A 57671-nucleotide genomic window follows, 5' to 3' on the forward strand; every position below is an offset into this window, starting at 1 on the left:
GTCTGACGAACTGATGGTATTGGTGACGGTCTGGTTGCCGCTGGCCGTCCAGATGCTGAGCCTTGTCGACGGCGAGAGGACGATGTCTCCTGCCACGGAACCATTCTGGTAGAGAGTTTCGAACGGGTAATAGCCGCCGAGATCCAGAAGGCCGGTCCTGAGAAAGGTCGTCCCGGTATAGGTCAGATCGGCGAGGACGGTTAACCAGGCTACGCCGTTTGCGCCGCCGGGCCCGTCGATGATGAGATCGGTGGGCGAATTGTCGGCCTTGTTGGTGATACTCACTTCAAGGATCTGCTGCACGCTGGTGATCCGGTGCAGCGTGCCGGCATTTCCGGAACCCGGCGCAAGGCGCAGAGCGCCGTTTCCGACGAACTGAAGGGTGTTGAAATCATCGACACCGGGCGGCGAATTGCTTGAGTCAAAGGTGATCGTATCGAAATCGACTGTACCGTCGACGGTCACGCTGAAGTAATTCTGTTCAAGTCCTGTGAAAATGGCATTGAGACCGGTTCCGTTCGGCCAGTTTTCGCCCGAACCGGTCATGTTTGTGGGATCGGACGTCCAGTTTGCGGCGTTTGTCGCCCATGTTCCGGCGCCGGCGACGAGTGACGATCCATCGCCGAAAGTGCCACCGGCATTCCAGTAGAGGTCCTGAGCCACAGCCTGTTGCGGCATGCCGCTGTAGAGCGCCACGCCGCTTGCCAGAAGCAGGGTCGTGAAAGCCGTTCCAGAAAGAAAGCGGGAAAAAAGGCTGGTTTGGTTCAAAGCCGTCGGCCGGGCGACCTTCTTAATTTCAGTTGATTTGAATACATGGGACATTTTGATTCGATCCTCTTCAATTCAAGGCCTGTTGAACGGGTTTTGGATAATGATTCCCGCCGCCTGTCATTGTGAGAGTTGTATAAATCCATTAAGAAATACTTGTTAAATTTTTGTTTATGTGAATATATATTTTATAATATATTTTATTATAAGATTATAATTTAGTTTTATTTAGTAACTCATTGGGTTTTGTTTTGACGGTTGCGCCTGGCATCCCGGTTTCGGGGGGGGCGGTTAAGCCAAACGCTTTTGTTGTCTTCCATCTACGGGACTTGCTATCACTTTGGGAACCGGTCGGGCTTGCTGGGATAGGCTTGGAAAGATGTGCGGTCGCCAAGTGCCGATCAACGCTCAGGCGGGAGCCGCGTTTGGCGGAGTTGGCAACGTCGCCGGAACCGGATGGTCGAGCGGGGCACGCGCCATACGCCATACCGGCAATTGCGGTTTCGTCCGATTGCGCGAATATGCCCTTGGACGGGGCGCGAGCGTATGCGGCGCAGCGCCATTCCGTGGAACGCCGCTCTTTCACGCAGGAGATTATTTTCTCTGAAGCGTGTTCTGGTCGATCATATAGTCGGTTGAGATGCAATGGGCGGCCGCGCCCAGCGCGCGGGCCACCGAGCCGAAATGTCCGGGGCCGATCTCCGGCCGGTACACGCCCTGAAGATCGAGCTGGTCCATCTGCCGCCGGACTTCGCCCACCAAACGCGCGCGCACCGCGTCGGGGAATGCGCCGTCGATGATCACCGCCTCGAAATCGATGATCGCAAGGGTGGAGACGATTGCGTGGCCGAGGCTGCGCCCGGCGCGCGCTATCCAGTCGCCGACCAGCGGTTCGAACTGATCCCAGTCCGGGTTTTCGACATAAAGCGCGTTCGGATCGCCGCCGGCTTTCGTGATCTGGCGCTCAAGCACGGCAAGAGAGGCGTGGTCGATCAGCCGGTGTCCGCCCGGCTCATCGGGGATGCGCAAGGGGCCAAGGCCGCCGGAATTGCCGCGGCGCCCGGTGAACACGCTGCCATTGAGGACGATGCCGCCGCCGATGAAGGTCCCTGCGAAGAAATAGATGAAGTCCTGTCTGTGGTTCTGCGGGCCGAAGACCAGTTCGCAGCGGCAGGCGGCCGTGCCGTCGTTCTCGCAGGTAACGGGACCCGGCACGAAACCGTTCAGCATGCCCTTGATGTCGAGGTCTTGCCATGCGCCCATCTCCTCACGCGGCGCGTCGAAAACATCGCGCCAGTGCCAGAGTTCCGACGGCATGGCGACGCTGAAACCCGACATGTCGCCGCGTTTCTTTCCGGCTGCGCGCAGAAGAGGCGTCAGGTTGGTCTTGATGAAGTCGAGCATGCCGTCTGGCGTGGGGTAGCTGTGCTGGCGCAGGCGCCGGGCGACGACGGCGCCGGTGAAATCGGCGATCACCATGTCGAAGCTGCGTCGACCGACCTTGAGGCCGACATAATGGCGGGCATCGGGATTGAGGCACATTGGCACCGATGGCTGTCCGACGCGCCCGCGAATTGGGGCCTGGCGCAGAAGCAGGCCGTCGGCCTCCAGGGCCTTGAAGATCACTGATACGGCATTGGGTGAAAGGCCGGTCGCGCGGGTCGCCTCGGCCTTGGTCAGAGCGCCATACTGACGAATGAGATGCAGGACAAGGCGTTCGTTGAAGCCTCGCACGGCCGTCTGGTTCGAGCCCCTGATCGGAGTCGACAGCAATAGGTCTTCTTTATCCTCGGTTTTCATTCTTGTTGTTTTCCAGTGGCTTGCCGATGGCGACGCCGGAATGAGCGCGGGCTTGAAATAGTCACGCAATCATAGGGGCGGCCTTCCGCGCGCACAAGCGGCTTTGCGTTGCGTCCGGTGAATTAATACTTCATTCAAAAGTTTTTATTGACACGCGTCAAACACGGTCCTAGCCTTCCCGTGGCCATCGCGGCAGGGAGGAGACTGTCCGGCGAAACAGAGGAACGATCGACCGAAAGATCGTTTCGATGTCGCCGAAAAATACTTCCTTATGAAATATTAAATGGTGCGGTGGCCTAACACGGGAGAGAGCTATGAAGATTGTTAAGATGGCTGCCTTGAGCCTTTTGGCCGTAACGGCCGCCGCCGGAACTGCGGCGGCAGAGGGCAGCGCCTGCCTGATCACCAAAACGGACACCAACCCCTTTTTCGTCAAGATGAAGGAGGGCGCGAGCCAGCAAGCCAAGGAAATGGGCATTGATCTCAGTACCTATGCCGGCAAGCTCGATGGCGATGTTGAAACCCAGGTCGCTGCGGTGGAAACCTGCATCGCTGCAGGCGCCGACGGCATTCTGATCACCCCCTCCGACAGCCGCGCGCTGACGCCGGTGATCGAACAGGCGAAGGAAGCCGGGCTTCTGGTCATCGCGCTCGACACGCCGTTCGAGCCGGCCGATGTTGCCCATGCCACCTTCGCGACCGACAATTTCAAGGCTGGCGAACTGATCGGCGAATGGGCGCGCGGTCAACTCGGCGACAAGGCCGATGATGCCCGCATCGCGTTTCTGGACCTCAATCCGTCGGAAGTTTCGGTCGACTATCTGCGCGATCAGGGCTTCATGAAGGGCTTCGGCATCGACATCAAGAACCCGACCGATATCGGTGATGAGGACGACCCGCGTATTGCCGGTCATGATGTGACGGACGGCAATGAGGAGGGCGGCCGCAAGGCCATGGAAAACCTGCTTCAGCGCGACCCTTCCATCAATGTCGTCTATACCATCAACGAACCGGCCGCCGCAGGCGCCTATGAGGCGCTGAAGGCCATGGGCCGCGAAAGCGACGTGATCATTGCCTCCGTCGATGGCGGTTGCCCAGGCGTGCGCAATGTGCAGGAGGGCATCATCGGCGCCACCTCGCAGCAATATCCGCTGCTGATGGCCTCGAAGGGCATCGAAGCAATCGCCGCCTTCGCTGCCGACGGCACGGTTCCGGAAACCTCGCCGGGTCTCGATTTCTACAATACCGGCGTCAATCTGGTGACCGACAAGCCGGTCGACGGCGTCCCCTCGATTTCCGTCGAGGAAGGCCTGGCTAAGTGCTGGGGCTGAGCCGAAGCGAAAGCCGGATGCGCGCCACGCGTCCGGCTCCTTCCGGCCTTTGATGCCGTGCCGACAGAAGCAGGTTTTCAGAGAGATTGAGATGAGTGACAAAAACGCCGATACCGCTGGAAACGACTACGAAGCGAGCCTGGCCGAAAGCAACAGGGAACAGGCGCGGTTCGATGAACCCGCTGCCTCGCCGATCGACCGGCTGCGCAATATTCTTCACGGCAACCCCACGCTGGTGCCGATCATCGTGCTTCTGGCAAGCGTCATCGCCTTCGGCTTCGTCGCCGGCGGACGCTTCTTCTCGCCCTTCAACCTGACGCTGATCATGCAGCAGGTGTCGATCATCGGCATGCTGGCGGCAGCGCAGAGCCTCGTGATCATCACCGCGGGCATCGACCTTTCCGTGGCGGCGATCATGGTGCTGATTTCCGTCATCATGGGCAATCTGGCGGTCTATCTCGGCGTGCCGGCCCCGCTCGCCATCATCATCGGTTTTGCCGGCGGAGCATCTGCCGGCGCGCTGAACGGTTTTCTCATCACCAAAATCAAGCTGCCGCCCTTCATCACGACGCTTGGGACCTGGAACGTCTACTACGCTCTTGACCTCTGGCTTTCAGGGGCACAGTCGATCCGCAGCCAGGACATTGATGCGGAAGCGCCGCTCCTCAAATTCTTCGGCGAGGCGGTTCAGATCGGCAGCGCACGCCTGACCTACGGTTCCATCCTGATGGTGGTAACCTTCGCGGCACTGTGGTTTCTGCTCAACAAGACCGCCTGGGGCCGGCATGTCTATGCCACAGGCGATGACAAGGAGGCGGCCGAGCTCGCCGGTATCCGAACCGACCGAACGCTGGTGTCCGTCTACATGCTTGCGGGGCTCGTCTGCGCCCTCGCTGCCTGGTCGTCGATCGGCCGCGTCGGGTCGATCAGCCCGCAGGCCTTCTACGAGGGGAATCTGCAATCGATCACGGCCGTGGTGATCGGCGGGATTTCGCTTTTCGGCGGGCGCGGCTCGGTGCTCGGGGCCCTGTTCGGCGCCCTTATCGTCGGCGTGTTCCAGTCAGGCCTGCGTCTGGCCGGAGTCGATGTGCTCTGGCAGGTCTTCGCCATCGGCTGGCTCATCATCATCGCGGTCGCAATCGACCAGTGGATCAGAAAGGCAGCGGCATGACCGGAGACAGAAAGCCGATCTTGAAGGCACGCAACATCGTCAAGCGCTATGGCCGGGTCGTGGCGTTGGACCACGCGGATTTCGATCTCTATCCAGGCGAAATCCTGGCGGTGATCGGCGACAATGGCGCGGGAAAGTCGTCGCTGATAAAGGCGCTTTCAGGCGCCATTCAGATCGACGACGGCGAGATGCATCTGGAGGACAGGCCGATCCATTTCGGCTCTCCGCTGGAGGCCCGTGACGCCGGCATCGAGACCGTCTACCAGACGCTTGCGCTTTCTCCAGCGCTGTCCATCACCGACAACATGTTCATCGGCCGACAGATCATCAAGCCCGGTCTGCTTGGCCGCTGGCTCAAGGTTCTGGATCATAAGGCGATGGAGAGTTTTGCCCGCGAGAAGCTGTCCGAACTCGGACTGATGACGATCCAGGACATCAATCAGGCGGTCGAGACACTGTCCGGCGGCCAGCGACAGGGCGTGGCGGTGGCGCGGGCGGCCGCGTTCGGCTCCAAGGTCATCATTCTCGACGAGCCGACGGCAGCGCTTGGCGTCAAGGAGAGCCGCAAGGTGCTGGAACTTATTCAGGATGTGCGTTCGCGCGGCATTCCGATCGTTCTCATTTCACACAACATGCCGCATGTCTTCGAGGTGGCGGATCGCATTCATGTGCATCGTCTGGGTAAAAGACTTTGCGTGCTGAACCCCAGGGATTATACGATGGCAGATGCCGTCGCCTTCATGACAGGCGCCAAGGAGCCTCCGCGCGAACACCAGGCTGCATGATGAAATCCGAACTTGACAGGCATACCGACGCGGTGGTCGATCTGATCGGCCGCGTCGCAAGACCCGGCGCGCGCAGTGTGATCGCCATTGCCGGCCCGCCCGGTTCCGGCAAATCGACGCTCGCCGCCGAGACCGTTGCGCGGTTGAACGCCGCAGCGGCGATGTCGCGGGCCGCGCTTCTGCCCATGGACGGGTTCCATCTGGACAACAGTGTTCTCGATGAGCGCGGCCTGCGCGCTGTCAAGGGCGCGCCGGAAACATTCGACGCCGAGGGCTTCGTCAGACTGATCAGGAAAGTCCGCGCCGGCGGGGACGATATCCGTTTTCCGCTGTTCGACCGGGCTGAGGACAGGACGCTTGCCGATGCAGGCCTGTTGCCGGCATCGACGCCCATCGTCATCGTCGAGGGCAATTATCTGCTGTTGAACACAGGGCCCTGGGCGGCGCTGAAACCGCTCTTTGACGCGAGTGTGATGATTTCACCGCCGCTTGACGTACTGGAGGAACGCCTCGTGGCGCGTTGGATGAGCTATGGCCTTTCATCCGAGGCGGCGGCGCGGCGGGCATCGGGCAACGACATCGTCAACGCCCGAACAGTCATTGATAGCAGCGCGGACGCAGACATTCGCCTGTGAACCGTCTCATCTGGACCGCGAAGTCCATTGATCCGCCAAACATTGCCGCAAGGCGGCCCGATCACGAAAAAAAACCGCCCCGGAAAATCCGGAGCGGTCGATCTCGATGTTTTGAGATTCAAAGCGTTACCGTGACATTCCCCTTGCCGTTGACGATCACGCCTTCGGTGGTTTCCTCGATGCTGGCGCCCTCGGCGCCGGAAACCTTGGCGATGCCCTGCAGGCGCAGGCGCCACGGACGGGACGCATCTTCCGCCGTGACCGTCAACGCGCTGCCGTTGCGGGAAGCGGCCAGCTCCTGCGCTTTCACGCCCTTGTCGGCGAAGATGGTGGCTTTCGCCGTCTTGCCGTCTTCGAGCGCATAGAGAGCAAAGAGCGCGCCTTCCGCATAGTCGTAGTCCGGCTTGTCGTCGACCGCGCCCCAGACGATGAGGCTTGAGGGGCGGACGTAAAGCGGCAGGCTCATGAAGTCGTGGTTTTCGATGCGCCAGCTTCCGCCTTCGACTTCTTCACCCGAAAGAAGATGCGTCCAGCGGCCCTTCGGCAGGTAGATTTCGGCATTTCCCGCCTTGTCGAGAACCGGCGCCACGAGAAGCTTCTCGCCGAGCATGTACTGGCGGTCGAGCGCGTCGCAGGTCCGGTCTTCCGGAAATTCCAGCATCATGGCGCGCATCACCGGCAGACCGGTCTTGGGCGCTTCGCAGGCGGCCTCGTAGATCGTCGGCATCAGGCGCATCTTCAGCTTGGTGAAGAAACGCAGGACATCGACGGCTTCCTCGTCATAGAGCCACGGCACGCGATAGGACTTGGAGCCGTGCAGACGCGAATGGCTGGAGAGCAGGCCGAAGGCGCACCAGCGCTTGTAGACATCGGCTTCCGCCGTTGCCTCGAAGCCGCCAATGTCATGGCTCCAGAAACCGAAGCCGGAAAGGCCGAGCGACAGGCCGCCGCGCAGGGATTCGGCCATGGATTCGTAATCCGAATAGCAGTCGCCGCCCCAGTGAACCGGGAACTGCTGGCCACCGGTAGTGGCGGAGCGGGCAAACAGCACCGCCTCGTCCTCGCCCTTCGTCTCCTGCAGGGCCTCGTAGACGACCTTGTTGTAGAGGAAGGTATAGTAGTTGTGCATGGTCTCGGCGTCGGAGCCGTCATGATAGGCAACGTCGACCGGAATGCGCTCGCCGAAATCGGTCTTGAAGCAGTCGACGCCCTGGGCCACCAGATCCTTCAGATAACCGGCATACCAGTCGCAGGCTTCCGGGTTGGTGAAGTCGACCACGGCCTGGCCGGGCTGCCAGCGGTCCCACTGCCAGACGGAACCGTCTTCCCGCTTGATCAGGTAGCCGTTTTCCTTGCCCTCGTCGAAGAGCTTGGATTCCTGGGCGATATAGGGATTGATCCAGACGCAGATGTTGAGGCCGCGCTCCTTGTAGCGCTTCAGCATGGCTTCCGGCTCCGGGAAGGTTTCCGGATCCCATTCGAAATCGCACCAGTGCAGGCCGCGCATCCAGAAGCAGTCGAAATGGAAGACGTGGAGCGGAATGTCGCGCTCGGCCATGCCGTCGAGGAAGCTGGTGACCGTTGCCTCGTCATATTCGGTGGTGAACGAGGTTGTCAGCCACAGGCCGAAGGACCAGCGGGCCGGCAGCGCCGGGCGGCCGGTGAGCTTGGTGTAGCGGTCGATGACGCCCTTGGGGTCCGGCCCGTCGATGACGTAATATTCGAGGCTTTCGCCCGGAACGGAAAACAGCGCCTTGTGAACCTTCTCCGAGCCGACTTCGAACTCGACGCGGCCCGGATTGTTGACGAAAACGCCCCAGCCGCGATTGGTGAGGAAGAAGGGGATGTTCTTGTAGGCCTGGTCGGTATTGGCGCCGCCGTCGCGGTTCCAGATATCGACCATCTGGCCGTTCTTGACGAATTCGGTGAAACGCTCGCCAAGACCATAGACCTTCGTGCCGACACCGAGGCTCAAGCGCTCGAACATATGGGTGCGGTCATTGTCGTCATGGTCGATGGCATGGCCGCCGGCCTTGTAGTCGGAACCGGTGATCGGTTTGCCGTCACGCAGGAATTCGAGGTTCCAGCGGCCGGTCATGGCGATGCGGGCGGTGAGGTTGCCGCTTTTCAGGGTGGCAAACTCGTCCGTGATCTCGATTTCCGGCGCAAAGCCTTCGTCCGGGTAGAGTTCGAAATGCGGACCCTTGTCGAGAACGCCGCGGAAGTGCTCGCTCTTCACCCCGATCATGCCTTCCATCGGCGCGGAGAGGGTGAGGATGATCAGGCGGGCATTGATCTGGTTGGACCGGTCGTTCATCGGCCAGGTCGTGGCGCGGATGACCAGATTGCCATCTTTCACGCGGGCATCGAAGGCCTCGAGCGGCTGATTGAGGTCGAAGTTCTGGCGAACATGCCAGTTGCCGTCCATGATTTTCATGTGTGTATTCCTTTGAATTCTGGGAGCGATGGCGGGGAGAGGCGCCATCGCTCACCGCAAGATCAGCCGGTCAGAGCCGGACGCCGGTCTCGCGGTCGAAGATGTGGATGAGTTCCGGGGCGATCCGCATGTTCAGCGGCTCGCCGGGCGTCACGGCGGCGCGGTCGTTGATGACGACGGCGATCTCCGGGTCACTGGCGGTGAACAGGAAGGTCGTCGCGCCCGTGGCTTCCGCGATGCGGAGCGGGAGGCTGAACTGGGCTTCTTCCGCCGAAACCAGCTCGAGATGTTCGGGGCGTAAGCCCACGGTCACCTTGCGACCGGCTTCCAGCTTGCCCGCATAGGGCAGAACATCGCCGTCACCGAGTTCGAGCTTCAGGCTGTGGCCGTCCTCGCCCACAATTGCCGGCAGGAAATTCATCGCCGGAGAGCCGATGAAGCCGGCGACGAACTGGTTTGCCGGGCTGTCATAGAGTTCCAGCGGCGCGCCCTGCTGCTCGATCCGGCCTTCCTTCATCAGGACGACGCGGTCGGCCATGGTCATGGCCTCGATCTGGTCGTGGGTGACATAGACCGAGGTTGCGCCAAGGCGATCATGCAGCGTGCGGATTTCCTTGCGCATGTGAACGCGCAGCGCCGCATCGAGGTTGGACAGCGGCTCGTCGAAGAGGAAGGCCTTCGGATCGCGGATGATGGCGCGGCTCATGGCCACGCGCTGGCGCTGACCGCCGGAGAGTTCGCGCGGATAGCGTTCCAGCAGGTTTGAAAGCCCCGTGGTCTCGGCCACTTCGCGGGCCTTCACCTGGGCATCTTTCTTCTTCATGCCGTGGGTGCGCAGGCTGTAGGTCAGGTTTTCCTCGACCGTCATATGCGGATAGAGCGCATAGGACTGGAACACCATGGCGATGTCGCGCCGGCGCGGCGGCATGTCGTTCATCAGATCGCCGGCGATCTTTACCTCGCCGCCGGAGATCTTTTCAAGGCCGGCCAGCGTGCGCAACAGCGTGGACTTGCCGCAACCGGACGGGCCGACAAGCGCGACGAACTCGCCCTTTTCGATCGTGAGGTTGACGTTCTTGAGGGCGTGGTAGCGGCCGTAATACTTCTCGACCGCGTTGAATTCGATCTGGGTTGTCATTTCAAAGCTCCCGAGGTCAGGCCGGAGACGATCTTGCGCTGCAGCAGCACGAAGGCAGCGAGGATGGGGGTTACGTAGATCGAGGCGTAGGCCATGATCCGGTTCCAATCGACCGAGTTCGGACCCATGAAGGTGGAGAGACCGACGCTTGCCGGCTGCAGCTCGACGTCCTGGATCAGCGACTTGGAGTAGACGAATTCGCCAAAGGCCTGCATGAAGATCAACAGCGCGCTGACGAGGATGCCGTTGCGGGCAAGCGGCAGCACGATGTGGATGAAGGCGCCGAAGCGGGAATTGCCGTCAACGAGCGCCGCCTCTTCAAGCTCCGCAGGCACGTTCATGAAGGTGGCGCGCACCAGCACCACGAAGAACGGCATGGCCTTGGCGGTGATCGCCACGATGACGGCGATGCGCGGGTAATCCAGCAGGCCGATCTGCGAGAAGCCGACAAAGATCGGGGTGACCATCAGGGATGCCGGCAGGACCTGAAGCATCAGCACCAGGAACAGGCCGACATCGACCCACACACTGCGGTAGCGGGCCAGGACATAGGCGCAGCCCGAGCCGAGCGTGGCGATGAACAGGACGGCGCAGCTGGCGATGATCAGCGAGTTCTTCAGATAGGTCGCCATGTGGCGCTCGACCCAGACGCCGGCAAAGACGTCCCATTGCGGGTTCGGCGGCACGAAGCTCGGCGGAGCGGCAAACATCGCCGTGCTGGTTTTCAGCGCGGTCACATACATCCAGTAGAGCGGGAAGAGATAGATGGCTGCCAATACCAGACCGCAGGCGATCAGCAGGGTGTTTCGGGTTTTCGGGGTCATCCGCGCACCTCATGGCGGGTCGAGCGCACATAGAAGACGGCCGCGATGATGACGAGGGTGATCATCAGCACCGAAACGGTCGCGCCGCGTGCGAAGTCGTATTCACGGAAGGAAAGCTGCCAGGCCCAGTACTGGGCGACGTTCGAGGAGTTGTTCGGACCGCCATCGGTAATCGCGGCAAACAGGTCGAACTGCTGGAGGGTGAAGATCAGGCCAAGCGACAGGAGCGCGCCGATCGTCGGGCGCATCATCGGAAGCGTGATCGTGTAGAAGCGACGGAATGCGTTGGCGCCGTCAAGGCTTGCGGCTTCATAGAGATCCTTCGGAATGGCGGCGAGGCCGACCGAAAGCAGGATCATGTTGAAGGCGGTGCCAAACCAGATATTGGTGATGATCACGCTCCACAGCGCAAAGTCCGGGGACGAGCGCCAGAAGATCGGGTCGTCAATGACCCCGATCGACTGCAGGAAGAAGTTGATCACGCCGAAATCGCCGGCAAGAAGCCAGTTCCAGATCGCGCCGGTCACAAGACCCGGCATGACCCAGGACACAAGAAACAGGCCGCGCAGATAGGTTGAGCCCGGGAACTGCATGTTGAAGAACAGCGCCAGGAAGAACCCGAAGAGGAATTGACCGCCGAGCGAGCAGAGCACGAAGATCAGCGTATTGCCGAAGATCGGCCAGGCCTGCGGATCGGTCAGCACCGCGATATAGTTGTCGAGGCCGACAAAGGGACGAAAGAAGGTGCCGAGACTGAAGATGTCCACTTCCTGAAAGCTCATGATCACGTTGTAGACCAGAGCCGAACCGGAAATCGCGATCAGAAAGATGAGCGGAATGCCCACCAGTATCAGATCGAAACCACGGCCATCCCAGAGCGTTGAGAGCGCCTTGCGCATTGTTGAAGCTCCCTTGGGCGATTAAACGGATGAAGCCGGGATATCAGGCAAGCCGTCCCCGTCCACGCCCTTTTGGGGGCGTGGCGGGATATCCCGGGTTTCAGGAAAAGCAGATTACTTTCCGGTGATCTTGTCGATCTGGGCCTGGGCCTGGTCAAGCGCCTGCTGCGGCGTCTGCGAACCGGCGAGAGCCGACTGAAGCGCCGTCTGGATGGCCTTGGAAATCTTCGGCCATTCCGGATGCGGACCACGCGGCTGGGAGTACTGCATCTGCTCCAGGAAGACCTGCAGCGCTTCGTCCTTGGCCTCGTTGCCGGTCGGCGGGATCTCGATATCGTTTCGTGCCGGGATCTGGCCGAAGCGTTCGAACAGGTCCTTGTCCTGTTCGGCGAAGAATTCAAGCGCCTTGAAGGCTTCTTCCGGGTGCTCGGTGGAGGAGAAGATCACCCAGTTGTAGTCGCCCATGGCAGATGAGCGCTGCGCATCTTCGGCCGGGATCGGCAGAAGTGAAACGCCCCAGTCGAATTCGGCTTCGTCAGAGGTGCGGTTCAGTTCCCAGGGGCCGGAGATCGCCATGGCGGCATTGCCGGCGTTGAAGGTCGCGGTCGATGCCCACTGCGTGCGCGAGACGGTGTCCGGCGAAGCAAGGCCTTCATCAAGAAGCGTCTTGAAGAAGGTCAGTGCCTCAACGCCGCCCTCGCCGTTGATGTTGTCGTAGCTGCCGCCAGCCATCTGCACGAAAGGCAGGAACTGGAACGTGCCTTCTTCGGAAGCCTTGGCCGAAAAGGCGACGCCGTAGACATCATTTTCCGGGTCATTCAGGGCGCGGGCATCCTCGATCAGCTCGTCCCAGGTCTTCGGCGGCTCTTCGATGCCGGCTTCCTCGAACATGTCCTTGTTGTAGTAGAGCGCGATCGTGTTGGTCGCCTTCGGAACGCCATAGATGCGGCCGTCCCAGGTGGCCGACGCCATCGGGCCTTCAAAATACTCGTCGACATTGATGATGTCGGACTGCTCGATCAAGTCCGTCAGATCAAGAAGGGCCCCGTTGGCGGCCAGCATCGCCGTGTCGGGGTTGTCGACAGCGAAGATGTCTGGTGCACGGCCGACCGAATAGGCGCGCATCGCCTCGCTCATCAGGTCGGCGAAGTTGACCTCACGATAGACGACGTCGATGTTCGGTTCGCTTTCGTCAAATTCACGAGCGAGATCCGGCGTCGGCTGGCCGGTCTTGTCGACGGTCCAGATGTTCAGAGTGACCGGTTCCTGCGCGAGCGTCGGAACAGCCGTGGCGAGGGTCATGGCAGCCGCGGATACACACAGCATTAGTTTGGTGCGATTCATAAATAGCCTCCCGTATAGGTTTTCCGGCCGTCCCCGGCCGGCTTCGACGGATGTTGTCTCGTCGCGATACGGGATGACTCCTCGCAGGGTCAATCGCAATGCGATGCCCCTTGACTGTCATTGACTTTTCAGTCCCGAAATCGCTAAAACACGCTCCGTAAACGTTTACGACCATAGACACGGACCGGTTCTGGTGTCAATAGAGGTACGAACCTCAAAATGGAGAGATCATGACGGGCATTCGTCAGCTCGCTAATCACCTGCAACTTTCGATTGGTACGGTCTCGCGCGCGCTGAATGGCAAGGCGGACGTAAACGCCAAGACGCGCGAGCGGGTTTTGGAGGCGGCTGTTGAACTTGGCTACGTTCCCAACCAGTCGGGTCGCAGCCTGCGCAAGGGCACGACGAGTACGGTCGGTCTGATCCTGACACAAGGCAACAGCCTGGGCGAGAATAATGACAATTTCTTTTTTGGCGTTATCCACGGTCTGCAGACCGCGCTCAAGCGTCACAAACTTGATCTTGTCCTCCTTCTCTGTTCGCGCGATGAGGATCCCGACAGCTTTCTTCAGCGCATGGTGGCGCAACGCATCGTGGACGCGGTGATTCTGACGGCGACCCGAACCCACGACGAGCGTTTTGAAATTCTCAGGCGCGCCAATATGCCCTTCGTTACGCTCGGGCGAAGCGATAGCCTGGGGGACGCATCATGGATCGACCTCGATTTCGAGGGGATTGCCCGCGCCTCGGTCAGGCGGCTCTGTGGCCGCGGCCACAAGCGCATCGCCGTTGCCGTGCCGAATGTGGATGCCAATCTTGGTCCGCTGTTCCTGGAAGGCTACCGCCAGGGTCTCGAGGATTGCGGTCTGCCCTTCGATGAGGCGATCGTGTTTCGTGCGGAGACCAGCGAGGAAGGCGGTTACGATGTCGCGGGCAAGGTTCTGGAGACGGCCGATCGGCCCACGGCCATCCTTCTGATCGCAGAACTGATGTCGGTCGGCCTTTATCGTCGTCTCGGCGAGGCCGGTCTGCTTCCCGGGCGCGATCTTGCCGTGATCGCCGAGCGAGAAAGTCCTGTCGGGCGCTTCCTGCTGCCGAGGCTGACCTGTTTCCGCCTCGACCTCGACGCGCTTGGCCGCATGCTCGGCGAGATGCTGCTTTCGAATCTGCCGGCCTTTGCCGAAAGCTACCAGGATGTTCCGAAAGGCAAGGTCTGGCCGCTGGAACTCGTGGAAGGCGAAAGCGATCCGCCGCTTTTTGCCTGAGTTGCGGGCAGTTCCGGGCGGTGCATTAAAAATGGTCCGCGGGATGCCGGATTCATTGCAATTATTCCGTCTTCGGCGGAATATGTCGGCGCATCCTTCCAAAGCGGGAGCGAGCGGTCGCCTGCTATTCCGGAGGCCTCGAACTTCCGCTTCGCAGTTTTCCCGCTCGTGATGCGATCGCGCCGACACTCATTGTTGCCATGACCGCCCTATTGGGCCAGGCGAATGCGTCCGGCTTGGATCGCGGCGATATTTGATGACCAAGGAGTATTTCATGGCTGATTTCGATCTTCTGATCCGCAACGGCACCTGTGTAACCGCCGCCGATACATTCAATGCCGATATCGCGGTGAAGGGCGGCCGGATCGTCGCCACTGGAACCGATCTCGGCACTGCCGATAGGGAGATTGACGCATCGGGCCTGCTGGTCATGCCTGGCGGCATCGACAGTCATGTTCACCTCGCCCAGCCTTCCGCACCGGGGACGCCGCAAATGGCCGACGGTTTTGAAACGGGTACGCGTTCGGCGATTGCCGGCGGCACCACGACCGTCATTCCCTTCGCGCTGCAGGCGCGCGGCGAAAACCTGCGGGCAGCCGTTGCCGCCTATCACGAGAAGGCGCGCGGGCAATCCTATTGCGATTACGGCTTTCACCTGATCATCACCGATCCGACGCCGCAGGCGCTCGGCCAGGATCTGCCCGGTCTTGTCGAAAGCGGCTACACCTCCTTCAAGGTGTTCATGACCTATGACGACATGGTGCTGAATGACCGCGAGCTTCTCGAAGTGTTCGACTGCGCGCGCGACTGCAAGGCCTTGGTTATGGTCCATTGCGAGGGTTATGACGCCATCCGCTTCATGACGGAGAAACTGGAAAAGGCCGGCAAGACCGCGCCTTACTATCACGGCGTTTCCCGTCCGGAAGTGGTGGAGCGCGAGGCTGCCCACCGCGCCATCAGCCATGCCCAGCTTGTCGACGTGCCGATCATGATCGTCCATGTTTCCGGCCGCGAGGCGATGGAACAGATTCGCTGGGCGCAGCAGCGCGGCCTCAACATCTATGGCGAGACCTGCACGCAATATATCGCGCTGACCGCTGACGACATGAAGGGTTTCAACATGGATGCGACCGGCGGCAAATATGTCTGCTCGCCGCCGCCGCGCGACCGCGATAGCTGGGATGCCATCTGGGAAGGCATTCGCGGCGGCGTGTTCTCGACCTTCTCGTCTGATCACTGCCCCTTCTTCTTCGACGGGCCGGACGGCAAGATGTCGGGCAAGGGCAAGACCTCTTTCCGCTGGGTGCCCAACGGCATTCCGGGCGTTGAGAACCGGCTTCAGATCCTCTTTTCCAAGGGCGTCAGCGAGGGACGGATCTCGCTCAACGAATTTGTTGCCTTGACCTCGACCAACCACGCGAAAATGTACGGCCTCTATCCGAAGAAGGGCTCGATCGCGCCCGGTTTCGACGCAGATCTTGTCTTGTGGGATGCAAATCGCGAGGAGACGATCACCCAGGCCGGCATGCATCACGGCGCCGACTACACCCCCTATGAGGGCCAGAAGGTCAAGGGCTGGCCGGTGATGACGATCCTGCGCGGCAAGACCGTGTGCGAGGAAGGCAAGATCACGGGGTCGCTGGCGGACGGACAGTTCCTGCCGCGCGAAATCTCGCCCTATGCGGCAAAATAGCTCCTTCCAGACAGGGTTGAGGCAGGAAGCTGCAGTTTGATGTCGGGCGCGTTGCCATCTGGCCGTGCGCCTGGCTTTCGGAGCAGGTCTTCGCGACGTCTCGAGCATATGCCGGAGGCCGGGCCCCGGCTGTGAGATAAACAGACACGGCTGCGGGTTCGGCGCAGAGGGATGAAGGCCGGCCTGATGTCTCCGAGCTCCCCAAATGTCAGCCGATGCTTTCAAAGGAAAATTGCCCAATCACATTTTTGCGTTCCTTGCGGCGGGAGACCCCGCAAGGACCGTTTATTTCATCACCGGAAGTGGCAGAAAACGTGATTGACAACGGTCAAGTTTGCTTGAACTGATTGCGCTCTGAGGCTGACAAAAGCAAATGTGCCACCTATTGGTGCATTAAAAGTCCATACAAATTTTTAATCATTTGTTTTATAATGCAAAAATAAATGTGATCGTTCTAGGGTCATGCAGTGAAAAGACACGTTTTCAGGCTGTTAGCTTAACTAATATGCTAGCATACCTTTGTTGCGGAAGTCTCCCGGATGCCGTACACAATGCCTTCAGAGAACCTGAGGTACGTATCTCATGCATAGCCTCCGGACTCTTGATCAACAGGGAGGCGCGTCTGGCCTCAGGGAGTGAAATTGAAGATGCTCAGTCCAGCCGACGGCAGTCGGGCTCCGCTAGTCTAGCGTCCTGAATTCGCCGGAAGCATCGCAAAGCGCTTCGATCAATTCCAAGCCAGATCGATCTCCCCTGAAACCAACACGACCAATTGGAATCTGTTCCAGGGAGGTTTTAATGTCCAAATTCAGCAAAATCGGTCTCGGTATCGCCGCAGCCGTTTCGTTCAGCGCGCTCGCAACCTCGGCCTCGGCTCTGACGCTGCGCGTCTCCGATTCGCACAATACCGACCACTCGACCGTCGTCGCTCTTCAGGAAATGGGCGAAGCCGTTTCCGAGCGCACCAATGGCGAAGTCGACTTCAAGGTCTTCTCGGCGGGCGTTCTCGGCACCGAATCCGAGATGATCAACCAGCTGCGCACCGGCATTCTCGACATCGTTCGCACCAATCCGGCCGACCTTGAGAAGTTCAACCCGGTCTACAGCGCATTCCTGCTGCCTTACCTCTTCAACGACGACGCCAGCGCCACGGCAGCGATGAACGCAGTCAAGGGCGACGTGTTCGAGACCCATCTCGATACCGGTTTCCGTGGCCTGACGTGGAACATCGCTCCGGCCCGTAACTTCTACACGACCGAGACCGAGATTCATTCGCCGGAAGATCTCGCCGGTCTGAAGATTCGCGTCCCCAACAGCCGCTCCATGGCCCGCGCCGTCGAGCTTCTGGGCGCAACGCCGACCCCGATCCCCTTCGGTGAAGCCTACACGGCTCTGCAGCAGGGCATCGTTGACGGCGCAGAGGGCAGCCCGGCGGCACTCATCGACTCCAAACAGGTTGAGATCATCAACTACTTCACCTTCGATCGTCACTTCCTCATCCCGGACGTCATGATCATCTCCACCCGGACCTGGGACAAGCTGACGGAAGAGCAGCAGCAGATCCTCACGGAAGAAGCTGAAAAGTATACGGTTCGCGTCGACGAGCTGGAAGCTGTCAAGAACGCAGCATCCCTGGAAGAATCCAAGGAAGCCGGCGTCACCTTCATCGACGTCGATCTCGCTCCCTTCAAGGAACGCGTTCAGCCGCTCTACGAGGAAATCGCCGAAAACAACCCTGAAGCTGCAGCGATCGTGGAAAAGATCGAAGCCGCTCAGCAGTAAGGCGACGAAAGGCTCGCGTGTCGGCGCGATACGCAACAAAAGGCCCGGTTTCCCCTCGCATCCGGCGAGGGGGGACTACCGCAAGACAGAACCGTCCTCTGCACTCACAATGAGGTTTCCTCATGAAAAACATAAGAACAATCCTCGAAAAAACGGTCCTGTTTCTGATCACCGTTTTTCTCGCTCTTCTGGTCGTCATGGCGACCTGGCAGGTCATCAGCCGCTATGTCCTGAATTCGCCCTCCCAGTTCACTGACGAAGCCCTGCGCTTCACCATGATCTGGCTGGTTTACCTTGGCGCATCCTATGCCTTCGGGCTGACGGACCGGCATATGTCGTTGGGTCTGATCAAGGACGCCCTGAAGGGCCGCAAGCGCTTGATCCTTGAAACCTTCAACTACCTCGCGGTCATGGCATTCATCGTCACCGTGCTTCTGAAGGGTGGTTTCAACCTCGTCTCCGTCGGCGTCGGCCAGCATTCAGACAGCCTCGATCTGCCGATGAACTGGGTCTACGTCATCATACCGCTCGCCGGATTCCTGTCCGTCTTCTTCAAGACGCTCAACTACCGGGAAGTGCTGAACGATATCAGGAGCGAAAAAGATGGACACTAATCTCGTCGCGGGGATCCTCCTCCCGCTTTTCGTGATCCTGATGCTGTGCGGCATGCCGATTGCGGTTGCCATCGGTCTCAGCTCGCTGGCCGCCATCACGGTCATCCTGCCCTATGACCTGATCTTCTTTCAGGGCGCGCAGCAGATGTTCGGCGGCATCAACTCATTCGGCATGCTGGCCGTGCCGTTCTTCATGCTTGCCGGCAACATCATGAACCATGGCGGCATAGCGCGGAAGCTGATCAATCTTGCGCTGATGTTCGGCGGCCGCATGCCCGGCGCGCTCGCCCACGCCAACGTCATGGGCAACATGCTGTTCGGTACGCTTTCGGGCTCCGGCATGGCCTGCACGGCCGCCATCGGCGGCACCATGGCGCCGATCCAGAAGGAAAAAGGCTACGACCCGGCATTCTCGGCTGCCATCAACATTGCCTCGGGTCCCGTTGGCATGCTGATCCCGCCGTCGGGCCTGCTGATCCTGTTTTCGATCGTCAGTGGTGGCGTTTCTGTCGCTGGTCTGTTCATGGGCGGCTGGATCCCCGGCCTTCTGTGGGGCTTTGCAGTCATGCTCGTCGCCTACTTCATGGCCAAGCGCTATAACCTGCCGACCGAAGAATCGGATCTGACCTTCGGCCAGAAGATGAAGGTCGTGCTCGACTCGATCCCTGCATTGATGCTGATCGTGATTGTCATGGGCGGTATTGTCGGCGGCGTCTTCACCGCCACGGAAGGTGCTGCCATCGCCGTTGTCTACAGCCTGCTGCTGTCGCTCTACTATGGCACGATCAACCGAAAGATGCTGATTTCGACGCTCACGGATACAGCCGTCACCACCGGCGTCATCCTGTTCCTCGTCGCGGTATCGAGCCTGATGAGCTGGATCATGGCCTATGCCCAGATTCCGGAAATGATCGGCAACTTCCTGCTGACCGTGACCGACAACAAGATCATCCTGCTTTTGATCATCAACGTTGCCCTGCTGGTTCTCGGCACGTTCATGGATGCGACGCCGGCTATCCTGATCTTTACCCCGATCCTGATGCCGATTGCGACCCAGATGTTCGGCATGGATCCGATCCAGTTCGGCGTGATGATGATCTTCAACCTCGGTATCGGTAATATTACCCCGCCGGTTGGCTGCGTGCTCTTCGTCGGCGCTGCGGTGGGCGAGACCAAGATCGAAAAGGTTCTGCCTTATCTGACCCCGGTCTTCCTGGTTCTGCTCCTGGTGCTTGCTCTCGTCACCTATGTCCCGGCGGTCACACTGTTCCTGCCAAACCTGTTCGGCGTCTAAACCGCAGGCATTGGCAAACCAACACCGGTCCCGTTAGCGGGGCCGGATCGGGACGGGGGTCTCCTCCTCCCAGCCCCCGTCCCAGAAGTTTCAATACAAGGATAAAGGAATTTATCTGATGGAAGACGTAAAAATCACCTATATCGGCGGCGGCAGCCAGCAGTGGGCGCTGCACCTGATGGCCGACCTGGCGCTGTCGAAGTCGCTCTCCGGAACGCTGACGCTTTATGACATCGACAACGAAGCCGCCGAGAAGAACAAGGAAATCAGCGCCAACATCTTTGGTCGCCCCGAAGCCAATGCCAAGTTCAAGGTCGAAGTCGAACCCGATCTCGACACGGCCCTGAAAGGCTCCGATTTCGTCGTGATCTCGATCGAGCCCGGCCCGACCGAAAAGCGTTTCATCGACCTGAAGATCCCGGAAAAATACGGCATCTTCCAGAGCGTCGGCGACACGATCGGGCCGGGCGGCATGGCCCGCGCCGTGCGTTCGCTGCCGGTCATGGCCGATTTCGCCCATCACATCATGGCCGTCTGCCCGGATGCCTGGGTGATCAACTACACCAACCCGATGACCTGGTGCACGGCTGCGCTTTTCGAAGCAGAGCCCGAGATCAAGGCCGTCGGCTGCTGCCATGAAGTGTTCCACACGCAGGAGATGCTCGGTCGCTGGGTGCGCGATCACTACAAGGTCGACTTGCCGAAGCGTCACGACATCGTCCTCGATATCTCGGGCGTCAACCACTTCACCTTCGCAACGCGCGCAATGTGGAATGGCCAGGATATCCTCGGCGAGTTCGAAAAGAGCCTGCCGGCGCTTTCGCCCGAACAGCTCACCAAGAATGCGCTGGAGCGTGAGGCTGAGGAAAACTGGTTCGATTGCGATTTCCGCGTTGCCACCGACTTCCTGAAGCGTTTCGGCGTTCTGGGCGCTGCCGGCGACCGGCATCTTGCGGAATTCGTTCCGTGGTACCTGAAGTCCAAGGAAGAGCTGAACAGCTGGGGTGTCGCAATCACACCTTACGAATGGCGTGTCCGCCGCTCCAAGGAGCAGGACAAGGCCCGCAAGGCCTTCCTCGAAGCAGACCTGAAGCCGTCCGGCGAAGAAGGCGTGAAGATGATCGAGGCGCTGGCCGGCGCCGACGGCGCCACCTGCCGCACCCAGTGCAACCTGCCCAATATCGGTCAGAACGACTTTGCGCCGGAAGGTCACATTGTCGAAAGCTACGGCCTGATCTCGAAGAACAAGATCGAGCCGGTTGCCTGCGGCGTCCTGCCGGAAAGCGTGCAATCGCTGGAAAGCCGGATCATGACGGTTCAGGGCTATATCCTCGAAGGCATCATGAACGAGGACAAGGCGACCGTATACGAAGGTTTTGCCCTCGACCCGCTGAACTCGCTGACCTCGCGCAAGAGCGAAGAGCTGTTCGACGAACTCTTCGAGGCCCTCGAAGTTAACTGGGGCTGAGCCCTAAGGCTTTGGCCTGCCTTTCTCTCGGGCAGGCATGATGACGGAAAGAGCGCCGGGCGACCGGCGCTTTTTTGCGTTCCCGGGCCAACGGGTCTTGCGAAACGGCCGCAAATTGCGATGGTGTCGGCAGCATTCTGAAGAGACGAAAGGCAGGCGCAATGGCAGATGTTGCATTTCTCGGTCTGGGCGTGATGGGCTATCCGATGGCCGGTCATCTGGCGAAAAACGGACACACCGTCACGGTCTATAACCGCACGGCCTCAAAGGCTGAGAAGTGGGCTGCGGATTACGAGGGACGCACGGCGGATACCCCGGCCGCCGCCGCCTCCGGCAAGGAGATCGTGTTCTGCTGCGTCGGCAATGACGACGACCTTCGTGAAGTCGTTCTCGGCGAGAATGGCGCGCTTTCGACCATGAAGGAAGGCTCGGTTTTCGTTGATCACACGACTGCCTCGGCCGAAGTCGCGCGCGAGCTTTACGCGGCGGCGAAGGAAAAGGGCATCGCCTTTGTCGACGCTCCGGTCTCCGGCGGCGAATCAGGCGCGGTCAATGGCGTGCTCACCGTCATGTGCGGCGGCGACGAGCCCGATTTCGAGCGCGCGCGTCCGGTGATGGAAAGCTATGGCCGATCGGTGCGCCGCGTCGGTGAGGCCGGAAGCGGGCAGCTTGCCAAGATGGTCAACCAGATCTGCATTGGCGGGCTGGTGCAGGCGCTGTCGGAAGGCATTCACTTTGCCCAGAAGGCCGAGATCGATGTCGGCATCGTGCTGGACATCATCACCAAGGGGGCTGCCGGCTCCTGGCAGATGGAAAATCGTGGTGCGACGATGAATGAGGGCAAGTTCGACTTCGGCTTTGCCGTCGACCTGATGCGCAAGGACCTCGATATCTGCCTGACGGAGGCCCGCCGCAACGGCGCGTCCCTGCCGGTCACGGCGCTTGTCGACCAGTTCTATGCCGATATCCAGAAGGATGGCGGCGGCCGCTGGGATACGTCGAGCCTGATCAAACGGCTGAAATAAGGGCACATGGCCGGTCTGCCGCCGGAAGGGGAAACCGCGATGCTGATTGCGCAGATCACCGATACGCATCTTGTTCTCGGCGGGCGAAAGCTCGCCGGGCGGTTCGATACTGAGGCCGCGTTCGACCGGCTGATGCAAAGCCTTGCCGATCAGCCGGTGAAACCCGACCTGATCCTGTTTTCAGGCGATCTCTGCGAGGAAGCGGGAGAGGCGGAATGCCTTCACATCGGCCGGGCGCTCCGGTCGCTCGGCATTCCGGCGCTGGCGGTTCCGGGCAATCACGATGCCCGCGCGCCAATGCTGAAGGGACTTGAAGGCATGGTGGGGGAGACAGGCTCAGGGCATCTCTGCATCGAGGATGCCGCTCATCCCGTCGCCATACTGGGCCTTGATACGCTGGTGGACGGTGCGCCGCAGGGCGCGCTGTGCGCGGCGCGGCTTGAATGGCTGGAAGACGCGCTGAGGCGGAACAGCGGCGAGGACGTTCTGATCTTCATGCATCACCCGCCGATCGATACGGGACAGCGCAACATGGATGCGATCGCGCTCGGCGAAGGACGTGCGCGTTTCGCGGAACTCGTTGCCGGGCATGGCGGCATCAAGGCGATTCTCTGCGGGCATATGCACCGGGCGATATCCGGCAGCCTCGCGGGCGTGCCGGTCTTCATTGCGCCATCCGCGTCGCACCAACTGGCGCTCGACCTGCGCGAGAACCAGCCCTACCGCTTTTCCGACGATCCGGCGCAATACGCGCTTTATCTCGTCGCTCCGGGCAGGCCGGTCGTCAGCCATCTCGTGACGGTTTAAGGCCGGCAGTTCAGGCCCTGCCGTGTGCCGCCCAAAGCGCCCCGCGGCGGATGATCTCGGTCACCTGCGGCACCTGCAGATCGGCCAGTTCATGGCCGATGGAGCAGTAGAAAACGCGGCCCTTGTCCCAGCGGCGCTTCCACACGACGGGGATGACGGTGCCCTCGATCCACCAGAGATGATCGCCGGAAAAGGTCGTGGTCGCCAGAACCTCATTGGAGGGATCGGTCAGCATGTAATATTGCTCCGATCGCAGCCGGAAACTCCTGATGCCCTCGACGATCGGATCGGCCGGCCGGCAGATCGTCACGTCGTAGTCGATATAGTCCTCGCGCGGCTGCAGGTTGTCAGGCCAGCCGGGCGGGTGGGCGACGAACTGGCCGCCGATGAGGAAGTGATAGGTCGGGCGGTCGCGGAAGGCATCGCCCATATGCCCGTGCCAGCCGGCAATGCCGCAGCCATTGCCGATCAGCTTCAGCAGGCCGTCCTCCTGCGGCTTGGTCATCGTGCCGAATTCTTCGCGGTGGCCGGAGCGCGCCGATGACCAGATCGGGGTGATGAGGTCGATGCCGGCAAGGTCACCTGGGCGTTCGAGCGGCTCCATCGTGTCGTAGACATCGACGCTGAAGCCGTTTTCCTTGAGCAGATCGGCATACCAGTCTGAGAATTCGCTCGGCGCGTGGCCTTCCCAGCCACCGACAAACAGGACTGCCTTCATGTCTGTTCCTTTCGCATGAAATTGAGGATTGAGGCCATGTCGCGGGCGCCATAGCCGGCGCGCTCGGCCTCAGTCAGTTTCTCGAGTGTCACAAGCCCCTGCGGCATCGCGGTGCCGAGCCTTTCGGCCAGCGCCGCCGTGACGGCCATGTCCTTGCGGGCAAGGGCAACCGTAAATGTCACGTCATGGGCGGTTTCATCGAGATAGAGCGGGCGGCGGTATTTCAGCATCGGAGCCGCCGCCGCCGAGGCCTCGATCACGTCGAAGGCCGCTTCCGCCTGAATGCCTGCGGCCTCCGCAAGCGTCATGGCTTCGGCGAGCGTCTGGTTGATGCCGTGGAGCAGGGAATTGACGGAGAGCTTCATCACCGCGCCGCGGCCGCTTTCTCCGAGGAAGATGGTCCTTTTTCCGAGCGCATCGAACACCGGACGGAGCGGCGCGCCGGTCTCGGCGTCGCATCCGGCCATGATCAGGAGGGCTGCATCTTCGGCCGCCTGGGTCGCGCCGGAAACGGGCGCATCGATCATAGTTGCGCCGTCTGGAACTCGGGTGGCAAGGCTTTTGATATGGTCGGGGCTCATCGTGCCCATTTCGACAAACCATCGCGCGCGCTTGCCGGAAAACAGCCCGTCCTCGCCAAAATGCACGGTATCGGAGGCGGCATCATCCGCCAGCATGGTGATGACGATGTCGGCATCATCCGCCAGGTCCCGCGGCGTTTCAGCCGCGCGGGCGCCGGTCTCCGTCGCAAAGCTCGTCGCCTTGCCGGCGGAGCGGTTCCAGACGGTAACATCATGTCCGGCGCGCACCAGATTGCGCGCCATCGCCGCGCCCATGCGGCCAAGCCCTGCAAATCCGATCCGCATCAGCCCGCCTTCTCAACCTCGAGGCCGGAAATGGCCTGGATCAGCTTGTCTTCGGAAACCTCTTCGGCGGTGAAGATCTCGGTGATCCGGCCGCTATACATGGCGACGATCCGGTCGGAGACATGCAGCACTTCCGGCATTTCCGAACTGATGACGATTACGGCATAACCCTGGCGGGCAAGCGCGCGGATGAGGTTGTGGATCTCGGATTTCGAGCCGACATCGATGCCGCGCGTCGGCTCGTCCACGATCAGGATATCGGGATGCATGGAGAGCCATTTGCCGATGACGATCTTCTGCTGGTTGCCGCCGGAAAGATTGCCCGCGAGTTGCCGCCAACCGGGCGTGCGGATATCGAGCTTGTCGCGATACTGGTCGAAGATGGCGATCTCCGCGCCGTCCGAGACGAAAGGCCCGGCGGTCAGATCGCCGACCTGCGGCAATGTCATGTTGTCGCGGCAGTTCATGCCGAGCACCAGGCCCTGGCCCTTGCGGTCCTCCGGCACCAGCGAGATGCCGTTCCTGATCGCGTCGATCGGTGAATGCAGCTTCACCGACTTGCCCTGCAGCAGGATGCGTCCGCCGCTCGGCTCGCGAAGGCCGAAGAGCGTTTCGGCGATTTCCGTGCGGCCGGCGCCAACAAGGCCGTAAAAGCCGACGACTTCGCCCCTTCGGACATCGAAGCTGATATCCCGGAACAGCCCGTTGCAGGAGAGGTTCTCGACAGCGAGCGCGACCTCGCCCAGCTGTACATGCTCGTGGTTGCGGGTAAGGTCGAGCGAGCGGCCGATCATCAGCTGGGTGATCTCGTCCTCGTTCGTTTCCGCCGTCACCAGCGTGCCCCGGCACTCGCCGTCGCGCAGAACGGTGATGCGGTCGGTGATGTTGAAGATCTCCTCCATGCGGTGGGAGATGTAGATGATGCCGACGCCCTGGGCCTTCAGGTCGGCGATGACATCGAAGAGCACGACCTTTTCCGCATCCGTCAGCGAGGCGGTCGGCTCATCGAAGATCACGGCCTTGGCCTCGACCGTCAGGGCGCGGGCGATTTCCACCATCTGCTGGTTGGCGATGGAGAGTTCGCCGACGCGGGTTTCCGGCGTAAAGCCCGTCCTCAACTTGTCGAGGATGCATTGCGTGTCGTCATGCAATCGCTTCCAGTCGACAAGGCCGAAGCGCTTCAGCGGCAATTCGCCGAGGAAGATGTTTTCCGCCACCGTCAGCTCGGTTGCGAGGCTGAGCTCCTGGTGAATGAAGACGACGCCCTTCGATTTCGCCTGCAGCGGCGAGGTCATCACCACCGGCTGCTCATCGATCAGGATGCGGCCGTCGTCCGGCTGGTGGATGCCGCCGAGCACCTTCATCAGCGTTGATTTGCCCGCGCCGTTTTCGCCGACAAGCGCGTGGACCTCGCCGGGGCGAATGTCGAGCGAGACGCCGTCGAGCGCGCGCACGCCCGGAAAGGTCTTGACGATATTGTCGAGCCTCAGCGCCGGTTTGATGTCACTCATATCCTGAGCTCCCCTCTGCCCTTGCGGTTCAACTGGCGGTCCAGAAACAGGACGGCGATGAGAATAAGGCCGATCACGAGATTGACGGTTTCGGTATCCGCGCCGATATAGCCGAGGCCCTTGCGCAGAAGCTGGATGGCGATGACGCCGCCGAAGGTGGAGAGGATCGAACCCGAACCGCCGGCAAGCTTGGTGCCGCCGAGGACCACCGCCGTGATCGCCCACAATTCATAAAGCTCGCCGTCATTGGGGTTCACCGAGCCGCTTTCGGAGTAGAACACCACGGCGCTCAATGCCGCGAGAAAGCCGATCAGGATGAAATTGCGCAGGAAATGCGGCCCGACGCGAATGCCGGCATTGATCGCCGCCTCGCGATTGTCGCCGATCGCATAGGCATTGCGGCCATGGACCGTCTTCGTCATCACCAGCCAGATGATGGCAGTGACGGCGAGGAAGAACCAGCTTGCGGTGTGGATGCCGAGAAACTGCGCTTCGGCGAAATCAACCAGCGTCCAGTTAAGGTGTGAGGTCGGGTTCTCGCCATTATACATGAACACCAGGCCGCGATAGCCGAGCATGGCGCCGAGCGTGACGATGAAGGCGTCGACGCCCGTCTTCCAGACGATGAGGCCGTTGAGGCCTCCGAGGACGGCGCCCGTCAGAAGCGCCAGCGCCCAGGAGATCGGGATCACCCAGTCGCCGAGGCCTGCAAAGACCGGCCATGTCATCGAATCCAGCATGACGATCCCGGCAAGCGCGAAGGTCGCGCCAACGGAAAGGTCGATATTGCCGTTGATCATGATCACCGTCATGCCGATGGCGATGATGCCGATCGGGACCGACTGCTTCAGAAGCAGCAGCATGTTGTCGAAATCCATGAAGGCGGTGTCCGACAGCGACAGGAAGTGCCCGGCGACGGAGAAGAAGATCAGTTCGACGAGGATGAAACCCCAGATCGCGCCCTGCTTGATGTATTTGCTGTAGCTCTGGCTGGTCATGGTCATCTCCTCACGCAATCGGCGACCAGAGACGGCCGCGCTTGGCGGCGATATCGAGCCAGACCGCAAGAATGATGATCACCCAGGTGACGACATACTGGACGTAGAACTGCAGGCCGGCGAGCAGAAGTCCATTCTGGATAAAACCAAGGATCAGCACGCCGATGACGGTCTTGAACACGGTGCCGGATCCGCCGAGCAGCGATGCGCCGCCAAGGATGACGGCCGCCAGAACCTCCAGTTCCATGCCCTGGCCGACCGTGTTCTGGCTGCCCAGCGAGCGGCTGGCCTGGATGAGGCCGGCGGTCGCCACGCAGAAGGAGGAGATCAGATAGGTGAAGAACACGATACGGGCGCGCGGAATGCCGGAAAAGGTTGCCGCGACCCCGTTGCCGCCGACGGCATAGACCTTGCGGCCGAAGGGCGTCTTGGCGAGCAGCAGGGCAAGCACGATGGCCAGACCCGCGAAGATGACGATCGGGGAGGGGATGCCGAGAATGTCGCCCTGGCCGAAGACGGAAAACCAGGTGCCTTCCTTGTCGGCGATGTCCATGTTCTTGCCGCCGGAATAGGTCAGCGTCAGCCCGTAGATCGCCGACAGCATGCCCAGCGTGACGATCAGCGAGTTGAGCCGGAGGTAGCCGATCAGGAAGCCGTTGAAGGCACCGAGCGCCAGCGTCATCGCATACATGGCCGGAATGCCGAGAACCGGGCCGAGCCTGTCATGCAGGTCGAGCACGACAATGGTGGAAAAGGACATCATCGAACCGACGGACAGGTCGAGATTGCCGCCGATGACGACGAAGGTGACGCCGAGCGCGATGACGCCCAGAATGGCCGAGGAGCGGATCACGCCCAGAATATTGTCCGGCGCAACAAAGCGCTGGTTGATCAGGGCAAAGCCGATCATGAACACCACGAAGGCGATCAGGATCCCTTGCCGGGCCAGCAATGCGCCCACATCTTTTCGCGTAAAATTCGCCACAAGCTCCTCCCAAAGCTCCGGTTACCAGGCCATTTCGGGCGTTATCCACCCTCTTTTTCGTGCAGGCAACTCAGACCAGCGTCATGCCGCCGTCGATCATGACCACCTGCCCGGTCATGTAATCGCTGTCGGGCGAGGCGAGAAAGGTGGTCGTGCCGGTAATGTCGTCCGGCCGGGCCACCTTGCCGCGCAGAATGTCGGCGGAAAATTCGGCCATGGCCTGGCCGGGCTTCTCCGCCGCGCCGATCTCCATCAGGTCGCGGTCGACCTGTTCCCACATTTCCGTTGCCACCACGCCGGGCGCAAAGCCGGTTACGGTGATGTTGTGTTTGGCCAGATCGCGCGCGCCGGACTGGATCAGCGATATCACGCCCGCCTTCGATGCGCAGTAGGGGGCGACATTGTCGAAACCCTGCCTGCCGGCGATCGAGGTCGTGTTGATGATCTTGCCGCCGGTCTTCTGGCTGATCATCTGCCGCGCCGCCTCCTGCATGCCGATCAGGCAGCCGAGACCGTTGACGGACATGATGAAATTCCAGTTCTCCTCGGTCACGTCGAGAAAATTCATCGGTCGGTTGACGCCGGCATTGTTGAACTTGACGTCGAGCTTGCCGAAGACCGAGACCGCATGGGCGATCATGGCGCGCACCTGCTCGCGTTTCGTCACGTCGACGACGGCATGGGTGACCCGCCCGCCGTTTCGCTGCGCCCGCTCGCGATTGTCCTGCGCGACCGCGGCGATCTTCTCGGCATTGATGTCGGCAAAGCAGACATCGGCGCCCTCATCCAGAAGCGCTTCGCCGATAGCGCGGCCGATACCGCGCGCCGCTCCCGTCACGATGCAGGAACGTCCAGAGACACGACCCACTGAGCCTCTCCCGTCATTTCATGTTTGGTTGGCTGGAAAAGACGGGGCCTGCGGGCTTTTGCCCGGCCCCGCCGTAATCAGGCGTAAGGCTCAGAACACCGGCTTGGTGAACTGGTCCATATTGTCCTGGGTGATCTTCGGCGTGTCGAAATAGTTGAGGAACGGCACGTCCTTGCCGTCGAGCACGTCGATTGCCGTCTGCAGCGCGGCCTCGGCGTCATCGACCGGCGACTGGTAGATCGAGCCCCAGTAGTCGCCGTTTTCCATGGCCTCGTAGCCGACGGAGAAGTTGGTCGCGCCGACGAAGATGATGCCATCGCGGCCGGCGGCCTTGGCGGCGTTGAGCGCGCCGACGCCCATATTGTCGTCGCCGGCATAGACGCCGTCGATATCGTCATATTTCACCAGGAAGGCTTCCATGACCTTCTGCGACTTCTCGCGGTTCCAGTCACCCGGCTGGGTCTCGACCAGATCGACATTCGGGCAGACCTCCGGAAGGCGATCCTCAAAGCCTTTGGCGCGCTCGATCGCCGTCGTGTAGCCGGGCTGGCCGGAGATCTGCACGATCTTCGCCTCGTCGGCGATGCCCATCTCCTTGAACTTGTCGCACATGATCTCGGCCGAGCGCGCGCCCTGGGTGATGTTGTCGGGACCTGAGAACGAAGCGACGAAATCGAAGCCGGGTTCGGCGATGTTGGAATTGGTGACGATCACCGGAATTCCGGCCTTGTGGGCCTTACGCACGGCCGGAATCACGGCCTCGCCATTGGTCGGCCAGATGATGATGGCGTCGACCTTCTGCTGGATCAGGTCTTCCACCTGGGCGATCTGACGGGCGACGTCGCCGCCTGCGTCGAGGACAACGGTTTCGACGTCGGGATTGGCGTCGGCTGCGTTGATGAAGGCCTGCTCATAGGTCGTCTGATAGCTGTCAACGCCGACATTGTTCTGCGTGATGCCGATCTTGTAGCTCTCGGCGGATGCGGCGCCTGCAAGGGCGAGCCCCGCAATCGCGGTCGTTGCGGCCAAGGTGAGCCTGGCTGAAAATCTCATATTCCGTTCCTCCCAAACGATAAAATGGATGCATTGCCTCAGCCCTCCGGCAACCGGTCGGGCCTCTCCCGGGCAATGGGCTTTCATACACCACTAATTCGCTTGCGATGGACCTGCCTAAAATATCCAAAATGAATTTTTAATTATCCGTATTGGATTTTTTAGCGATATTTCAGGATCGCGGTTTTGGACAAATAGGGAGGAGAGCAAATGGCATCGTCAACGAGGCGCAGACCGGAGCACGGTTTGCCGGGACAGATGAATCAGGATATCGCACAAAATATTCAAAATGGATATGGCGTTGCCGTGGCCGGCGGGGCGGAGGCACAGACTTCCGTTTCCGCCGAGCTGGAGGCCGTCGTGCGGTTCATGGAAGATGTGTTGGTGGAGGTCGATGACGCCACCACGCCGAATGCGCCGAACCCCTATCTGAATATGAGCCTGCATCTTCTGCGCCGGCATCTGGAAGGGCGGATGGTGATCCCTTCATCGATCATCGCGGCCTCCGGCGTGCCCTATGCAACGGCGACGCGCAAATTGACCGAACTGCTGGAATCGGGCGCGGTCGAGCAGCGCCCGCGTTCAAAATCCGGCAAGAGCGTTTCGCTGCACCCAAGTCCCGAAATGCTGGACAATTGGTGCCAGCTTGCCCGCCGCATCCATCGGCTGGCGGCCGTGCGTTTCGGCGCCGACGGCTTCACCCAGGAAAATGCCGATTATTACTTCGGTGGTTCCTACCAGCCGGGCAAGATGCTGATCGGTCCGCCGCAGGCGCTGCCGACGCCGATGAAGCTTTCCGGGGGCCTGCGCATTCTCGTCCATGGCGACCCGACCTTCATGGTGATGAGCAATCTGAAGCGCCAGTTCGAGCATCTGGTCGGCTGCAATATCCACCAGCGCGCCTTTTCCATCGATCGCCTGCGCGGCGAGGCGCTGCGCAATGCCGAGCGTGCCGTCAGTCGCTATGACCTGATCGCGGTCGACCTGCCCTGGCTCGGCGAGTTCGTGAAGAAGGGCGTCCTGCGGCCGCTGCCGTCCATCATGGATCTCGACAGGCTCGATCCCGGCGACTTCCACACGGCCGGCTGGCGCGCCGCCCATTGGGACGGTGTTGCCTATGGCGTGCCGAGCCAGACGACGCCGGAACTGTTTTTCTATCGCCGCGACCTGTTCGCGGAAGCTGCGCTCGAGCCGCCGGAAACGACGGAAGCCGTGCTCGAGGCCGCAGCCCGGTTGCATGAGCCGCGCATGGGCGTCTATGGCATTGCCTGGAATGCCGCGCGCGGAACGGCGCTCGGCCACACCTTCATGATGACCTGTGCCGATTTCGGCCAGCCGATCATCAACCTGAACGAGATCGCCGGCGGCTTCGACGCCGACCATCTGGAGCGCGACGATCTTTTTCCGACGATCGATACGCCGAAGGCGCTCGAAGCCGCGGAATATCTCCTGGCGCTGATGGAATTCTCGCCGCCCGACATCCTGTCCATGTCCTGGTACGAGCGCGTCCGTCCTTACGCCGAGGGCAAGGTGGCGATGGCCTATGGCTACACGCTGCTTGCGCCCTATTTCGAGCTCGATCCGCAATCGCCCGCCTTCGGCAATACCGGTTACCTGCCGCATCCGCACGGACCGGGCGGCACGCCGATCGCGCCCGTCGGCGGCTATGTCTTCGGCGTCCCCGCCAATCTGCCGGAGGAGCGGGTGGACGAGGCGGTCGAGGCGCTGGTCGCCTTCACCTCGCCGGAAGCGCAGAAACTTTTCATCCAGAACGGCAGCCGCACCGCGCCGCGCTATTCCGTCGGTTCCGATCCGGAGGTGCGCCGCCTCTCGCCGATCTTCGAGAGCGTCGACCAGATGTCCTGGCGCGACGAGCTGCAGTTCTGGCCGCGCCCGCCGATCCCTGAGATTTCCGACATCATCCAGATCTGCGGCCATGAGCTGCACGACATGCTGCGCGGCATCGTCAGTCCGAAACAGGCCCTTTCACGCGCTCAGACTCGCGCGGAAGAGGCCATGCGAAAACGCGTCACATAGGCTCTTTGCAAAGTCAAAGGGTCGGTCAACACGGGAGGAGAGACCATGGACCCCAATCGCCTCAAAGGCAAAAACATCCTGATCACCGGCGGCGCCCAGGGCATGGGCGCAACCAACGCCGAGCATTTCGCCGAGCAGGGCGCCAATGTCTGCATCGGGGATCTTGACCTCGAACTGGGCAAGGCGCTCGCCGACAAGATCAACGCCGCCGGCAACGGCCGGGCGATTGCGGTGAAGATGGATGTGACGAGCCGCGATGACAATGAGGCAGCGGTTGCCGCCACAGTCGAGGCCTTCGGCATGATCAATGTCGGCCTGTTCAATGCCGGGGTCAACAAGCCGAAATTCTTCATGGACATTGATGAGGACAATTGGGACTTCATCATGAACGTCAACACCAAGGGCATGTGGCTCGGCATGCAGGCCGTGGCCCGGCAGATGATCAAGCAGGGCAAGCAGGAGCATGTCTACAAGTTGATCAATGTCGGCTCGGTCGCGTCGCGCAAACCCCTTTACGATGTGACGGTCTACTGCACCTCGAAATATGGCTGCCTGGCGCTCACCCATTGCGGCGCGGTGACGCTTGCCGAGCACAATATCACCGTCAACGGCTATGCGCCGGGCGTGGTCAAGACGCCGCTCTGGGCGCAGCTCGACAAGGATCTGGTCGAGATGGGTTTCAAGCAGAAGGAAGGCCAGGCATTCGAAGACCTCGCGGAGAATGCCCTGGCGCTGAAGAAGGTCTCCTATCCCGACGACGTGAAGGGCACGGCCGCATTCCTCGCCAGCCACGACAGCGACTACATGACCGGCCAGATGATCCATATCGATGGCGGCTGGGTGATCCAGTAGCGCCGCAAAACCTGCTTCTCTGACCATTCATTTCAACCGAGCAGGCAGGCGATCGCGCTGCCTGAGGGAGGATTTCATGAACCGTGCACTGACACCCAATGTGCTCACCCCGCAGGACCTTCAGCCCAACTGGAACTGGGAGGGCCGCCTGCCCGCCTGGGGCCATACGTCCGTCGATTTCGAACGTCGCGTCGATCACGACCGGCTGAGGCGCTACCGCCTGTCGCGCACCCGCCAGGCGCTTAAGAACAGCGATGCCGGCTCGCTGTTGCTCTTCGATGTCAACAATATCCGCTATGTCTCCGCCACCAAGATCGGCGAGTGGGAACGCGACAAGATGTGCCGCTTCTGCCTGCTGACGGGCGATGACGCGCCTTACGTCTGGGATTTTGGCTCCGCCGCCGTGCATCACCGCAAGTTCTCCGACTGGCTGGTGCCGGATCATTGCCGTGCGGGCGTCGTCGGCATGCGCGGCACCATTCCGCCCTCCTTCGGGCTGATGAAAAAATATGCCGAGGAGATCGCCGGTCTCATCCGCGATGCCGGCATGGCGGACATGCCGGTCGGCGTCGATTATGCCGAAACCGCCATGTTCGAGGCGCTGAAGGCTGCAGGCATCAACGTGGTCGACGGCCAGCAGATCATGCTGTCGGCGCGCGAGATCAAGAACTGGGACGAGATCCAGCTTCTGACCCAGGCCGCCAGCATGGTCGACGGCGTCTATCACATGATCTACGAGGAGCTGAAACCGGGCGTGCGCGAAAACGAGATCGTCGCGCTGTCCAACAAGATGCTCTACGAAATGGGATCGGATGACGTCGAGGCGATCAACGCCATTTCCGGCGAGCGCTGCAATCCGCATCCGCACAATTTCACCGACAGACTTTTCCGGCCCGGCGACCAGGCCTTCTTCGATATCCTCCAGAGCTATCAGGGCTACCGCACCTGCTACTACCGCACTTTCAATATCGGCCGCTCGACGCCTGCCCAGGTCGATGCCTATGTGAAGGCGCGTGAATGGATCGATGCGTCGATCGCGCTGATCAAGCCGGGCGTGACCACCGATGTCGTGGCCAAGGCATGGCCGAAGGCGGAAGAATTCGGCTTCCCGGACGAACTGTCCGCTTTCGGCCTGCAATTTGGCCACGGTCTCGGCCTTGCGCTGCACGAGCGCCCGATCATCTCGCGGGCGGTCTCGCTCGACAATCCGATGGAAATCCAGACCGGCATGGTCTTCGCGCTGGAGACCTATTGCCCGGCCGCCGATGGCTTCTCCGCCGCCCGCATCGAGGAGGAGGTCGTCGTCACCGACAAGGGGTGTGAGGTCATCTCGCTGTTTCCGGCAGAAGAACTGCCCATCGCCAACCGGTATTGAGGCGGGATGTCATGAGCGCTTCAGACAACAAGCATAACCGCGAGGACTATCTGCGCATGTACCGGCAGATGGTCCGCATCCGCACCTTCGAGGATAATGCCAACCAGCTTTATCTCTCCGCCAAGATGCCGGGGCTGACGCATATGTATTCCGGCGAGGAGGCGGTTGCCGTCGGCATCTGCGAGGCGTTGACCGACAGCGACCGGATCACCTCCACCCATCGCGGCCACGGCCATTGCGTTGCCAAGGGGGCGGAGTTTCAGGCGATGTTCTGCGAACTCCTCGGCAAGGAGGAAGGCTATTGCCGGGGCAAGGGCGGATCGATGCATATCGCCGATCAGAGCCACGGCAATCTCGGCGCCAATGCCATCGTCGGCGGCTCCATGGGCATTGCCACCGGGTCGGCGCTCCGGGCGAAGCTGCAGAAATCCGACGACGTGACGGTCTGCTTCTTCGGCGACGGGGCGACGGCGCAGGGTCTTCTGTACGAGGTGATGAACATGGCGGCGCTTTGGAACCTGCCGGTGATCTATGCCTGCGAGAACAACGGCTATTCGGAGTATACGAAAACGGCCGAGATCGCCGCCGGTTCGATCACCGACCGGGCGCGGGCCTTCGGCTTCGAGGCCTTCGAGGTCGACGGTCAGGATGTGCTCGCCGTCAACGAGCTTGCCCGCGAACTTGCCGGGCGTTGCCGGCGGGGCGAGGGGCCGTTCTTCATCGAGCTTCAGACCTATCGCTATCACGGCCACCATGTGGGCGACATCAACCGCGAATATTACCGCTCCAAGGCCGAGGAGAAGGAGTGGAAGGAAAACCGCGATCCGATCGAGAAATTCTCGAAGTGGCTGACCGGCGAGGGGATCGCCTCGAAGGAAGAGCTTGAGAGCCTGAAAAGCGAGATCCGGGACGATGCCGCTGCCGCCGTCGACTATGCGCTGAAGGCGAAATACCCGGACGCGCGCGAAGTCGACATGCATGTCTTTGCGGACTGAGGAGGAAAACCCATGCGAAAGATCACGCTTTCCCAGGCCGTGAACGAGGCGTTGGCGGAGGAACTGCGCCGCGACCCCACGACCTTCATCATCGGCGAGGATATCGCCGAGGCCGGCACGCCGTTCAAGGTCTTGTCCGGTCTTGTCGAGGAGTTCGGAACCGAGCGGATCATCGACACGCCGATTGCCGAGCCGGGCTTCATGGGCCTTGCCGTCGGCGCGGCCATGACCGGTTCGCGGCCGATCGTCGACCTGATGTTCGGCGACTTTCTGTTCCTGATCATGGATCAACTCTGCAACCAGGCGGCCAAGATCCACTACATGTCCGGCGGCAAGCTCAACGTGCCGCTGGTGGTGCGCACCAATCTGGGAGCGACGCGGCGCTCGGCCGCCCAGCATTCCCAGTCGCTGCATGCGCTTGTCGCCCATATTCCGGGGCTAAAGGTGGCGTTGCCGTCCTCCGCCTATGAGGCCAAGGGGCTGATGAAGACGGCGATCCGCGACAACAATCCGGTCGTCATCTTCGAAGACAAGCTGATGTATAACGACAAGGCCGAGGTGCCGGAGGAGGAATATCTGATCCCCTTCGGCGAGGCCGCGATCCTGCGCGAGGGTCGCGACATCACGCTTGTCGCGACGTCTTCCATGGTGCAGGTGGCACTGGCTGCGTCCGACCTCCTGGCAAAGGACGGGATTTCGGCGGAGGTCATCGATCCGCGCACCATCGTGCCGCTGGACGAGGAAACCATCCTCAACTCGGTGAAGAAGACATCGCGGGCCATGGTGATCGACGAGGGGCACCAGAGCTTCGGCATCACCGGCGAGATCGCCAGCCGCATTTCCGAGAAGGCCTTCTATCATCTCGATGCGCCGGTGCTGCGCATGGGGGCGATGGATGTGCCGGTACCCTTCTCGCCGGCGCTTGAGGACATCACCGTGCCGACGCCGGAACGGGTGGCCGAAAAGGCGCGGCTTGCAGTCGGCGGGGAGCTTTTCCATGCCGCATGAGGTGATAATGCCGGCGCTCGGCATGGCACAGGATACCGGCAAGATCGTCCGCTGGCTGAAGAAGAGCGGCGAGCCCGTTTCTTCCGGCGAGGCGATCATGGAGGTGGAGACCGACAAGGCGGTGATGGAGGTCGAGGCCGAGGCCGGCGGCTTTCTGAGCGCCGTATCAGCCGGTGATGGCGAGGATGTGCCGGTCGGCTCCGTCGTTGCCGTGATCGTCGAAAACGAGGCTGACGTTCGGGAAGCCGTGTCCGGAGCGCCTGAAGCGCTTGAAGCGAATGCGGAGGAGCACGAGGGTGAGGCTGATGAAGAACCCCTGCCGGAGGGCGCGGAGATCATCATGCCCGCGCTCGGCATGGCGCAGGACACCGGGCTCATCGTCAACTGGTGCAAGGACGCAGGTGACAAGGTTTCTGCAAGCGACATCCTGCTGGAAGTCGAGACCGACAAGTCGGTGATGGAAGTCGAGGCCGGCCATGACGGCTATGTCGCTGCTATTCTGGCAGATGCCAGCGAGGCCGTTCCCGTCGGCTCGGTGATCGCCGTGATTTCGGCGGAAAAGCCGGAAAGGCCGGTGCGGCGCAGCGCCAAAGCCGCGCCTCAGCCACAGGCGGCACCTGCCGCAAAAGCGGAAGACGCGGCTTCAGACAACAGCAATGCTCCGTCGAAGCCCAAGGGGCCAGCGAGACCCGTCGCTCCGGTCGAAGGCCGTATCCTCGCCTCGCCGAAAGCGCGGCGGCTGGCGCGGGAGCAGGGCCTTGATCTGACGCGGCTCGCCGAGGAGGGCGTGGCCCAGCCCTATCATGTGTCCGACCTTGAAACCTTGCGCGGACTGGGCGCACGGGTAGGCACTTCGCCTGCTGCTGCCCCGGCGAACCTGCCGCTGCATATCGAGGCGCGGGTTCCGGCTTCAGGCTTTGCGGCCCTGCTGGACTGGCTGCGAAAGGAGACGACCGATGCGCCGTCATCGTCCCGGATCTGGCTCGGCTTCGCCTCCGCCGCCCTGCGCAGCGCCGATGCGAGGGAGAGGATCGTCGTTGGGATCGACGCGCCGGGCTCCGGCGTCGCGCGCTTTGTCGATGCGGACCGCAAGCGCCTTGGCGCGACACTTGAGGAAACCGAAGACGGTGAGGCGGACATCATCCTGCGCGACCTGACGGGCTCTGCGGTGATCCGCGCGACGGCCCGGGCCGAAACGGCGCCGGTCCTGACCATCGGTCGCGACCGCGAGGATTTTCTCATCGGCTTCGACTACCACGACAGTCAGTTGAACGAGGCGGCGGCCCTTGCCTTTGTCACCGGGTTCGCCGGGCGTCTCGAAGAGCCGCTGCGGCACCTTCTTTGATTATTGGAGCCATGTGATGGATTTTACCAATCTCTATATCGACGGAAACTGGCGTGAGGCCGCAAGCAGCGAGCGCTTCGACGTCATCAACCCGGCCACCGAAGAGGTGATTGCCTCCGTCGCCTCCGCCGACACCGCCGATGCCGATCTGGCGCTCGATGCCGCCGAAAGGGCGATGGCCGAATGGCAGGCGAAAAAGCCGCGCGAACGCTCCGAGATCCTGCGCAAGGCGTGGGAGTTGATGACCGCGCGACTGGATGATTTCGCCCGTCTCATCACGCTCGAAAACGGCAAGGCGCGGGCCGATGCCATGGGCGAGGCGACCTATGCGGCCGAGTTCTTCCGCTGGTTTGCCGAAGAAGCCGTCCGCGCCGACGGGCTGATCACCCATGCCCCGGCGTCCGGCGCGCGCATCGTCGTGCAGCACAAGCCGGCCGGCATTTCGGTTCTGGTCACGCCCTGGAACTACCCGGCCGCCATGGGCACGCGCAAGATCGCGCCGGCGCTGGCGGCAGGCTGCGCGGTGATCATCAAGCCGGCGACGGAAACGCCGCTCACCATGCTGGCGCTGATGCCGCTTCTGGAAGAAGCGGGCGTGCCCAAGGGGCTCGTCAACGTTCTGCCGTCGAGACATTCCGGCCGGATTGTCGACCACATGCTGCATGATCCGCGCGTGCGCGTGGTCTCCTTCACCGGATCCACCGGCGTCGGGCGCACCTTGCTCAAATCGGCTGCCGATCAGGTGGTCAAGCCGGCGATGGAGCTTGGCGGCAACGCGCCGCTGCTGGTCTTCGAGGATGCCGATATCGACAAGGCGGTCGCAGGCGCCATGCTGGCGAAGATGCGCAACCTCGGCGAGGCCTGTACGGCGGCAAACCGGTTCTACATTCATGAAAAGGTCAGCGCGGAATTCACGGAAAAATTCACCGCCGCCATGGCCGCGCTGAAACTCGGCAACGGGCTGGAGGATGGCATCGATGTCGGGCCGCTGGTCAACGCATCGACCCGTGACAAGGTCGCTGGATTCGTCGAGGACGCCGTATCGAAGGGCGCGAAAATCGAGCTTGGCGGCAGCCGGCCGAACGGCAAGGGGTTTTTCTATCCCCCGACCGTGCTGTCCAACGTGCCGGAAACCGCCGACTGCGTGCATGACGAGATCTTCGGTCCCGTCGCGGCGCTGCAGACCTTCAGCGACGAGGAAGACGTGATCCGCCGCGCCAATGACACCGAATATGGGCTGGTGGCCTATGTTTTCTCCGAGGACATGAAGCGCGCCATGGGCGTCTGCGAACGGCTGGAATACGGCATGGTCGGCCTCAATCGCGGCCTCGTCTCCGATCCTGCGGCGCCCTTCGGCGGGGTCAAGCAGTCCGGGCTCGGGCGCGAGGGCGGGCATGAGGGCATGCTTGAATTCATGGAAACCCAGTATATCTCGGCGGAATGGTGACATGAGCGACAAGGATTTCATCGCAAGCCCGGCCGTCGTGGCCTATGCCGGACGCAAGGGCGTCGACCTTTCCGACGTGGCCCGAAAATCCGGCCGCACCAATCTGGCGCGCGAGGATGTCGATCAGCATATGGATGGCTCCGCGCCAACTGGCCCCAGTGCCGGCGGGGGAGAGCAGAGGTACTGGGATGTCGACCACGCCGCCTTCGGCTCGGTTACCGAGGAGCCGGTGACGCGGATCGCGAGCCTTGCCGCCGACAATCTGTCTGCCGCCAACCGGATGATCCCGCAGGTCACCCATCACGATCGCGCCGACATGCGCGCGCTCGAAGCCTTTCGCAAGAGCCTCAAGGCGGAGGCTTCGGCCAAAGGTCTGAAGCTCACCGCGCTTGCCTTTCACATCCAGGCGCTAGCGCTCACGCTCGATGCCTTCCCGCTGTTCAATTCATCGCTGTCGGCAGACGGCAAGGTGTTGATCCGCAAAGAATATTGCCATATCGGCGTTGCCGTGGACACACCGCACGGGCTGATGGTGCCGGTGATCCGGGACGCGGACCGCAAGGGGCTGTGGCAGATCTCCGCCGAAATCGCTGATCTGGCGAAGAGGGCCGGCGAGCGCAAGCTTCGGCCCGATGAAATGGGCGGGGCTTCGATGTCCGTTTCCAATCTCGGCGGCATTGGCGGCACGGCGTTCACGCCGCTCGTCAACCCGCCGGAGGTGGCCATTCTCGGCATCACGCGGGCGGAAACCGTTCCAGTCTGGGAGAACGAGTCCTGGCAGCCGGTGCTGATGGCGCCGCTTGACCTTTCCTATGATCATCGGGTGATCAACGGCGCCGATGCCGCGCGGTTCCTGGCCCATTATGCCCGGTTGCTCGCCGACCCGCGCCGGATGCTGTTCGCCTGAGGTTTTCGGGACGACCCATCCTGCAACGAGGATGTCACGCCGCCGCGCCCGGCCCGTCCTCGCTTTTCGCGCGTTCGGACAGCGTGTCGAGCACGAATTCCAGATCGTTCAGGAGCGCCTGGATCCTGTCGCGGCCGAGAAGCGCCTCGATCTCGTTATAGATCGCGACGCTGTCCTTCGAGGCGGTGCGGATCAGCGCCTTGCCCTCGTCAGAGAGCTGAACGATCGTGTGCCGCCGGTCGGCCGGGTCCTTGCTCACCACAATGAGGCTGCGCGTTTCCAGCGCCTTCAGGATACGCGTCAGGCTCGGCGGCAGCACGCAGGCCGCCTCGGCGAGCTTGGAGGCATCGAGGGAGCCTGCCTCGAACAGCACGCGGATGACCCGCCACTGCTGCTCCGTCACGTCATATTTCCTCAGCATCGGCCGGAACAGTTCCATGACCGCCTCGCGGGAACGCAGAAGCGCGATCGGCAGGGTTCGCCGCGTCTCGGCAAGCTGAAACCCGTCGTAATAGACGGGTGTCTCCCGCGTTGCGCCTTCAGCCCGGTTTTCGTTCGCCACGTTGTCTCCCCTCGATTTTCATTCTCTTCCTCATGTTGAAAAAAAACCGGCTTGACAAGAGACTAAAAACTTAACACGTTAAGTGTATAAGCGGTTCCGGCGTGATTGACCATGGGTTTCTCATGCGGAACTGCCGAAAAGAGAGCGGTTCACGCTGTGCGTGGAAACGCTCTCTCCGGCGGAGACGGGCTGGGAGGAGCAACGTGCCACATCTGAGACTTGAATATTCGGCGCCTCTGGCGCTGGAGACGGACATGGCCGGGTTGTGCCAGGCCCTGCGCGCGGCTCTGGCCGAGACCGGCGTCTTTCCGCTTGCCGGCATCCGCGTGCGCGCCTTTGCCGCCGATGCCTATGCAATGACCGACGGCAATCGTGACGACCGTTTCCTTGCCATGGTGCTGACCGTCGGCGAGGGGCGCTCCGAGGCGGCTCTGCATGAAGCGGGCGCGCATGTCTTTAAGGTCGCCAAGGCGCATCTCGCTGACCTGATGGCGCGCGGCCATCTGGCGCTTTCGCTCGACATCGCCGAAAGCCGCTCGGCCTTGAGCTTCAAGGATAATCCCATTCACGCCCGTCTTTCTGCCCGAAAGGCCTGAACAGCGCGGCGTCTGCGCCACGCAGGCGAACAGGAAGAGGTTTTGACCATGACATCCACACTCAATGACAATATCGCCAAGGCCGAAGCCTATCTTGCCGGGTTCCGCAAGAACGGCGTGATGAACCACATCAACGGCGAGAGCGTGCCGGCGCGTTCCGGCAAGACCTTCGAAACGGTCTCGCCCGTCGATCTCGGCAAGCTTGCCGATGTCGCCCATGGCGGCGCGGAGGATATCGATGCCGCCGTCAAGGCCGCGACTGCGGCTTTCCCCGCCTGGCGGGACATGCCGGGCGCGAAGCGCCGCAAGATCCTGCATGCGGTTGCCGATGCGATCGAGGCGCGGGCCGAGGAGATCGCCTTCACCGAATGCATGGATACCGGCCAGGCTTATCGATTCATGTCGAAGGCGGCGCTGCGCGGGGCGGAAAACTTCCGCTTCTTCGCCGACAAGGCGCCGGAGGCCTGCGACGGCAAGACGCTCAGAAGCGCGACCCAGATCAACACCACCTCGCGCCGTCCGATCGGCCCCGTCGGCGTGATCACGCCGTGGAACACGCCCTTCATGCTGTCGACCTGGAAGATCGCGCCGGCGCTCGCCGCCGGCTGCACCGTGGTCCACAAGCCTGCCGAGTTCTCGCCGATGACGGCGAAGCTCCTGATCCAGATCGCCGAGGAGGCGGGCCTGCCCAAGGGGGTGATGAACCTCGTCAACGGGCTCGGCGAGGATGCCGGCAAGGCGCTGACTGAACATCCCGGCATCAAGGCGATCGCCTTTGTCGGCGAAAGCCGCACCGGCTCGATGATCATGGCGCAGGGGGCCAAGACGCTGAAGCGCGTGCATTTCGAGCTTGGCGGCAAGAACCCGGTGATCGTCTTCGACGACGCCGATCTCGACCGCGCCGTCGATGCGGCGGCCTTCATGATCTATTCGCTGAACGGCGAGCGCTGCACCTCGTCCTCGCGCCTTCTGGTGCAGGACAGCATCTATGACGACTTCACCAGACGCGTCGCCGAGGTCGCATCGCGCATCAAGATCGGTCATCCGCTCGATCCGGAAACCGTCGTCGGCCCGCTGATCCATCCCGTGCATGAGAAGAAGGTGCTGTCCTATTTCGATATCGCCCGCGAGGAGGGCGCGACGATTGCGACCGGCGGCGAGAAGGTGGGGACCGAGGGCTGTTATGTCCGTCCGACGCTGTTCACCAATGCCCGCAACGACATGCGCATCGCCCAGGAGGAAATCTTCGGACCCGTGCTGACCGCCATCCCTTTCAAGGACAGGGACGAGGCGCTGAAACTTGCAAACGACGTGCAATACGGGCTTTCCGCCTATCTGTGGACGGCAAGCCTCGATACCGCGATCTTCATGACCGAGCGGCTGGAGGCCGGCATGATGTGGGTGAATTCGGAAAATGTCCGGCATCTGCCGACCCCCTTCGGAGGCGTGAAGAGTTCCGGCATCGGCCGCGACGGCGGCGACTGGTCGTTTGAATTCTACATGGAAACGGTCAATGTGGCCTTCCCGCGGAAGAACCAGAACGCGCCCAGGCTCGGCGCCTGATCAATCAAGACACAACCGGGAAAGGGCGCTGGAGGACGGCGCTTCCTTTCCGGCGAGGAGGAAAACATGCCTATCCCAGCAGCCAATCTCTATCCGCCCTTCAATATCGTGCGCCTGTCGCATGTCGAGTTCGCCGTCACCGATCTTGCCGCGAGCCGGGCTTTCTATGTCGACACGCTCGGCCTGCAGGTCACCGATGAGGATGCGAGCACGATCTATCTGCGCGCCATGGAAGAGCGCGGTCATCACTGCATCATCCTGAGCAAGGCGGAGGAGGCACGCGCGCGCTATCTCTCCTTCAAGGTCTATGCCGAGGAGGATCTCGACAAGGCGCATGACTGGTTCAAGGCGCAAGGCAAGCCGGCCGAATGGGTCGAACGGCCCCATCAGGGACGGACGCTCTCGACCGTCGACAATTTTGGCGCGCCTATCGAATTCTATTTCAAGATGGAACGCCTGGAGCCGATCCACCAGAAATACGCGCTCTATCACGGGGTGAAGCCGCTCAGGATCGACCATTTCAACTGCTTCAGCCCCGATGTCGACGCATCCGTCGCCTTCTACAACGAGATCGGTTTCCGCGTGACGGAATATACCGAGGACGAGGAGACCGGAAAGCTCTGGGCCGCCTGGACCCATCGCAAGGGCGGCGTGCACGACATCGCCTTTACCAACGGGCGCGGGCCGCGCCTGCACCACACCGCCTTCTGGGTGCCGACGCCGCTCAACATCATCGACCTCTGCGACCTGATGGCGACGACGGGCTATGTCTCGAACATCGAGCGCGGCCCCGGCCGCCACGGCATTTCCAATGCCTTCTTCCTCTACATCATCGATCCCGACGGCCACCGCATCGAGATCTACTGCTCGGACTACCAGACGGTCGATCCTGATCTCGAGCCGATCAAGTGGGACCTGAAGGACCCGCAGCGCCAAACGCTCTGGGGCGCACCGGCGCCGAAGAGCTGGTTCGAGCACGGCTCGCTGTTTGCCGATGTGGAGCCGGAGGAGCCGCTGCTGAAGGCCCAGCCGATCATCGCACCCTGATTGCAACCGCTCGAAGGACAGGACAATGCCTCTTCGCGACCCCGGCCTCCTGAAGGAAGCCAATCTTGTCGGCGGCCAGTGGATTGCCGCAGGCGACAATGCGATCGCCGTCACCAACCCGGCAACGGGCGCGGTCCTCGGCCGCGTGCCGTCGCTCGGCGCGGCCGAAGCGGAAGCCGCGATCGAGGCCGCCCGCGACGCCCAGATTGGCTGGGCGGCGAAGACGGCCAAGGAACGGTCGGTCATCCTGCGTCGCTGGTATGAGCTGGTTGTCGAAAACGCCGATGATCTGGCCGAAATCCTGACGCTGGAGCAGGGCAAGCCGCTGGCCGAGGCGAGAGGCGAGATCCTCTACGGCGCCTCCTTCATCGAGTGGTTCGCGGAAGAGGCGCGCCGCGTCTATGGCGACGTCATTCCCGGCCATCAGGCCGACAAGCGCATCGTCGTCATCAAGCAGCCGGTCGGCGTGGTCGCGGCAATCACGCCGTGGAACTTTCCCAATGCGATGATCACCCGCAAGGTCGCGCCCGCACTTGCTGCCGGTTGTTCGATCGTGCTGAAACCCGCAAGCCAGACGCCGTTTTCGGCGATCGCCCTTGCGGTGCTTGCCGAACGCGCCGGCCTGCCCGCCGGCCTCTTCTCGGTCGTCACCGGTTCGGCCCGCGCCATCGGCGCGGTGATGACCGGCTCGCAGATCGTGCGCAAGCTGACCTTCACCGGCTCGACCGAAATCGGCATCGAACTGATGCGCCAATGCGCGCCGACGGTGAAGAAGCTGGCGCTCGAGCTTGGCGGCAATGCGCCGTTCATCGTTTTTGACGATGCCGATCTCGATGCCGCCGTCGAAGGCGCGATCATCTCGAAATTCCGCAATAACGGCCAGACCTGCGTCTGCGCCAACCGGCTTTACGTCCAGGCGGGCGTCTATGATGCCTTTGCGCAGAAGCTCGCCGAGGCGCTGTCGAAACTGAAGGTCGGCAACGGTCTGGAAGAGAGCACGGTGTTCGGCCCGCTGATCGACGACGCGGCCGTTGCCAAGGTGGAGGAACATATCGCCGATGCCATGGGCAAGGGCGCTAGCCTAGTATCAGGTGGCAAGCGTCACGCCCTTGGCGGCACCTTCTTCGAGCCGACGGTGCTGACCGGCGTCACCGGAACAATGGCGATCGCCCGCGAGGAGACCTTCGGGCCCGTGGCGCCGCTTTTCCGGTTCAAGGAGGACAGCGAGGTCGTGGCCGCCGCCAACGACACCGAATTCGGCCTCGCCTCCTATTTCTACACAAAGGACCTGGCGCGCGCCTGGAAGGTCGGCGAGGCGCTGGAATATGGCATGGTCGGCATCAATACCGGCCTGATCTCGACCGCCGAGGCGCCGTTCGGCGGCGTCAAGCTGTCCGGCCTTGGCCGCGAGGGCTCGCGCTACGGCATCGAGGAATTCACCGAGATGAAATATCTCTGCTTCGGCGGCATCGCCTGAGGCGGAAACAGGAGGAAACATGACCCGTGAAATTCCCGCCCGCATCGCCTCTTTCAGGGTCCATGACCATATCGGCTACGGTCTCGTCACCGATGGGGGCGTGATCGACCTGTCGAAGGATTTTCTGCCGGACTTTCCCGATCTGCGCGCTGTCATCGAGGCCGGCGCGCTGTCTCGTATTGTGGCTGCCGGCGAGGGCCGGAAGCCTGATTTCCGGCTTGACGAGATCGAGTACCTGATCCCGATCGCAAATCCTGAAAAGCTGATCTGCGTCGGCGTCAACTTTCCCGATCGCAACGAGGAATACAAGGACGGGCAGGCGGCCCCCTCGAAGCCGTCGCTGTTCATTCGTTTCCCGCGCTCCTTCACCGGCCACGAAAGGCCGCTGATCCGGCCGCCGGAAAGCGAACAGCTCGATTACGAAGGCGAGATCGTCATCGTCATCGGCAAGGGCGGGCGGCGCATCGCCGAAGCCGATGCCTATGATCACATCGCCGCGTTGTCGCTCTGCAATGAAGGCACGATCCGCGACTGGGTGCGCCATGCGAAGTTCAACGTTACCCAGGGCAAGAACTGGGACCGTTCCGGCTCCATCGGTCCCTGGCTTGTGCCGTTCACCGATGCCGCCCAACTCGACGACATCGAACTGACCACCCGCGTCAACGGCGAGGTGCGTCAGCAGGACCGCACCAGCCGGATGATGTTCTCCTTCCGCTATATCGTTTCCTACATCTCGACCTTCACCACGCTTGTGCCCGGCGATGTGATCGTCTGCGGCACGCCGACGGGGGCGGGGGCGCGCTTCGATCCGCCGGTCTGGCTGAAGCCGGGCGATGTCATCGAGGTCGAGGCCGATGGCATCGGCGTGCTGCGCAACGGCGTGGAGGATGAGCGATGAGCCTTGCCGCAGAAGACGTCCGCGCTGCCGCAGAACGGCTGTTCAAGGCAGAGAAGTCGGGAGAGCAGATCGGCCTGCTGAGCCTTGCCTTTCCCGGCATGACCATGGACGACGCCTATGCGGTGCAGACCGAACTGATGCGGCTGAAAGCCGGGGCCGGACGAAAGGTCATCGGCTGGAAGATCGGGCTCACCTCGAAGGCGATGCAATATGCGCTCAACATTTCGACGCCCGATTCAGGCGTGCTGTTCGATGACATGGCCTTCGACAATGACGAGGCCGTGCCAAAAGGCCGGTTCATCCAGCCGCGCATCGAGGCCGAGATCGCCTTCGTGATGAAGGCGCCGCTTGCCGGCGGGGACGTGACGCGCGACGATGTGCTCGCCGCCACCGACTATGTCGCGCCGTCGATCGAGATCCTCGACACGCGCATCCTGCGCGCGGACCCAGAGACCGGCAAGACCCGCATCATCGTCGATACGATTTCCGACAATGCCGCCAATGCCGGGATCGTGCTCGGCAATAAACGCCACGCGGTCGATGCCTTCGATCTCAGATGGGTCGGCAGCATCGTCTCGCGCAATGGCGAGGTGGAAGAGACGGGGCTCGGCGCCGGCGTGCTGAATGATCCGGTCGAGGGGATTGTCTGGCTGGCCCGTCGTATGGCTCAATACGGCCAGCGGATCGAGGCGGGGCAGGTGATTCTGTCGGGCTCCTTCATCCGCCCCGTCGAATGTCCGGGCGGTTCCGTGATCGAGGCCGATTTCGGGGATTTCGGCAGGGTCGGTTGCCGGTTCGAATAGGAGAGGCACAGATGCCTGTAGAGAAAAACGAATTCAAGGCCGCGCTGAAACGCGGTGAACAGAAGATCGGGCTGTGGCTTGGTCTTGGCGAGGCGACGACGGCGGAGCTTTGCGCCCAGGCCGGTTTCGACTGGCTGCTGGTCGACGGCGAGCACGGTCCGAACGACCTTCGCTCGATCCTTGATCAGTTGCGCGCCCTTGCCGCCTTTGATCCCCCCGTCGTGGTGCGTCCGCCGTCCGATGACCGGGCGCTCATGAAGCAGTATCTGGATATCGGCGTGCGCAATTTCCTGGTGCCGATGATCGAGAGCGGCGTCCAGGCCAAGGAAGTGGTGCGCTCCGTCCGCTATCCGCCCGAAGGCGTGCGCGGCATCGGCGCGGCGCTCGCCCGCGCCTCGCTCTACAACACCGTTTCCGATTATCTGGCCACGGCGAGCGACGAAATCTGCGTTCTGCTGCAGGTCGAAAGCCGTGCCGGCATTGCAGCCCTTGACGATATCCTCGCCACCGAAGGCGTCGACGGCGTGTTCGTCGGTCCCTCCGATCTGGCCGCCGACATGGGCTTTCCCGGCAAGGTCGGCGCGCCGGAAGTGCAGGAGACGGTCTTGGACGCGCTGGAACGCATCAAGGCATCGGACAAGGCCGCCGGCATTCTCATCGGCGACGCCGAACTCACGAAGAAATACCAGAAGATGGGCGTCGAATTCCTCGCCGTCGGAACGGATGTCGGCGTGTTCATGAACGGGCTGAAGGCGCTGCGCCAGCAGTTCTGAGGCGCGTCTGTCTCCCTTCATTTCAGCGCCATGAGGCAGGCGGATGACGCGCCTGCCTCACGAAACGATGCTACAGTTCGAACACCACATTGGTCTGCCCGGTACCGGAGGAGGGGAAATACTCTGTTACCACTTCGCCGCGGCCCTTGTACTTGTCCCAGCCGAGCGCGCCGAACAGCATGACGGTGTCGTGCATGTCGCCTTCGCCATCGCAATATTCAGCATAATCCGGCAGCATCTTCAGGAAGGTTTCGATATCGCCCTTCTGCCACAGGTCGAGCACGTGGAGATCGACCTGGCGGTTGAACTCCGATGAGATGGTGAAGGTGCCGTTGTTCTCCGCATAGATGTCGTTCGGCCAGATCTTGTGCGAGAGCGAACCCGAGGCGATCAGCGCCACATTGCTGTCGGAGGCCTCGATCGCCTTGGGGATCGCCTCGCCGAGCTTGCGCGAACTTTCAAGGCTGTGAACCGTGCACATGGCCGCGACCGAGACGACCTTCAACGCAGCATCGCCGTTCATGTAGCGCATCGGCACCAGCGTGCCATATTCCAGATCGAGCGAATCCACCTGGTGGGAGAGCGTGTAGACGCCGTCTTCGCGCGCGGTTTCGGCAATCAGGTCGCCAAGGGCCGCGTTGCCCTCATAGGCATAGGGCAGGTCCTTGATGAACTGCGGAAATTCATGGCTGGTGAACATGCCCTCGAAGCGGTGATTGGCATTGATGTGATAGGCGGCGTTGACCAGCCAATGCGTGTCGAGCACCACGAAGGTGTCGGCGCCGGCCGCGCGGGCGCGGCGGCCGATCTCGCGGTGACCGTCGATCGCGGCCTGCCGCTTGCCTTTCAGCGGTCCATCCAGCTCCGACATCACCATGGTCGGTACATGCGTCGTCTTGGCAGCCAGTACGAGTTTACCCATTGTCTCCTCCGAAAATAGTTAACATGTGCACTATATAGGAGAAGGAGCTTGTCGAACTTGCGATAAATCAAGAGACGCAGACTTATTTCGGAAGTCTGCCGCAGATCTGCGGCGTTTGCTGTGTCGGTCGGAGAAGCAATGGCGGCATCAGGCCCGATGTTGCAGCCAACCGGCAAACCATCGGGCCCGAATTCAGTCTGCCTCCAGCTTCGGCCTCAGAATTTCACCTTGAGGCCGAGATTGCCGCCATAACCGTAGGAGCCGGTGGAAAAGCCGGTTGTGGCGGTGATCTCGGCGAAGGCGGCGTATTGCAGCTTGCCGGCCTGCCAGTCGATCGCACCGCCAATGGCGATCTCGCCCGCCCAGTCGTCCGGTTCGGAGGAGAAGGCATAGATGTCGGAGACGGTCGCCGTGGTCTTGCCGAGAAATTCATGGCCGATATTGGCCGCGCCATAAAGCCGCGCCTTGCGGGAAAGCCCGGCCGCATCCTGCCAGGCGGCGGTCTTTTCCAGCTTCGCGCCCAGCCGGGCAAACAGGGACTGCCCGTCATCGAAATCGACCTTATCGGAATAGGCGCCGGTAAAGCCGTCAATGTGGACCGAGGTGAAGGCAAGCTGGGCCTGCGGCGTCAGCGATAGCCCGTCGGAGAGCGCGAAGGCCTGGCCGATCTCGGCGGAAAAGGCATAGGCGAAGGCATCGCTGTCCTCGGGGGCAAGCGGCAGGTCTTCCGCCTTCAATTCGCTCGTATACCAGGTGGCAAGCGCCTGGCCGTCGGCATAAAAGCCGTTCTCGCCGAACCATGTCAGCGTCGCGCCGAGGCCCCAGCCATCGGGATGGATCTTGCTTGCGCCATAGGGTGAGGCGATCTTCGCCTCGCCATCGCGGTAGTGCCCGGTGAGCCCGCCGACGAGCGCACCCTCGGCGCTGTCGAGCAGGAGACCGTCGAGGCCGGCCTCGAACTGGACGGCGGAGAGGTCGTAATCATAGCCGGTGGTGGCGCTTTCCGGGTCGATATGGCTGAAATCGCCGGCCGTACGGCCCCAAAGGGCGGCCGGCGCCGGCCCCGCCGTCAGCGCCTCTCCGCCGTCATAGCGTGCGCCGGCGCGCCGGTCGAGCGAGGAAGGCCGGCTCATCTCAAGCAGCACGGAAGGATAGGCCTCGTAGAGCGGCACATAGGGCTGATATCCGCGATCGGCGAGGCGGATCGTCGTTATTCCGTTTCCCGTTGTGCTTGCGAGCCCATAGGCATGGAGGCCGGAAACCTTCAGCTCTCCTCCTTCAAGCGCGAAGGTGACGGCCTCCGTCGCGGCGGTCTGTGCCAGAACGATATCTCCTCCGACGGCCTTTTCGCCGACGGTGGCGATCGAAAGGGTCGTAGTACCTTCTGCCTGTCCATGGAGAATGATGCGGTCGGCCTTTCGTTCTGCGAAATCGACGTCAATCGCAATGCGTCCGCTATCACCGGAATAGGCGAGCCCGGTACCATCTCCTATAATCAACGTGCTTGTGGCCAGCCCGTCGCGCATGTCAATGAGACCGCTGTTGACGACATGGCCGTAAATACGGGTCTCGGTTCCTGGTGCAAGCACTATACTACTCGATGCGTCGGCAAGGACAACGTTCGCCGAAAGTGAGAAAGCATTGCCGTTAGCCGGTGCGACGAATAGCAGGCTGCCCTCGGAAAGCGTTAGGTCGCCGTGAGCGTTTGAAAGTCCTGCGATGTGTTCGCTGCGATCATAGGCGTTAAGGGTAAGGCTGTCTCCGACGAGAGAAGCGGAGCTTCCCGTCTTCATCGTGATCAGTTCCCAGTTGACCAGATCGATCACCTTGCCGCCGCCCGAAAGGGTTCTGTTGGAAAGCGTTAGCGACCCGGCTTCGAGTTTCAACGTATCGGTTCCGTCGCCGCCGTCTATGGTGATCTTCTGCTCGCCAAGATTGTAAGAGGTGAGGTTGACGAGCGTTGCGGTGTCGTTTCCGCCCTGAGTATAGACGTCGCCGGTGAGAATGCCGGCAGTCCAGACGAAATTGTCAACGCCCTGGTTCTTTGTGTCCGAGGATTGGCCGTTCAACTGGTCATAGTCGCCATAGATATTTCCGACGAAACTGCCGCCGGAGAGCGTAAATGTTGAGCCGCCGCCGCCGAGCATGGCGTGACCCTTGATCTTGCCGGAGGTTGAGACCTGCATGCTCGCCTTAGCGCTGTCGTTCCGGTTGTTGATCAGATATGAAGCACCGTCGGCATCCATCGTCATGGTGGAGGCAGCCGCAATGGTTGTGGCGAAATCATTGTCCGATACACCGTTCTCGATCTCGAACAGGCTGGCACCCGTTGCTGTCATGGCCCCGTTTGAGAGATAGAAAACGGCGCTGGAACTGGCATAGGCATGAAGCAACAGGCCTACCGAGTCCTGTCCGGTCGCGGCGATTGTTCCGCCGGACATGTTGAGATTGAGCTGCGTCGGTCCCTGTCTGGAATAGGTCTGGATAGCCTTGGAAGAAGCTCCCGAGGCCGCCAAGTTTCCAGATGACATATGAACGGTCATCGCGGCGGGTTTTCCGTTGATGGTGGGATAGCCTTCGACGTACAGTCCCACCGAATTTAGGGCGATTGCCTGAACACTCGTTCCCGCCAACGTTAATGTCTGGTCCTGGGAACGAGTTTCCGCAAAGATAGCCCTGGAACCTTCGAGCGTGGCACTCACGACGCCGCCATTGAAGTCGGCCTTCAAGCCTGTGTCGGGTGAGAGATAGATCGCGTCCTGCTCGATGGTTCCGCCTGTTACGCTGCCACCATCCATGGTGAAGTCAACGTAACCGCCATCCGCAGAGACGTTTCCGACGATTGAGACTGGCGCAGTTGTCTCATTAATCGTCACTTTCGACCGTCCATTGTGGTCGAAGTTATCTGCACTCAGTGAAAAAAACGGTGTTTCGATCGTTCCTCCGGTCATCAGAACTTGGATGGCATCATTTCCTGTGCCCTGGTCAAAATTGTGGGCGAATATGCCCGACATCGTATTTGATGAGATTGACCCGCCGTTCATTGTTACGGACACATCGCCTCGATCGACCGCAAGAGCCTCGACGAGATAGAGTTCACCCGGCGCGAAAGAATATTCCCCTGAAATAGTCGTTTGTGTTCCGTCAGCGGCGTTCTGGATCGTGACGGAGGCGTCTCCTGTGTGCCCCGTTCGACTGAACACTGCATTGTAGCCGGGCAGACTGTTGACGTCCAATTTCGCGCCCGAAAGGATAACCGAGGAATTGCCGCTTGTGTTGGTTTCGGTGGTGACGCTCGATGCCGTCCCCTTCCCAATCGCCGCCGTCAACGCTGCGGTGTCGGACATCAACTCCACATATCCGCTGATGCTATGGAAAGTGCTGGCTTCAACTGAAATCGGTTGCGTGGAGTTGGGGGCAGCGTGCACGACGATATTGCCTTGCACCTGCGTATATGGGTTTTGGATTTTTAGCGTCAGTCCATTGGCCGATGGGTATGTGATCCCGGTTGGATAGTTGAGATTGTCGCAGTTGATCACGTTGTTTTGCGGCGTTCCACATTCCCCCTCGGCAAGCGCCTCACCGCCCATGGTGGTTGTGGCCACAACTGCGAGTGCCAGGTTGGACGCCGTTGTACTCCAGAGCCTTCTTCCCAGCGGGAATTTATCGATGACTAAAAGCATGTTTCCAAACTGCATCGGGTTCTCCTTGGTCGCGATCTGAAGCGATGCAAGGAGATATTAATCATTTTTGTATCTCAATCTCACATGGTAAAAATAATTCGAATCTCGTTATAAGTGTGATTTGTTGGCAACATGTACGGCTGTTGGGAAGCGCTGGCTGGCTTTTCTGAATATCAGCCCGCATGAGCACGAGCGCTGACAGATGGCTGATGAAACATGCACTACTCCGCTGGCTGAAGGCCTACATGAAGCCGTCACAGCGCCGCTTCCTGGTATAAAACGCAATCAAAACGGGAGTTCTTACTCCGGGCACTTTTGCTACTGGAGTTCCGTTCATGCTTGACCAATATTTCGCTGCGCTCCTTCGAGGCTATCCGAGATTGCCGAAGGACAGTCGGTCGGTCGCTGCCTGTGGAGACGGACCAGCGATGGTGTCCGCATCTCCGTCAGGTCTTCATATCCGCGTGACAGACCGTCGGCGATAGACCTACCCTCCGAAACTCCCCGTGGCCGTCGGCACATGCACGAAGTTGCGGTCGAAGTATAGAAGCGCGTGCCCGTCGGCGCGGGTGCGGATTTCGCTGACGGCGCCGATCAGGATGTTGTGCGTGCCGACGCGGTGGACATCGATGAGATTGCAATCGAAGGAGACGATCGCGTCGGCGAGCGCCTGGTTGCCGGACTTGAGGTCCGTCCAGCGCGCGGCGGCGTAGCGGGCCTCCATGTCCTTTTCCTTGCCGGCGAAAAGTCCCGCCAGATCGCGGTGCTCGCCGGTCAGGACATTGACGCAGAAGCGCCGGTTCTCGACGAACATCTGGGCCTGGGACGAGCCCGCATTCATGCAGACCAGAAGCGTCGGCGGCTCGTCGGTGACAGAGCACATGGCGGTGGCCGTGAACCCGCCGCGTCCGGCGGGTCCTTTCGTGGTGATGACATTGACCGGTGCGCAGACGCGCGCCATGGCGTTGCGGAACTCGGTGCGGGAAACCTCCCGCGTCTCAAGCTTTTCCATGACCGCCCCTTATTCAGCGGCCTGATTGAAGCCCGGTTTGCTGCCCAGCGGCTGAAGCCAGGTATCGCCGGTCCAGCCGTTCTCGTCATAATCGGACATGCAGGTATCGACGAGGGCTTCCATCTCTTCCAGAATACCGCCGCGCTGGGCGCCCTTCAGGACCTGGAGCCGCACCTCCTCCGGCGCGCCGGCATAGTTCAGCTCGTAAAGCGCGTGGCGTCCGCCGAATTCCGAGCCGGTCGCATCCCACAGAAGCTTCATGATCTTGATGCGTTCCTTGTGGCCGATATCGTTGGAGCCGCGCACATATTGGGAGAGGTAGCGGTCTATCTCCGGATTGGCGAAATCCTTGGCCGAGGATGGCAGGTAGATGAGACCCGAGGCGACCGTGCGGCGGATGAGATCGATGACCTTCGGATAGGCCTCAGACATGAAGGTGCGGTAGCACAGCGCTGCCTCGAGGTTCGGCAGCACCGCGCCATCGGCCCATTCGATCGGATTGCGCGCCATGGCATTGGAAAAGGCCCAGAACTGGTGGCGGATGGCGATTACCTCGCCGAGCATCGCCTGGTTGCCGCGGAAGGCATCGCCGCCGGTGCAGCGCAGCGCCTTGGCAAGCAACCCGGCGAGGAAATCGAGCTTGACGGCAAGCCGTGTGCAGCCCTGGAAACAATAGCCGTGCATGAAGCCCGAGGCCGGATGGAAGGAGAGGATCTTCCTTGCATCGCGCAGCACCAGAACGTCTTCCCAGGGCACGAACACATTGTCGAGCACCAGGATCGCGTCGTTCTCGTCAAAGCGCGAGGAGAGCGGATAATCGAAGGGCTGGCCGACCGTGTTGGCCGCTTCCTCGTAGGAGACGCGGCAGAACATCTTCACGCCCGGCGCGTTCATCGGCAGGATGAACATCACCGAGAGCGAGGGATCCTCTGTCACCGTCGCCGAACTCTGCGCCAGGAAATTGTAGTGCGTCAGCGCCGAGGAGGTCGCCACTACCTTCGCGCCGGAGACATAGATGCCGGCATCGGTTTCCTTGGTGATGTGGACATAGACGTCCTTCACCGCATCGGCGGGCTTGTGGCGGTCGATCGGCGGATTGACGATGGCGTGGTTCATGAACAGAACGGATTCTTGAGCGCGCTTGTGCCAGGAGCGGGCATTGTCGGCGAATTCGCCATACCAGTCCGCGTTCGCGCCGAGCGTGTTCATCAGTGCCGCCTTGTAGTCGGCGGTCCGGCCCATCCAGCCATAGGACATGCGCGCCCAGTCGGCGATAGCGCCCTGCTGGGCAACCAGATCATCGGCGGAACGGGCAACGCGGAAGAATTTGTGGGTATAGCCGCCGGAGCCGGTGTCGGTCGGCGATGTCAGGCGTTCCTTGGACTTTTCGTCATGTAGTGCATCGTAGAGCCTTGCCAGCGAGCGCACTGAGTTGCGCATCGACGGATGCTCGGTGACGTCGGTGATGCGCTCGCCGTTGATATAGACCTCCCGGCCGTCCTTCAGGCTCTCTATGTATTCCGCACCGGTAAAGGGGCGCTTCTTGTCGGCGCGATAATCTTCAGCTCGCATATTGTCCTCCCAATCAGATAATGACAAATGTTAAGTCTGGGCGGGCAGTCTGCCCATGGACAAACAGAGCAAATCTCTGGTACTTTTTCCGGCGATGACCAAAGCCGAGACCATTCCCGATTTCTTCGTCTATGGCGAGCCGAGCCGCTCGATCGACGTCGATTTCATGCATGTGGAAACGGTGATGGAGCGCCGGAGCCTGCATTTCGGCAATGTCGCGCCGCACCGGCATCAGCACATGGCGCAGGTGATTTTCTGGTACAAAGGCGGGGGAACCTACCGCTATGAGGAGACAGTCGTCGACTTTTCCGCGCCGGCCGTCGGCTTCATGCCGAGCGGCGTCGTCCACGGCTTTTCCGTCGGCGCGGACGCCGACGCGATCGTGCTTTCAATCGCCGATGGCGGGTTGCGCTCCGCCCATGACGCCTTTGCTGTGACGCCGGAGCGGGCCGTCTTCGTCGCGGGCGATGCCGGGCAACTGGCCTTCTCCCACCTGGCATCGCTCAGCCGGCTCATTCTGGAGGAATACCGGGTCGGTGACCGGGAGAGCATTTCGGTGATGACCGGGCTGGCGCATGCGATTCTCGCCCATGTGCGCAGGCTTGAGCGCGCCCTTCCGGCACGGAGTTCTCCCGCGGCGGCACTCGGACTGGCGCTGCGGCGCGAAATCGAGGCGCATTTTCGCGAGAACCGCCCGGTCGACCGCTATGTGGCGGCGCTGGCGACGACGCGGCATCTCCTCGACAAGGCGGCGCACGAGAGCTTCGGCAAGTCGGTGAAGACGCTGGTCCTCGAACGGCGCCTGACCGAGGCGAAGCGGCTTCTGCTGTTTACCATCCGGCCGGTGGAGGATATCGCCCGCGAGATCGGCTTTGACGATCCGGCCTATTTTTCCCGTTTTTTCCGTCGGATGGCGGGCGAGGCACCGGCCGCATGGCGTCAGCGCCAACTTGCCGCGCGGCGGAACGGTCACGGCTGACGGGTGAGAATGCCGGCGGCTGCCGAGGCCCGCGTTTTTGTCCAATTGCGCTGCGTCATGCCCCAAGACAGGTCTTTTGACGCTTCCTATAGTCCTCTCAAATCATGTTTGGGAGGAAACAGGATGAAGCATTTCAGGCTTCTTATCGCAGGCACGCCCGCTGAAACCAGTCGCTATGCGGATGTGCTGAACCCCTCGACCGGCGAGGTCGTGGGCAAGATGCCGGTGGCAACGGCTGACGACGCGGAAAAGGCGATCGCCTCGGCAAAGTATGCCTTTCCGGGCTGGGCGGCGAAATCCTCGGCCGAGCGCGCCGAAGCCGTCTCCGCCATTGCCGCGAAGATCGAGGAAAACGCCGAGGAACTCGCCACGCTGCTGACGCAGGAGCAGGGCAAGCCGCTCGGCGGCATCGGTTCGCGGTTCGAGATCGGCGGCGCTGTCGCCTGGACGCGCTACACCGCCTCGCTCGACCTGCCGGTCGAAGTCATTCAGGATACGCCGGAAGGCCGGGTGGAGCTCCACCGCAAGCCGATCGGCGTCGTCGCCTCGATCACGCCGTGGAACTGGCCGGTGATGATCGCCTGCTGGCACATCATGCCGGCGATCCGCGCCGGCAATACGGTCGTCATCAAGCCGTCGCCGAACACGCCGCTGTCGACGATCCGTCTGGTCGAGATCATCAACGAGGTGGTGCCGGCGGGCGTCGTCAATATCATCACCGGCGAGAACGAGCTCGGCTCATTCCTGACCTCTCACCCCGATGTCGGCAAGGTGGTGTTCACCGGCTCGACGCCGACGGGCCGCAAGGTCATGGAAAGCGCATCGGCGACGGTAAAGCGGCTGACGCTCGAGCTGGGCGGCAACGACGCCGGCATCGTGCTGCCGGATGCCGATCCCAAGGCGATCGCCGAGGGCCTGTTCTGGGGCGCCTTCATCAATAACGGCCAGACCTGCGCCGCGCTGAAGCGCCTTTACGTGCATGACAGCCTCTATGACGGGGTCTGCGACGCGCTCGTTTCCTATGCGGCAAACATCAAGACCGGCGACGGCATGGCTGACGACAGCATGCTCGGCCCGCTGCAGAACCGCATGCAGTTCGACATCGTCTCCTCCTATGTGCGCGATGCGGTGGCCAAGGGCGCGCGGGTTCTGACGGGCGGTACGCCGACCAATGGTCCCGGCTTCTTCTATCCGGTCACGCTGGTCGCCGATATCGATCACGGCACGGACCTTGTCGACAAGGAACAGTTCGGTCCGGCCCTGCCGATCATCCGCTATTCCGATGTGGAAGAGGCGATCGCCAAGGCCAATGACAGCGAGAGTGGTCTCGGCGGATCGGTCTGGTCATCGGATATCGAGAAGGCAAAGGCCATTGCCGCGCGCATGGAATGCGGATCGGTGTGGATCAACAATCACGGCGCGATCCAGCCGAATGCCCCCTTCGGCGGCGTCAAGCAGTCGGGCGTCGGCGTCGAGTTCGGCATGGAAGGCCTGAAGGAAATGACGACCGTCCAGTCGGTCTTCATTCCGGGCTGAGAACTGAAAGCGAGAGTGGAAGAGGCATGACTGACCGATGCGCAAGGCGTCGGTCAGATGGCCTCGTGCGCGCTCAGGAAAGAGGGAGGACAAGAATATGCGTTTTGAAGGAAAAACGGCGCTGATCACCGGCGGCGGAACGGGTATCGGCGCTGCGGTCGCCGCGCGGATCCGCTCCGAAGGCGGCAATGTCGCGCTGGTCG

49 protein-coding genes and 1 pseudogene (1 of these 50 running past the window's edge) are annotated in these 57671 nt (G+C 61.5%); 31 read left to right on the top strand and 19 right to left on the bottom strand.

Annotated features, from left to right (window positions below; genetic code table 11):
* Together GGR30_RS15530 and GGR30_RS15535 are read right to left on the bottom strand one after the other, a co-directional pair.
* Nucleotides 1-768: pseudogene (locus GGR30_RS15530) on the bottom strand (hypothetical protein); the annotation flags it as partial.
* A 594-nt stretch (nucleotides 769-1362) separates the two neighbouring features.
* Nucleotides 1363-2568 (bottom strand): ROK family transcriptional regulator, encoded by a 1206-nt coding sequence (locus GGR30_RS15535; RefSeq protein WP_183487945.1) that lies wholly within the window; start codon nucleotides 2566-2568, stop codon nucleotides 1363-1365.
* A gap of 314 nt (nucleotides 2569-2882) precedes the next feature.
* Here GGR30_RS15535 and GGR30_RS15540 point away from each other — a divergent pair, with 314 nt between their 5' ends.
* From GGR30_RS15540 to GGR30_RS15555, 4 genes are all read left to right on the top strand, one after another.
* Nucleotides 2883-3899, top strand: coding sequence for a sugar ABC transporter substrate-binding protein (locus tag GGR30_RS15540; protein WP_183487947.1), 1017 nt, complete (start codon nucleotides 2883-2885; stop codon nucleotides 3897-3899).
* Between the two features lie 91 nt (nucleotides 3900-3990).
* Complete coding sequence (locus tag GGR30_RS15545) at nucleotides 3991-5070, top strand: ABC transporter permease (protein ID WP_183487949.1); 1080 nt, start codon at nucleotides 3991-3993, stop codon at nucleotides 5068-5070.
* Nucleotides 5067-5855, top strand: coding sequence for an ATP-binding cassette domain-containing protein (locus tag GGR30_RS15550; RefSeq protein ID WP_183487951.1), 789 nt, complete (start codon nucleotides 5067-5069; stop codon nucleotides 5853-5855). The genes GGR30_RS15545 and GGR30_RS15550 overlap by 4 nt, the downstream gene beginning before the upstream one ends.
* Nucleotides 5855-6490, top strand: a complete 636-nt coding sequence (locus tag GGR30_RS15555; RefSeq protein ID WP_183487953.1) for a nucleoside/nucleotide kinase family protein — start codon at nucleotides 5855-5857, stop codon at nucleotides 6488-6490. The genes GGR30_RS15550 and GGR30_RS15555 overlap by 1 nt, the downstream gene beginning before the upstream one ends.
* A 118-nt stretch (nucleotides 6491-6608) precedes the next feature.
* On the opposite strand, the gene yicI is transcribed toward GGR30_RS15555, so the two are convergent.
* The 5 genes from yicI to GGR30_RS15580 all read right to left on the bottom strand — a co-directional run bounded on the left by yicI (nucleotide 6609) and on the right by GGR30_RS15580 (nucleotide 13132).
* Entirely contained in the window at nucleotides 6609-8927 is a 2319-nt protein-coding gene (gene yicI, locus GGR30_RS15560) for an alpha-xylosidase (RefSeq protein ID WP_183487962.1), read from the bottom strand.
* 70 nt (nucleotides 8928-8997) lie between these two features.
* Nucleotides 8998-10065, bottom strand: a complete 1068-nt coding sequence (locus GGR30_RS15565) for an ABC transporter ATP-binding protein (protein WP_183487964.1) — start codon at nucleotides 10063-10065, stop codon at nucleotides 8998-9000.
* Nucleotides 10062-10889: a carbohydrate ABC transporter permease gene (locus GGR30_RS15570; RefSeq protein WP_183487966.1), complete on the bottom strand. Its 828-nt coding sequence runs from the start codon at nucleotides 10887-10889 to the stop codon at nucleotides 10062-10064. The genes GGR30_RS15565 and GGR30_RS15570 overlap by 4 nt, the downstream gene beginning before the upstream one ends.
* Nucleotides 10886-11788 (bottom strand): carbohydrate ABC transporter permease, encoded by a 903-nt coding sequence (locus GGR30_RS15575; protein WP_183487969.1) that lies wholly within the window; start codon nucleotides 11786-11788, stop codon nucleotides 10886-10888. The genes GGR30_RS15570 and GGR30_RS15575 overlap by 4 nt, the downstream gene beginning before the upstream one ends.
* Before the next feature lie 114 nt (nucleotides 11789-11902).
* Entirely contained in the window at nucleotides 11903-13132 is a 1230-nt protein-coding gene (locus GGR30_RS15580) for an ABC transporter substrate-binding protein (RefSeq protein WP_425488362.1), read from the bottom strand.
* Between the two features lie 230 nt (nucleotides 13133-13362).
* Here GGR30_RS15580 and GGR30_RS15585 point away from each other — a divergent pair, with 230 nt between their 5' ends.
* The 8 genes from GGR30_RS15585 (at nucleotide 13363) to GGR30_RS15620 (ending at nucleotide 23080) form a co-directional block, all read left to right on the top strand.
* The gene (locus GGR30_RS15585) at nucleotides 13363-14397 is read left to right on the top strand and encodes a LacI family DNA-binding transcriptional regulator (protein ID WP_183487971.1); all 1035 of its coding nucleotides are present in this window, start codon (nucleotides 13363-13365) and stop codon (nucleotides 14395-14397) included.
* A 274-nt stretch (nucleotides 14398-14671) separates the two neighbouring features.
* Nucleotides 14672-16090, top strand: a complete 1419-nt coding sequence (gene hydA, locus GGR30_RS15590) for a dihydropyrimidinase (protein ID WP_183487973.1) — start codon at nucleotides 14672-14674, stop codon at nucleotides 16088-16090.
* A 798-nt stretch (nucleotides 16091-16888) separates the two neighbouring features.
* Nucleotides 16889-17872: a TRAP transporter substrate-binding protein gene (locus tag GGR30_RS15595; protein WP_183487976.1), complete on the top strand. Its 984-nt coding sequence runs from the start codon at nucleotides 16889-16891 to the stop codon at nucleotides 17870-17872.
* 122 nt (nucleotides 17873-17994) lie between these two features.
* Nucleotides 17995-18486: a TRAP transporter small permease gene (locus tag GGR30_RS15600; RefSeq protein WP_183487978.1), complete on the top strand. Its 492-nt coding sequence runs from the start codon at nucleotides 17995-17997 to the stop codon at nucleotides 18484-18486.
* Nucleotides 18476-19780: a TRAP transporter large permease gene (locus GGR30_RS15605; protein ID WP_183487979.1), complete on the top strand. Its 1305-nt coding sequence runs from the start codon at nucleotides 18476-18478 to the stop codon at nucleotides 19778-19780. The genes GGR30_RS15600 and GGR30_RS15605 overlap by 11 nt, the downstream gene beginning before the upstream one ends.
* Before the next feature lie 118 nt (nucleotides 19781-19898).
* Nucleotides 19899-21248, top strand: a complete 1350-nt coding sequence (locus GGR30_RS15610; protein WP_183487981.1) for a family 4 glycosyl hydrolase — start codon at nucleotides 19899-19901, stop codon at nucleotides 21246-21248.
* 161 nt (nucleotides 21249-21409) lie between these two features.
* Entirely contained in the window at nucleotides 21410-22273 is an 864-nt protein-coding gene (locus GGR30_RS15615; protein ID WP_183487983.1) for an NAD(P)-dependent oxidoreductase, read from the top strand.
* Between the two features lie 6 nt (nucleotides 22274-22279).
* Nucleotides 22280-23080 carry a phosphodiesterase gene (locus GGR30_RS15620; RefSeq protein ID WP_183487985.1) on the top strand — a complete coding sequence of 267 codons (801 nt, stop codon included), beginning with the start codon at nucleotides 22280-22282 and terminating at the stop codon, nucleotides 23078-23080.
* A 10-nt stretch (nucleotides 23081-23090) separates the two neighbouring features.
* On the opposite strand, the gene GGR30_RS15625 is transcribed toward GGR30_RS15620, so the two are convergent.
* The 7 genes from GGR30_RS15625 to GGR30_RS15655 all read right to left on the bottom strand — a co-directional run bounded on the left by GGR30_RS15625 (nucleotide 23091) and on the right by GGR30_RS15655 (nucleotide 30079).
* The gene (locus GGR30_RS15625) at nucleotides 23091-23798 is read right to left on the bottom strand and encodes a ThuA domain-containing protein (protein WP_183487987.1); all 708 of its coding nucleotides are present in this window, start codon (nucleotides 23796-23798) and stop codon (nucleotides 23091-23093) included.
* Nucleotides 23795-24664 carry an NAD(P)-dependent oxidoreductase gene (locus tag GGR30_RS15630; RefSeq protein WP_183487989.1) on the bottom strand — a complete coding sequence of 290 codons (870 nt, stop codon included), beginning with the start codon at nucleotides 24662-24664 and terminating at the stop codon, nucleotides 23795-23797. Before GGR30_RS15630 ends, GGR30_RS15625 begins: the two co-directional genes overlap by 4 nt.
* Complete coding sequence (locus tag GGR30_RS15635) at nucleotides 24664-26175, bottom strand: sugar ABC transporter ATP-binding protein (protein ID WP_183487991.1); 1512 nt, start codon at nucleotides 26173-26175, stop codon at nucleotides 24664-24666. Before GGR30_RS15635 ends, GGR30_RS15630 begins: the two co-directional genes overlap by 1 nt.
* Nucleotides 26172-27173 carry an ABC transporter permease gene (locus GGR30_RS15640; RefSeq protein ID WP_183487999.1) on the bottom strand — a complete coding sequence of 334 codons (1002 nt, stop codon included), beginning with the start codon at nucleotides 27171-27173 and terminating at the stop codon, nucleotides 26172-26174. The genes GGR30_RS15635 and GGR30_RS15640 overlap by 4 nt, the downstream gene beginning before the upstream one ends.
* A gap of 10 nt (nucleotides 27174-27183) precedes the next feature.
* Entirely contained in the window at nucleotides 27184-28158 is a 975-nt protein-coding gene (locus GGR30_RS15645; protein ID WP_024708440.1) for an ABC transporter permease, read from the bottom strand.
* Nucleotides 28159-28228: 70 nt separating this feature from the next.
* On the bottom strand, nucleotides 28229-29026 hold the full coding sequence (locus GGR30_RS15650; RefSeq protein WP_183488002.1) for an SDR family oxidoreductase: 798 nt from the start codon (nucleotides 29024-29026) through the stop codon (nucleotides 28229-28231).
* Between the two features lie 90 nt (nucleotides 29027-29116).
* Nucleotides 29117-30079, bottom strand: coding sequence for a sugar ABC transporter substrate-binding protein (locus GGR30_RS15655; protein ID WP_183488004.1), 963 nt, complete (start codon nucleotides 30077-30079; stop codon nucleotides 29117-29119).
* A 258-nt stretch (nucleotides 30080-30337) separates the two neighbouring features.
* Between GGR30_RS15655 and GGR30_RS15660 the strand changes: the two genes are divergently transcribed.
* The 8 genes from GGR30_RS15660 (at nucleotide 30338) to GGR30_RS15695 (ending at nucleotide 40045) form a co-directional block, all read left to right on the top strand.
* The gene (locus GGR30_RS15660) at nucleotides 30338-32116 is read left to right on the top strand and encodes an ABC transporter substrate-binding protein (RefSeq protein WP_183488289.1); all 1779 of its coding nucleotides are present in this window, start codon (nucleotides 30338-30340) and stop codon (nucleotides 32114-32116) included.
* 45 nt (nucleotides 32117-32161) lie between these two features.
* On the top strand, nucleotides 32162-32968 hold the full coding sequence (locus GGR30_RS15665) for an SDR family NAD(P)-dependent oxidoreductase (RefSeq protein ID WP_183488006.1): 807 nt from the start codon (nucleotides 32162-32164) through the stop codon (nucleotides 32966-32968).
* Nucleotides 32969-33044: 76 nt separating this feature from the next.
* A complete protein-coding gene (locus tag GGR30_RS15670) occupies nucleotides 33045-34343 on the top strand; it encodes a M24 family metallopeptidase (RefSeq protein WP_183488008.1) in 1299 nt (432 codons plus the stop codon).
* Nucleotides 34344-34354: 11 nt separating this feature from the next.
* Nucleotides 34355-35338, top strand: a complete 984-nt coding sequence (locus GGR30_RS15675; RefSeq protein ID WP_183488010.1) for a thiamine pyrophosphate-dependent dehydrogenase E1 component subunit alpha — start codon at nucleotides 34355-34357, stop codon at nucleotides 35336-35338.
* A gap of 12 nt (nucleotides 35339-35350) precedes the next feature.
* The gene (locus GGR30_RS15680) at nucleotides 35351-36346 is read left to right on the top strand and encodes an alpha-ketoacid dehydrogenase subunit beta (RefSeq protein WP_183488012.1); all 996 of its coding nucleotides are present in this window, start codon (nucleotides 35351-35353) and stop codon (nucleotides 36344-36346) included.
* The gene (locus GGR30_RS15685; RefSeq protein WP_183488013.1) at nucleotides 36336-37691 is read left to right on the top strand and encodes a biotin/lipoyl-containing protein; all 1356 of its coding nucleotides are present in this window, start codon (nucleotides 36336-36338) and stop codon (nucleotides 37689-37691) included. The genes GGR30_RS15680 and GGR30_RS15685 overlap by 11 nt, the downstream gene beginning before the upstream one ends.
* 16 nt (nucleotides 37692-37707) lie before the next feature.
* Nucleotides 37708-39138, top strand: a complete 1431-nt coding sequence (locus tag GGR30_RS15690; protein WP_183488015.1) for an NAD-dependent succinate-semialdehyde dehydrogenase — start codon at nucleotides 37708-37710, stop codon at nucleotides 39136-39138.
* A 1-nt stretch (nucleotide 39139) separates the two neighbouring features.
* Entirely contained in the window at nucleotides 39140-40045 is a 906-nt protein-coding gene (locus tag GGR30_RS15695; protein WP_183488017.1) for a 2-oxo acid dehydrogenase subunit E2, read from the top strand.
* Nucleotides 40046-40079: 34 nt separating this feature from the next.
* Here the strand turns inward: GGR30_RS15695 and hpaR are convergent, their stop codons facing one another.
* On the bottom strand, nucleotides 40080-40520 hold the full coding sequence (hpaR, locus tag GGR30_RS15700; RefSeq protein ID WP_281378131.1) for a homoprotocatechuate degradation operon regulator HpaR: 441 nt from the start codon (nucleotides 40518-40520) through the stop codon (nucleotides 40080-40082).
* Nucleotides 40521-40810: 290 nt separating this feature from the next.
* Between hpaR and GGR30_RS15705 the strand changes: the two genes are divergently transcribed.
* From GGR30_RS15705 to GGR30_RS15735, 7 genes are all read left to right on the top strand, one after another.
* Nucleotides 40811-41203 carry a 5-carboxymethyl-2-hydroxymuconate Delta-isomerase gene (locus tag GGR30_RS15705; RefSeq protein ID WP_183488019.1) on the top strand — a complete coding sequence of 131 codons (393 nt, stop codon included), beginning with the start codon at nucleotides 40811-40813 and terminating at the stop codon, nucleotides 41201-41203.
* A 48-nt stretch (nucleotides 41204-41251) separates the two neighbouring features.
* Nucleotides 41252-42766 carry a 5-carboxymethyl-2-hydroxymuconate semialdehyde dehydrogenase gene (hpaE, locus tag GGR30_RS15710; protein WP_183488022.1) on the top strand — a complete coding sequence of 505 codons (1515 nt, stop codon included), beginning with the start codon at nucleotides 41252-41254 and terminating at the stop codon, nucleotides 42764-42766.
* A gap of 66 nt (nucleotides 42767-42832) precedes the next feature.
* Entirely contained in the window at nucleotides 42833-43813 is a 981-nt protein-coding gene (hpaD, locus tag GGR30_RS15715) for a 3,4-dihydroxyphenylacetate 2,3-dioxygenase (RefSeq protein ID WP_183488024.1), read from the top strand.
* 25 nt (nucleotides 43814-43838) lie between these two features.
* Complete coding sequence (locus tag GGR30_RS15720; protein ID WP_183488026.1) at nucleotides 43839-45290, top strand: NAD-dependent succinate-semialdehyde dehydrogenase; 1452 nt, start codon at nucleotides 43839-43841, stop codon at nucleotides 45288-45290.
* Nucleotides 45291-45309: 19 nt separating this feature from the next.
* A complete protein-coding gene (locus GGR30_RS15725; RefSeq protein ID WP_183488028.1) occupies nucleotides 45310-46188 on the top strand; it encodes a fumarylacetoacetate hydrolase family protein in 879 nt (292 codons plus the stop codon).
* On the top strand, nucleotides 46185-46991 hold the full coding sequence (hpaH, locus tag GGR30_RS15730; RefSeq protein WP_183488030.1) for a 2-oxo-hept-4-ene-1,7-dioate hydratase: 807 nt from the start codon (nucleotides 46185-46187) through the stop codon (nucleotides 46989-46991). Before GGR30_RS15725 ends, hpaH begins: the two co-directional genes overlap by 4 nt.
* A gap of 11 nt (nucleotides 46992-47002) precedes the next feature.
* Nucleotides 47003-47764 carry an aldolase/citrate lyase family protein gene (locus GGR30_RS15735; protein ID WP_183488032.1) on the top strand — a complete coding sequence of 254 codons (762 nt, stop codon included), beginning with the start codon at nucleotides 47003-47005 and terminating at the stop codon, nucleotides 47762-47764.
* 70 nt (nucleotides 47765-47834) lie between these two features.
* Here the strand turns inward: GGR30_RS15735 and hpaD (GGR30_RS15740) are convergent, their stop codons facing one another.
* Entirely contained in the window at nucleotides 47835-48686 is an 852-nt protein-coding gene (hpaD, locus tag GGR30_RS15740) for a 3,4-dihydroxyphenylacetate 2,3-dioxygenase (protein WP_183488034.1), read from the bottom strand.
* A 215-nt stretch (nucleotides 48687-48901) separates the two neighbouring features.
* Nucleotides 48902-51562, bottom strand: a complete 2661-nt coding sequence (locus tag GGR30_RS23685) for an autotransporter outer membrane beta-barrel domain-containing protein (protein WP_183488036.1) — start codon at nucleotides 51560-51562, stop codon at nucleotides 48902-48904.
* 349 nt (nucleotides 51563-51911) lie between these two features.
* Here GGR30_RS23685 and GGR30_RS15750 point away from each other — a divergent pair, with 349 nt between their 5' ends.
* On the top strand, nucleotides 51912-52202 hold the full coding sequence (locus tag GGR30_RS15750) for a hypothetical protein (protein WP_183488038.1): 291 nt from the start codon (nucleotides 51912-51914) through the stop codon (nucleotides 52200-52202).
* A gap of 654 nt (nucleotides 52203-52856) precedes the next feature.
* On the opposite strand, the gene GGR30_RS15755 is transcribed toward GGR30_RS15750, so the two are convergent.
* Together GGR30_RS15755 and GGR30_RS15760 are read right to left on the bottom strand one after the other, a co-directional pair.
* Nucleotides 52857-53381, bottom strand: coding sequence for a flavin reductase (locus GGR30_RS15755; protein WP_183488041.1), 525 nt, complete (start codon nucleotides 53379-53381; stop codon nucleotides 52857-52859).
* Nucleotides 53382-53390: 9 nt separating this feature from the next.
* A complete protein-coding gene (locus tag GGR30_RS15760; protein ID WP_183488043.1) occupies nucleotides 53391-54953 on the bottom strand; it encodes a 4-hydroxyphenylacetate 3-hydroxylase N-terminal domain-containing protein in 1563 nt (520 codons plus the stop codon).
* Between the two features lie 55 nt (nucleotides 54954-55008).
* On the opposite strand from GGR30_RS15760, the gene GGR30_RS15765 reads away from it, so the two are divergent.
* The 3 genes from GGR30_RS15765 to GGR30_RS15775 all read left to right on the top strand — a co-directional run.
* Nucleotides 55009-55932 carry a helix-turn-helix domain-containing protein gene (locus tag GGR30_RS15765; protein ID WP_246413947.1) on the top strand — a complete coding sequence of 308 codons (924 nt, stop codon included), beginning with the start codon at nucleotides 55009-55011 and terminating at the stop codon, nucleotides 55930-55932.
* Nucleotides 55933-56055: 123 nt separating this feature from the next.
* Nucleotides 56056-57468, top strand: coding sequence for an aldehyde dehydrogenase family protein (locus tag GGR30_RS15770; protein WP_183488045.1), 1413 nt, complete (start codon nucleotides 56056-56058; stop codon nucleotides 57466-57468).
* A 97-nt stretch (nucleotides 57469-57565) separates the two neighbouring features.
* Nucleotides 57566-57671, top strand: partial view of an SDR family NAD(P)-dependent oxidoreductase gene (locus tag GGR30_RS15775; protein WP_183488047.1) — the beginning only. Its footprint extends 683 nt past the window's final position; 106 of the gene's 789 nt are visible here — the first part of the coding sequence; the start codon lies at nucleotides 57566-57568; its stop codon lies off the right edge, out of view.

Origin of the sequence: Martelella radicis (assembly GCF_014196625.1) — a bacterium.
In the GTDB taxonomy this organism is placed as follows: domain Bacteria; phylum Pseudomonadota; class Alphaproteobacteria; order Rhizobiales; family Rhizobiaceae; genus Martelella; species Martelella radicis.

Bases quoted from the DNA above. Each gene is read 5' to 3' on its own strand.
- GGR30_RS15600 (WP_183487978.1), top strand. From the start codon at position 17,995: ATGAAAAACATAAGAACAATCCTCGAAAAAACGGTCCTGTTTCTGATC.
- GGR30_RS15735 (WP_183488032.1), top strand. From the start codon at position 47,003: ATGCCTGTAGAGAAAAACGAATTCAAGGCCGCGCTGAAACGCGGTGAA.
- GGR30_RS15585 (WP_183487971.1), top strand. From the start codon at position 13,363: ATGACGGGCATTCGTCAGCTCGCTAATCACCTGCAACTTTCGATTGGT.
- GGR30_RS15680 (WP_183488012.1), top strand. From the start codon at position 35,351: ATGCGAAAGATCACGCTTTCCCAGGCCGTGAACGAGGCGTTGGCGGAG.
- GGR30_RS15685 (WP_183488013.1), top strand. From the start codon at position 36,336: ATGCCGCATGAGGTGATAATGCCGGCGCTCGGCATGGCACAGGATACC.
- hydA (WP_183487973.1), top strand. From the start codon at position 14,672: ATGGCTGATTTCGATCTTCTGATCCGCAACGGCACCTGTGTAACCGCC.
- GGR30_RS15565 (WP_183487964.1), bottom strand. From the start codon at position 10,065: ATGACAACCCAGATCGAATTCAACGCGGTCGAGAAGTATTACGGCCGC.
- GGR30_RS15665 (WP_183488006.1), top strand. From the start codon at position 32,162: ATGGACCCCAATCGCCTCAAAGGCAAAAACATCCTGATCACCGGCGGC.
- GGR30_RS15595 (WP_183487976.1), top strand. From the start codon at position 16,889: ATGTCCAAATTCAGCAAAATCGGTCTCGGTATCGCCGCAGCCGTTTCG.
- GGR30_RS15540 (WP_183487947.1), top strand. From the start codon at position 2,883: ATGAAGATTGTTAAGATGGCTGCCTTGAGCCTTTTGGCCGTAACGGCC.
- hpaD (WP_183488024.1), top strand. From the start codon at position 42,833: ATGCCTATCCCAGCAGCCAATCTCTATCCGCCCTTCAATATCGTGCGC.
- GGR30_RS15635 (WP_183487991.1), bottom strand. From the start codon at position 26,175: ATGAGTGACATCAAACCGGCGCTGAGGCTCGACAATATCGTCAAGACC.
- GGR30_RS15535 (WP_183487945.1), bottom strand. From the start codon at position 2,568: ATGAAAACCGAGGATAAAGAAGACCTATTGCTGTCGACTCCGATCAGG.
- GGR30_RS15570 (WP_183487966.1), bottom strand. From the start codon at position 10,889: ATGACCCCGAAAACCCGAAACACCCTGCTGATCGCCTGCGGTCTGGTA.
- hpaH (WP_183488030.1), top strand. From the start codon at position 46,185: ATGAGCCTTGCCGCAGAAGACGTCCGCGCTGCCGCAGAACGGCTGTTC.
- GGR30_RS15670 (WP_183488008.1), top strand. From the start codon at position 33,045: ATGAACCGTGCACTGACACCCAATGTGCTCACCCCGCAGGACCTTCAG.
- GGR30_RS15695 (WP_183488017.1), top strand. From the start codon at position 39,140: ATGAGCGACAAGGATTTCATCGCAAGCCCGGCCGTCGTGGCCTATGCC.
- GGR30_RS15580 (WP_425488362.1), bottom strand. From the start codon at position 13,132: ATGAATCGCACCAAACTAATGCTGTGTGTATCCGCGGCTGCCATGACC.
- GGR30_RS15655 (WP_183488004.1), bottom strand. From the start codon at position 30,079: ATGAGATTTTCAGCCAGGCTCACCTTGGCCGCAACGACCGCGATTGCG.
- hpaD (WP_183488034.1), bottom strand. From the start codon at position 48,686: ATGGGTAAACTCGTACTGGCTGCCAAGACGACGCATGTACCGACCATG.
- GGR30_RS15550 (WP_183487951.1), top strand. From the start codon at position 5,067: ATGACCGGAGACAGAAAGCCGATCTTGAAGGCACGCAACATCGTCAAG.
- GGR30_RS15545 (WP_183487949.1), top strand. From the start codon at position 3,991: ATGAGTGACAAAAACGCCGATACCGCTGGAAACGACTACGAAGCGAGC.
- GGR30_RS15625 (WP_183487987.1), bottom strand. From the start codon at position 23,798: ATGAAGGCAGTCCTGTTTGTCGGTGGCTGGGAAGGCCACGCGCCGAGC.
- GGR30_RS15675 (WP_183488010.1), top strand. From the start codon at position 34,355: ATGAGCGCTTCAGACAACAAGCATAACCGCGAGGACTATCTGCGCATG.
- GGR30_RS15630 (WP_183487989.1), bottom strand. From the start codon at position 24,664: ATGCGGATCGGATTTGCAGGGCTTGGCCGCATGGGCGCGGCGATGGCG.
- GGR30_RS15720 (WP_183488026.1), top strand. From the start codon at position 43,839: ATGCCTCTTCGCGACCCCGGCCTCCTGAAGGAAGCCAATCTTGTCGGC.
- GGR30_RS15575 (WP_183487969.1), bottom strand. From the start codon at position 11,788: ATGCGCAAGGCGCTCTCAACGCTCTGGGATGGCCGTGGTTTCGATCTG.
- GGR30_RS15605 (WP_183487979.1), top strand. From the start codon at position 18,476: ATGGACACTAATCTCGTCGCGGGGATCCTCCTCCCGCTTTTCGTGATC.
- hpaE (WP_183488022.1), top strand. From the start codon at position 41,252: ATGACATCCACACTCAATGACAATATCGCCAAGGCCGAAGCCTATCTT.
- yicI (WP_183487962.1), bottom strand. From the start codon at position 8,927: ATGAAAATCATGGACGGCAACTGGCATGTTCGCCAGAACTTCGACCTC.
- GGR30_RS15765 (WP_246413947.1), top strand. From the start codon at position 55,009: ATGGACAAACAGAGCAAATCTCTGGTACTTTTTCCGGCGATGACCAAA.
- GGR30_RS15760 (WP_183488043.1), bottom strand. From the start codon at position 54,953: ATGCGAGCTGAAGATTATCGCGCCGACAAGAAGCGCCCCTTTACCGGT.
- GGR30_RS15725 (WP_183488028.1), top strand. From the start codon at position 45,310: ATGACCCGTGAAATTCCCGCCCGCATCGCCTCTTTCAGGGTCCATGAC.
- GGR30_RS15610 (WP_183487981.1), top strand. From the start codon at position 19,899: ATGGAAGACGTAAAAATCACCTATATCGGCGGCGGCAGCCAGCAGTGG.
- GGR30_RS15660 (WP_183488289.1), top strand. From the start codon at position 30,338: ATGAATCAGGATATCGCACAAAATATTCAAAATGGATATGGCGTTGCC.
- GGR30_RS15755 (WP_183488041.1), bottom strand. From the start codon at position 53,381: ATGGAAAAGCTTGAGACGCGGGAGGTTTCCCGCACCGAGTTCCGCAAC.
- GGR30_RS15640 (WP_183487999.1), bottom strand. From the start codon at position 27,173: ATGACCAGCCAGAGCTACAGCAAATACATCAAGCAGGGCGCGATCTGG.
- GGR30_RS15620 (WP_183487985.1), top strand. From the start codon at position 22,280: ATGGCCGGTCTGCCGCCGGAAGGGGAAACCGCGATGCTGATTGCGCAG.
- GGR30_RS15555 (WP_183487953.1), top strand. From the start codon at position 5,855: ATGAAATCCGAACTTGACAGGCATACCGACGCGGTGGTCGATCTGATC.
- GGR30_RS15690 (WP_183488015.1), top strand. From the start codon at position 37,708: ATGGATTTTACCAATCTCTATATCGACGGAAACTGGCGTGAGGCCGCA.
- GGR30_RS15615 (WP_183487983.1), top strand. From the start codon at position 21,410: ATGGCAGATGTTGCATTTCTCGGTCTGGGCGTGATGGGCTATCCGATG.
- GGR30_RS15770 (WP_183488045.1), top strand. From the start codon at position 56,056: ATGAAGCATTTCAGGCTTCTTATCGCAGGCACGCCCGCTGAAACCAGT.